This is a genomic window from Serratia rubidaea, from assembly GCF_016026735.1.
Lineage (GTDB): Bacteria > Pseudomonadota > Gammaproteobacteria > Enterobacterales > Enterobacteriaceae > Serratia_B > Serratia_B rubidaea.
The window spans coordinates 4,347,853-4,401,890 of sequence record NZ_CP065640.1 but is presented as its reverse complement, the minus strand read 5'-3'; the positions used below and the strand labels follow the sequence as shown (position 1 = coordinate 4,401,890).

Genomic DNA, 54,038 nt, shown 5'->3' with positions numbered 1-54,038 from the left:
TCCAACCTGTTCCATATCGGCATTCTGGGGATCTTCTTTGGTCACCTGTTCGGCATGCTGACGCCGCACTGGATGTATCAGGCGTTTTTACCGATCGACGTGAAGCAGAAGCTGGCGATGATCGCCGGCGGTATCTGCGGGCTGATGACGTTGGCGGGCGGGGCGCTGCTGCTCAAACGTCGTCTGACCAATCCGCGGGTGCGGGCGACCAGCAGCGTTGCCGATATCCTGATCCTGACGCTGTTGGTGGTGCAGGTGTGTCTGGGCCTGCTGACCATTCCGTTCTCCGCCCAGCATATGGACGGCAGCGAAATGATGAAGCTGGTGGGCTGGGCGCAGGCGGTGGTCACCTTCCAGGGCGGCGCGTCACAGCATCTTGACGGCGTGGCGCTGATTTTCAGGCTGCATATGGTGCTGGGGATGACGCTGTTCGTGCTGTTCCCGTTCTGCCGCCTGGTGCATATCTGGAGCGCGCCGGTGGAGTACCTGACCCGCCGCTATCAGCTGGTGCGTAACCGTCGTTAATCCTGCTCTCCGCGCCGGCTGATGGTTCGCCGGCGCGGATTTACAGTTCCTTCCTCGTCGCCTCCCGATGATTTTCCGCGGAAAACCTGCCGCATCTGCGACGCGTTACGCAGTTCACTAATTGAACAGTAACGCCAATGGCGCTACAGTCTCTCCACCTTAACTCAGGCCACAGGAGGTGGAACATGCGTCGCTTGCCCTTACTGGTATCCAATGAAATTGACGACAGTTTAAACGCTATGGCCGCCCGCCATGGATTAGCCAAAACGGAGGTGATTGTGAAAGCCTTTTCATTACTGGCGCTGGCCGATCACCACTGGATAAGACAGGACGGCACCACGCTTGCCGTGGTGCGCGACACCGAAGGCGGCGAACTGGAGGTGATCGGCAAGGTGCAGGGGTTGTTTTAATGGGGGCTCCACGGCGGGAGAAGCTGGTGGACGTCGGCGCGCTGTACCTCGACGCGACGGCGACGTTTGACGAAATGGAGCGTTTGCGTCTGGCCAGACAGGTGCTGAGCGGTCTGTTTGTGATTAGCGTCGGCGTCTTTGCCGCCCACGCCTACTGGGGTGACAATCAGCCGCTGCGGCAGGTGTTTGAACTGCTGAAAATCGGCGCGCTGCCGCTGGTGACGCTGGTGGTGTCGTTTTATTTTCCGAACGGCGCCGCCGGCCGGTAAGGCGGGCGGCGCAGGCGGTCAGTTGACCTTCAGTGCGATTTCATCCCCGCCGCGGTCATCAGCATGCGGAAGATCGTCGCCACCACAAACAGCCCCAGTACGCTGGCGCTCCAGATAATCACCAGCCAGCCGACGCGTTTCCACCAAGGGGCGGCGTCTTTCTGTTTCATCGTCGCCTCCTTCATCAGTGGTAGCCCTGTTCATGGCTCACCTTGCCGCGGAACACGTAGTAGCTCCAGAAGGTGTAGACCAGAATAATCGGGATGATGAACAGCGCGCCCACCAGCATAAAGCCCTGGCTCTGCATCGGCGACGCCGCTTCCCACAGGCTGATGGACGGCGGGATCAGCAGCGGCCAGATGCTGATGCCCAGCCCGCTCAGGCCGAGGAACACCAGCAGCAGCGTCAGCAGAAACGGCGAGTAGTGCGCGTCGTTATGCACCCCGCGCCAGATGCCCCAGGCGCTCAGCAGCACCAGAACCGGCACCGGCAGCAGCCAGAACAGGTTCGGCAGGCTGAACCAGCGGTCGGCGATTTCCGGGTGCGCCATCGGCGTCCAGATGCTGACCAGCGCCAGAATCACCAGCAGAATCACCAGCAGCGGCGTCGCCAGACGGTACATGCGCGCCTGCAGTTCGCCGGCGGTTCTCATCACCAGCCAGGTGCAGCCGAGCAGGGCGTAGGCGACCACCAGCCCCAGGCCGCAGAACAGCGCGAACGGCGTCAGCCAGTCGAGCGGGCCGCCGGCATAGGCGCGGTTCTCCACCGGGAAACCGTTCAGAATGGCGCCGACCACGATGCCCTGACAGAACGTGGCGAGCAGCGAGCCGCCGATAAAGGCTTTATCCCAGATATGGCGCTTGTCGGCGGTGGCCTTGAAGCGGAACTCAAACGCCACGCCGCGGAAAATCAGGCCGATCAGCATCAGCGTCAGCGGAATGGCCAGCGCGTCGAGGATCACCGAATACGCCAGCGGGAAGGCGCCGAACAGCCCGGCGCCCCCCAGCACCAGCCAGGTTTCGTTGCCGTCCCAGACCGGCGCGACGGTGTTCATCATCACGTCGCGGTCGCCGCTGTCCTTGACCCACGGAAACAGGATGCCGATGCCCAGATCGAAACCGTCCATCACCACGTACATCATGGTGCTGAACACGATAATCAAAAACCAGATAAGCGGAAGATCGATACCCATGTTCAACTCCTGTCGTCCAGATGCTCTTTGACCGCGGACAGCGGACGTGCCGGCCGGCCTTCGGTGTCGTCCGGCTGCTGGCCTTCATGCGGCTGCGGCCCTTTGCGGATCAGCCGCATCATATAGGCGTAACCGACGCCGAACACCGAGCAGTACACCACGATAAACGCCAGCAGGCTGATGCTCATATGCAGTTCACCGTGGGCGGAAACCGCGTCTTTGGTGCGCAGCAGGCCATAGACCACCCACGGCTGACGGCCGATCTCGGTGGTGAACCAGCCCGCCAGCAGGGCGATTAACCCCGACGGCCCCATCCACAGCACGAAGTAGAGGAAGGGTTTGGAGTGATACAGGCCGCCGCGCCAGCGCAGCCACAGGCTCCAGACGCCGGCCAGAATCATCAGCAGGCCCATGGCGACCATCACGCGGAAGCTCCAGAATACGATGGTGGAATTGGGGCGGTCTTCCGGCGGGAAGGACTTCAGCGCCGGGATCTGCTCCGTCAGGCTATGGGTGAGGATCAGGCTGCCGAGATAGGGCACCTCCAGACTAAAGCGCGTCTCTTCTCGCTCCATATCCGGCCAGCCGAACAGGATCAACGGCGTGGCCTCACCGGCGACGTTTTCCCAGTGTCCCTCAATCGCGGCGATTTTGGCCGGCTGATGTTTGAGGGTATTCAGACCGTGGGCATCGCCGATAAATGCCTGAATCGGGGCGACGATCAGCGCCATCCACATCGCCATCGACAGCATGGTGCGCATCGCCGGCGTATCGCGGCCGCGCAGCAGGTGCCAGGCGGCGGAGGCGCCGACGAAGAAGGCGGAGGCCAGGAAGGCCGCGGTGGACATATGCAGCAGCCGGTAAGGGAACGACGGGTTAAAAATCACCTTCAGCCACTCTACCGGCACCACCTGGCCGTTGATGATTTCATGACCCTGCGGGGTCTGCATCCAACTGTTCGACGCCAGGATCCAGAAAGTGGAAATCAGCGTGCCCAGCGCCACCATACAGGTGGCGAAGAAGTGCAGGCCGGGGCCGACGCGGTTCCAGCCGAACAGCATCACCCCCAGAAAGCCGGCCTCCAGGAAGAAGGCGGTCAGCACTTCATAGGTCAGCAGCGGTCCGGTGATATTGCCGGCAAATTCGGAGAAAAAGCTCCAGTTGGTGCCGAACTGATAGGCCATCACCAGGCCGGAAACCACTCCCATGCCAAAGTTGACGGCAAAGATTTTCGACCAGAAATGGTAGAGCTGCCGATAGGTGTCATCCTGTGTCTTCAGCCATAAACCTTCCAGCACCGCCAGATAGCTGGCGAGCCCGATTGTGATTGCAGGAAATAAGATATGGAAGGATACGGTGAAGGCGAACTGTATTCTGGCAAGCTCCAGTGCATCAAGACCCAGCATAGCGCCCCCTAGGGTTGTACATAATGTGACCTCTTCAGTATAGACGTATTTTTTTCAATGACCTCCCGGCGAAAAGTGCGCGGAGACGGCCGTCTGGCGGCGGGGAAATCGTCCGTGAAGCGCGGCAGGAGAGCAGAGAAAACTTGGCGGTCAGTTAAACACGGAGTACAGTGACTATAATAGTGACAGTTATTTTACTTTTACCTATAACAGTTTGTTTTGGCCTATTTATGACACGATATGAACAATTGGCGCAGCAAATCCGTGAGCAGATCCAGAACCGGGTGTGGCGCGCCGGCGATAAATTGCCCTCGCTGCGGGAGAGCGGCCGGCGCGCCGGACTCAGCCTGATGACGGTGGTGCAGTCATATCAACTGCTGGAGAGCCAGGGGTGGATCGTGGCGCGGCCACAGTCCGGCTATTACGTGGCCGCCCGGCCGCAGCCGCTGCCGCAGGCGACGCACGGTGAAAAGCTGCTGCTGAGCGAGCAGGTGGATATCAACGCCTTTATTTTTGACGTGCTGCAGGCCTGCAAGGATCCGCAGATTGTGCCGTTCGGCTCGGCGTTTCCGGACGCGACGCTGTTTACCCAGCCGAAGCTGGCGCGGGCGCTCAGCAGCGTGGCGCGCAAGTTTACCCCGCACAGCTCGCTGGTTAACCTGCCGCCGGGCAATGACGCGCTGCGGCGCAACATCGCGCAGCGCTATGCGTTAAGCGGCATGCAGGTGGCGCCGGATGAAATCGTCATTACCGCCGGGGCGATGGAGTCGCTTAGCCTCAGCCTGCAGGCGGTCACGCAGCCCGGCGACTATGTGGCCATTGAGTCACCGGCTTTTTACGGCGCGCTGCAGGCGCTGGAACGGCTGCGGCTGAAAGCGGTGGCCATCCCCACCCACCCGCAGCACGGGATGGAGCTGGAGCCGCTGGAACAGGCGCTGACGCAGTACCCGATCAAGGCCTGCTGGCTGATGACGCATTTCCAGAACCCGCAGGGCGCCAGCATGCCGGAGGCCAATAAGCAGCGGTTGGTGGCGTTGCTGCGGGAAAGGCAGATTGCGTTGATTGAAGATGATGTTTACGGCGAACTCTATTTCGGCGCCGAGCGGCCGCTGCCGGCCAAGGCGCTGGACACGGACGGCCTGGTGCTGCACTGCTCGTCCTTTTCCAAATGTTTGGCGCCGGGCTTTCGCGTGGGCTGGGTGGCGGCGGGCCGGCATGCCGCGCAGATCCAGCGTTTGCAGCTGATGAGCACCGTATCCGCCAGCGTACCGATGCAGATGGCGATTGCCGATTACCTGCTGCACGGCGGTTACGATACCCATCTGCGGCGTTTACGCCGCCAGCTGGCGCAGCGGCAGAGCGCGATGCGTCAGGCGATTGCGCATTACTTTCCCCCGACCGTCAGCGTCAGCCAGCCGGACGGCGGCTATTTTCTATGGCTGGAGCTGCCTCCGGGCCTGTCGGCGATGGCGCTGTATCAGCGCGCGCTGGCGCAGGGCATCAGTATTGCTCCCGGGCGCATGTTTACCACCGGCGACCATTTCAACCACTGTTTCCGTCTTAACGCCTCGTTTGAGTGGAGCGAACGGCTGGAGGCGGCAGTCTGCACCCTCGGTGAGCTGATCCGCCAGCTGACGCCGCAATCCTAGTCTTTTCTCCCGTTTCGCTGGGGCAAAATAGGGCATGTGCACCGTTATGGCGCACGGTTGGGCGGCCGACGTCAGTCAGGCCGCTTATTTTTTGCGAGCGCGATCAGAAAAAACAAAACTTTTTGCGAATGAATAGTATTTCGTTGCCCGTGGCGTTTTCAGGCTGCATTTTTACATTTATGCAGTATAAATGCATAAAATATGCATATGTATGCATTATAAGCCGTTGTTTTAACGAAAAAAAATGAGAAATGCCTCCCAAATCCGCTGTTGGCACAATAACTGCTCTACACTCTTTATCAAACGGCATGTATTTTAACTGTCCGTTAACATTAATGGCCCGTTGTCGGCCGAGCTACGCGACAGATATAGTAAAAAATCGCCTTTATGTAACAGATTTGTGTCTAAAACGCCGCTGAAGAAGAGCATTATCATCGTCAGGCGCCACCAGATTCCGCGCGATTTTTTATCTTGTTGTAACGCTTTACCGTACAGAAACGGCCTTTCGGCTCAAAACTCTGTTTTTCGCTTACGTCATGAGGTCACTATGGAACAGCCAATCGCAGTTACCCGCCAGTCTTTCGATGACTGGATGATCCCGGTTTATGCGCCCGCCGATTTTATCCTGGTGCGCGGTGAAGGCTCCCGCGTCTGGGACCAGCAGGGTAAAGAGTATATCGACTTTGCCGGCGGCATTGCGGTGAATGCGTTGGGCCATGCGCATCCGGTGGTGAAGGCCGCGCTGGTGGAGCAGGCCGGCAAACTGTGGCATCTGGGCAACGGCTATACCAACGAGCCGGTGCTGCGTCTGGCGAAGATGCTGATTGACGCCACCTTCGCCGACAAGGTCTTTTTCTGTAACTCCGGCGCGGAGGCCAACGAAGCGGCGCTGAAACTGGCGCGTAAATATGCGCTGGATAACTTCGGCGCCGAGAAGAACCAGATCGTGGCGTTCAACAATGCGTTCCACGGCCGTACGCTGTTTACCGTTTCCGCCGGCGGCCAGCCGAAGTATTCCCAGGACTTTGCGCCGCTGCCAGGCGGCATTACCCATACGGCGTATAACGATCTGGCTGCGGCGGCGGAAGTGATTAACGACCGCACCTGCGCAGTGATTGTCGAGCCGATTCAGGGCGAGGGCGGCGTACTGCCGGCCGACGGCGAATTCCTGCAGGGGCTGCGCGAGCTGTGCGATCGTCACAACGCGCTGCTGATTTTTGATGAGGTGCAAACCGGTATGGGCCGCACCGGCGATCTGTACGCTTACATGCAGTACGGCGTGGTGCCGGACGTGCTGACCACCGCCAAAGCGCTGGGCGGCGGCTTCCCGATTGGCGCGATGCTGACCACTGACGCGCTGGCGAAAACTCTGGGCGTCGGTACGCACGGCACCACTTACGGCGGCAACCCGCTGGCGACGGCGGTCGCCGGCGCGGTGTTCTCGCAGATCAATACGCCGGAAGTGCTGAGCGGGGTGAAACAGCGCCACCTGTGGTTTATCGAAGAGCTGAATAAGATTAATCAGCAGTACCCGATTTTCGCTGAGATCCGCGGCGGCGGTCTGCTGATTGGCTGCGTGCTGAAGCCGGACTATGCCGGCAAAGCCAAGCAAATTACCCAGTATGCCAATGAAGAGGGGGTGATCGCGCTGATCGCCGGGCCGAACGTGGTGCGTTTCACACCGTCGCTGGTGATCCCGGAAGCGGACGTACGCGAAGGACTGGCGCGCTTTGCGCGAGCGGTAGCACGTATTTGCAGCTAATTTCTCGGCGGCGTCGGCAGCGGCGCCGCCGAATGACTTAGAGGTTCGCATTATGATGATTATTCGCCCCATTGAGCGTCGTGATTTGTCAGATCTGCTGACGCTGGCCGGTAAATCCGGTATTGGCCTCACTTCTTTGCCGCAAAATGAAGACACCTTGTCGGCACGCATTGAGCGGGCGTTAAAAACCTGGCAGGGCGAACTTCCCCCCGGTGAACAGTGCTATCTGTTTGTGCTGGAAGACAGCGAGCGCCAGCAGGTGGTGGGCGTCAGCGCCATAGAGGTGGCGGTCGGCCTGACCGAGCCGTGGTACAGTTTCCGGGTCGGCTCGCAGGTGCATGCTTCCAAGCCGCTGGGCGTTTACAAAACGGTGCCGACGCTGTTTCTCAGCAACGACCACACCGGCCACTCCGAACTCTGTACGCTGTTCCTTGACCCGGATTATCGTCACGGCGAGAACGGCAAATTATTATCTAAAGTGCGCTTCTTGTTTATCGCCGCCTTCCGTGAGCGCTTCGCGCGCAAGCTGATTGCCGAAATGCGCGGTTTCTCCGATGAAAACGGCCGTTCGCCATTTTGGGAAAACGTCGGCAACCACTTCTTTTCTATTGAGTTCGCCGAGGCGGACTACCTGAGCGGCACCGGTCAGAAAGCGTTTATCGCCGAACTGATGCCGAAGCACCCGCTGTACGTCGACTTCCTGTCGCAGGATGCGCAGCAGGTGATTGGTGAAGTTCATCCGCACACCGTGCCGGCGCGCCGCCTGCTGGAGGCCGAAGGCCTGCGCTATCAGGGCTATGTCGATATTTTCGACGGCGGCCCGACGCTGGAGGCGGAAATCGACGAGATCCGCGCGGTGAAACACAGCCGGCTGGTGAAAGTGGTGCTGGATGAGACGCCGATGCGCGACGATGCGCCACTGCTGCTGGTGGCCAACGAAAACTATCAACACTACCGCGCGCTGCTGATGGCGGCAGATGTGTACGACGACCGTCTGCATATGAGCGCCGCCACCGCCGCGGCGCTTGGCGTGGAGCAGGGCAGCCCGGTGCGCGTGGTGGCCCTTTTTACACAGGAGAGAGTTTAATGTCACATGCGGCACTGTTAATTAATGGCGTCTGGCGCGCGGGGCACGGCGCGACGTTCAGTAAAACCGATCCGGTCGACAATCAAATGCTGTGGCAAGCCGAGGCCGCCGATGCCGGCGACGTGGAGGCCGCATGCGAAGCGGCGCGCAGCGCGTTTCCCGCCTGGGCGCGCACGCCGTTTGCCGAGCGAGAGCAGCTGGTGAAGCGCTTTGCCGCGCTGCTGGAAGAGCATAAAGCGCAGCTGGCGGAAACCATCAGCCGTGAAACCGGTAAACCGCGCTGGGAAACGCTGACCGAAGTGCAGGCGATGATCGGCAAGGTCGCCATTTCCCTGCAGGCCTATCAGGCCCGCAGCGGCGAGAGCCGCAGCGAAATGGCCGACGGCGCGGCGACGCTGCGCCACCGTCCGCACGGCGTGCTGGCGGTGTTCGGCCCTTACAATTTCCCGGGGCACCTGCCGAACGGCCATATTGTGCCGGCGCTGCTGGCGGGCAACAGCGTGGTGTTCAAACCCAGCGAGCTGACGCCGCTAACGGCGGAGGTGACGCTGCGGCTGTGGCAGCAGGCCGGGCTGCCGGACGGGGTGATCAACCTGGTGCAGGGCGGGCGTGAGACCGGTGAAGCGCTGGCGGCCAACCCGCAGATCGACGGCCTGCTGTTTACCGGCAGCGCCGGCACCGGCTATCAGCTGCATCGCCAGCTGGCAGGGCAGCCGGAGAAGATTCTGGCGCTGGAGATGGGCGGTAACAATGCGCTGATCGTCGAGGAGATCGATAATTGTGATGCGGCGGTCAATCTGGCGATTCAGTCGGCGTTTATCTCCGCCGGCCAGCGCTGCACCTGCGCACGGCGTATTCTGGTCAAGCGCGGCGCGCAGGGCGACGCTTTTATCGAACGTCTGGTGCAGGTGGCGGCCACGCTGCGCATCGGCCGCTGGGACGCTGAGCCGCAGCCGTTTATGGGCGGGGTGATCTCGTCGCCGGCGGCGGAAAAAATGCTGGCGGCGCAGGATTACCTGCTGTCGCTGGGCGGTCGGGCGCTGCTGACCATGCAGCGGCTGGAAAGCGGCAGCGCGCTGCTCAGCCCGGGGATTATCGAGGTCAGCGAGGTGGCGGCGCTGCCGGACGAGGAATATTTCGGGCCGTTGACCACCATTATCCGCTACGACGATTTCGACCAGGCGCTGCGCATCGCCAACCAGACGCGCTATGGCCTGTCGGTGGGGCTGATCTCGCCGCGGCGCGCCCAGTTTGAGCAACTGCTGCTGGAGGCGCGCGCCGGCATCGTCAACTGGAACAAACCGTTGACCGGCGCATCCAGCGCGGCGCCGTTCGGCGGCGTCGGCGCATCGGGCAACCATCGTCCCAGCGCCTACTATGCGGCGGACTACTGCGCCTGGCCGATGGCGTCGCTGGAAAGCGAAACGCTGCAGCTGCCGGCCAGTTTGTCCCCTGGCGTGTCCTTTAATTAATCGCAGAGGGGCCGGTCGGCGATCGGTCCCGGGAGAGCGCAATGGCGGGATATGAGGTCAATTTCGACGGTCTGGTGGGGCTGAGCCACCACTATGCGGGATTGTCGTTCGGCAATGAAGCGTCTACGCAGCATCAGAACAGCGTTTCCAACCCCAAGCTGGCGGCTAAACAGGGGCTGCTGAAAATGAAGGCGCTGGCCGATCTTGGCTTCCAGCAGGGCGTGCTGCCGCCGCAGGAGCGTCCGCATCTGCCGACGCTGCGGCGTCTGGGATTCAGCGGCAGCGATGAGGCGGTGCTGGCGCAGGCGCAACGTCACGCGCCGCGCCTGCTGTCGGCGGTAGGATCGGCGTCGTCGATGTGGACCGCCAATGCGGCGACCGTGTCGCCATCGGCCGACAGCGCCGACGGCAAAGTGCATTTCACCCCCGCCAACCTGAATAATAAATTTCACCGGGCGATTGAGGCAGACACCACCGCCGCCGCGCTGCGGGCCATCTTCAGCGATACGCGCCATTTTGTTCATCACGATCCGCTGCCGCAGGTGGCGCTGTTCGGCGATGAGGGTGCGGCCAACCATAATCGTCTGGGGGGCGACTACCAGCGGCGCGGGGTGCAGGTGTTTGTGTACGGGCGGCAGGCGTTTGGCGGCGAGTACGCACCAGAGCGCTACCCCGCACGCCAGACGCGTGAGGCCAGCGAGGCGATCGCCCGTCTGCACCAGTTGGACGAACGGCATACGGTGTTTATTCAGCAGAACCCGGCGGTGATCGATCAGGGGGTGTTTCATAACGACGTGATTGCGGTCAGCAATCAGCAGCTGCTGTTCCATCATCAGCAGGCATTTTTACATCAACAGCAGGCGCTGGATGAACTGCGCCGCAAGATGGCGGCTATCGACAGCGAACTGGTGACGATTGAAGTGCCGACGGCGCGGGTTTCGGTGGCGGATGCGGTGGCAACCTACCTGTTCAACAGCCAGCTGCTGACCAAACCCGACGGCAAGATGATGATTGTGGTGCCGGAGGAGTCGCGCGAGCATGCCGGCGTCTGGGCCTACCTGAATGAGATGGTGAGCGACGGAGGGCCGGTCGACCAGATCCAGGTGTTTGCGCTGCGCGAGAGTATGCGCAACGGCGGCGGCCCGGCCTGTCTGCGGCTGCGGGTGGCGCTGAATGAGACGGAGCTGCGCGCCGTAAATCCGCGGGTGATGATGAACGACCAACTGTTTGCCACGCTGAATGACTGGGTCGATCGCTATTACCGCGACCGTCTGACGGCCGCCGATTTGGCCGATCCGCAGCTGCTGCGTGAAGGACGGGAAGCGCTGGACGCGCTGACCGCCATCATGGGGCTGGGATCGATTTATCCGTTCCAGCAGTGAGCCTGATAACGCAATTTGAACCGATGGGGGAGACATGCTTGATCTATTGGCCGTGACCTTGGCGGGTGAAGTGCCTGCGAAGCAGCAGGGAGAAACGGCGGCGCTGAGCTGGCGCTGGCTGGGGGAAGGGCTGCTGGAGATCTGTCCGCAGCAGGGCTACCAACAGGCGGTGCTGCTTTCCGCCGGTATCCATGGCAATGAAACCGCGCCGATCGAGCTGCTTAACCAGCTGGTCAGCGACGTATTGCACGGCGAGCGACGCTTGGCGGTGCGCTTGCTGGTGGTGCTGGGTAATCCGGCAGCGATGCGCGCCGGCCGGCGCTATCTGCATGCCGATATGAACCGCATGTTTGGCGGGCGCTACCGCGATTTTCCGGCCAGCGGTGAAACGGCGCGTGCGCAGCAGCTGGAGCAGGTGGTCAGCCATTTTTTCCAGCATGAAACGGCCGAGCGCTTCCATTACGATCTGCATACCGCCATCCGTGAGTCGCGCCTGCCGCGCTTTGGCATTTTGCCGTTCCAGACGCGCAGCTATCATCCGCAGCTGCTGACGCTGCTGGATGCGGCGGAGCTGGACGCGCTGGTGGTGCACCGGGCGCCGGGCGGCACCTTCAGCCACTTTACCAGCGAGCATCTGGCAGCAGCCAGCTGTACGCTGGAGTTAGGCAAGGCGCGTCCTTTCGGCCAGAACGATCTGACGCAGTTTGCCGCCATCAATCGCGTGCTGCAGGGGTTGGTCAGCGGAGAGACGCCGTCGCCGCGTCAGGGGCCGGCAATGCGCATTTTCCGCGTGGAGCAGTCGTTGATTAAGCGCCACCAGGACTTTGTGCTGCATCTGAGCGATGATACCGCCAACTTTACCGAGCTGGAGCAGGGGCGTCTGATTAGCGAGCAGGCCGGAGAGGCCTATCGGGTGCAACATGCCAAAGAATGGATCCTGTTTCCCAACCCGCAGGTTGCGCTGGGGTTGCGGGCCGGTATGTTGCTGACGGAGGTTGAACGCAGCACGCTGTTTTAGCCGGCGCTGCGCGCTTATCAATAAGGCCCGGTTCCGGGTCTTATTATAGATTGCCTCAGGTTTAAACTGTCCACGCCACTCGCTGTCAACCACCATCGTAATATCGAGGTCGTTGCTTTCTCTCCGTAAAAATAAAAACTCACGCCTTTTACGCATATTTTATGTCGTCTGTTAACGGCGGCGCGATTTCCTTCGGGGTTTCATATATTGAACCCTTAACGGCTAAAGAAGCTAGATGAATTAAGAAAGTCATAAATGTGAATTAAATAACGCTTTTTGTTATCGTGCTAATAATCACTGTCTTGCGCCTTCTGTCAAGATATTGCGCCAGCTCGCACTTTATTGCACCAAACCGGTGCGTCGCACCATTTTGGTTATAACATATTGTGCAAATTCATTATAAATCATGCCGTTATAAGCTATCTTTATGTAATAAAATGTTACACTAAATCATGCTTTCTCCACGTTATTTTGCGCAGATTTTTATTTGCAGTGGGGATTCATGATGCTAATGTCACATAACCCTTTATTAAGGGGATTTATAAGATATTAAATGATAGCGATCACAGCCCAAAGTATAAATTGGGCGTGAGGGGCAGGGTTTAGCTAAATAAACAGGAAAATAATGATGAAACGCAGTGTATTAACCGCGGCGCTGGCGCTGGGCGCCATCTCCTCATGGACCAATGCGGCAGAAATTTATAATAAAGATGGAAATAAGCTGGATCTTTATGGTCGGGTCAATGCCAAGCACTACTTTATTCATAACGATGAGAGCGGCGGCGATAAGACCTATGTGCGTTTCGGTTTCAAAGGCGAAACGCAGATTAACGACCAGCTGACGGGCTACGGCCAGTGGGAGTACAACGTCCAGGCCAATAACTCAGAGGGCAGCGACGCCAACAACGGCACCAAGACCCGCCTGGGCTTCGCCGGTTTACGCTTCGGCCAATACGGCTCCTTTGACTATGGCCGCAACTACGGCGTGGTTTACGATGCGGAATCCTACACCGATATGCTGCCGGAGTTTGGCGGCGACTCCTACAGCTATACCGACAACTTTATGACCGCCCGCTCCACCGGCCTGGCGACCTACCGTAACCGTGACTTCTTCGGCCTGGTCGAAGGGCTGAACATTGCGCTGCAGTATCAGGGCAAAAATGAAAGCCGCGAGCTGCAGCGGCAGAACGGCGACGGCTATGGCCTGTCGCTGGACTATCAGGATATCGGCGGCAGCGGCATCGGTTTTGCGGCGGCCTATTCGGATTCCAACCGTACCAGTGAGCAGAAGCAGGCAAATTACGGCGGAGGCGACAAGGCCAGCGCCTGGACGACGGCGGTGAAATATGACGCCAACCAGGTGTATCTGGCGGCGATGTATGCCGAAACCCGCAATATGACGCCAATCAGCGTCGGTGGCGTGAAGGGCTTTGCCAACAAGACGCAAAATATTGAGCTGGTGGCGCAGTACCAGTTTGAGAACGGCCTGCGTCCGTCACTGGCCTATGTGCAGTCGAAGGGGAAAGATATTGAAACAATAGGGGATGCCGATCTGGTGAAGTATTTTGATATTGGCGCGACCTATTACTTCAACAAAAATATGTACACCTATGTGGACTATCAGATTAACCAGCTGAGCGATGATAATAAGCTGAAGCTCAGCAACGACGATATCGTGGCGGTCAGCCTGACCTATCGCTTCTGACGGCGCGTCGCGGGAGACAAGAGAGACGTCGGGGCTGCGTATCTGCGCAGTCCCGGTATGGCATCAGAACGCCACATACTCACTGGCGGGCAGCCAGAAACCGTCAATAAAATCTTCCACCGGATAGCAGCCGGCGTGGCGCAGGTTCTGCTCTTTCATCGCCACCAGGCACTGCTGCTCATCACGCAGAATATCCACCATGATCTCGGTGCAGCCGCCGTCCAGATAGCAGACAAACATCACCAGGGCGTACATTGTGCGGTACCTCCTCTGCCGTTATTCGCGCGCTTAACGCTATTGTGGCACGGTTTTTCTGCTTAATCATTAACCCTAATGATGGATTAATCATCTATATGATTAATTTAGGATTACTCTAACCGCCTAATCCATTGGGTTTTATTGAAAATCCATCCGACGATGCTAAGCTTAACGGGTCATTATGTAATGAACGTGGTGCTTACCGCATGCAGCGGCAGAGTATCTCTTTCTCAACTCAGGAGTGAATATGGGATTGTTTAACTTCGTTAAAGAAGCAGGCGAAAAACTGTGGGACACAGTGACCGGTAATGCAGACGCGGCCGATCAGAGCGCTAAACTGAAAGAGCACCTTAACAAGAGCGGCCTGCCGGACACCGATAAGGTGGATGTAAAGGTTGTTGATGGTAAGGCAGTGGTCAGCGGCGACGGCATTTCTCAGGAACTGAAAGAGAAGATCCTGGTGGCCGTGGGTAACGTCGCCGGCATCAGCGGCGTGGAAGACCACATCACCGTCGCCCAGTCAGCGGGTGAAAGCACGTTCTATACCGTGAAAAAAGGCGATACGCTGAGCGCGATCTCGAAAGAGGTGTACGGCGACGCTAACCAGTACAACAAGATTTTCGAAGCTAACAAGCCGATGCTGTCCAGCCCGGACAAAATTTATCCGGGCCAGGTGCTGCGTATTCCGCAGTAATCGTACGTTGAAAGCCCGATCGACGATCGGGCTTTTTTATGTCGAAATGAATTAGTTTTGCTTATTTATTTGTGTTTTTCATAAAACATATGAATATTGAGCGTCTGCATCAACCGGGGTTGGCAGGGATTGTTGACCGAGGGGGGCAAAGTTGATAGCGTCTGCGGGATTCGGGGTTTGAAGTAGGTGAGCAAACGACAGCCTGAGCCTGTACGCCGTGCCATCTCTTCAAGAAAACAACAAAATGCTGAAGACAGAACTCGTGAGACAACGGCGCAATACCCCGCAGGATAAAACCTACCGCGACACCTTGGGTGACGCACAGTTTGCCGTTTTGGTGCTGCTTATTGCATCGGGCGCACTGATTTTTTTCACTTTGGCGGCCACGCTATGGCTGATGTGATTATTTTTAACAACGGGAGAAAAAATGGAGCATGAACTCCATCACGAAACCAAACTGATTGCCATTATCGGGCTGTTGGTTTCCGCTTTGCTGGTGGTATCCATTCTATTTGGCATCACCTATTTTTCCGACCTTAAACACGCCGATGAAAAATTGGATGTTAAAGACTGTTACATCAAAAACCCATAGCTCTCCTTAACGCGCCCTCCGTAGTACGGTAAACATTCTGACCGCATATCGGAGCGAACGATCAAATATTGACGCGTATAAAGTAAGGTTATTCGTCACTGTCGACATCGACAGCGCGTCATTATTATTTTATCGTCTTTAACCCTGTTTTAAGTGAGGGGATAAGCGCTTTGCTCACGGCCAATTTAATGTGGCAAGATGTTTAATGGCTCTCGCTATATATCCGTATCGTCCGGCGTGAAGTTATCCCTGGAGCGGCACTATTTTCTGACGATGTCGCCGCTGGCGCTATCCCGCTACGCTCCCTTTCTTATTGATATCAGTTATTTTTATATAACTTAATATATCAAAATGTTGATTAACGGCGCCGTCGGGTGTGTTATGCCGTTCGCTGTGATTACAGCAATGAATATCATTTGCATCTTTTATTCTTTTTTCGCTTCTTTGATTGATTTATTGTGATCAATGAATCATGTTTGTTAATAAATAGTTTTGTTAGGCTAAATAGTGATCTGAAGCAAGTTATTCTCTGGTGTAGTCGTATAGGATCTTTCCTAGAAAGACCCGGGTTATCAGCCCTTCAGAAAGAAGTAAGAGAGGTAGTATGAGCCAAATACTCTATCGTGCAAGATTATCCCATGTTGTTGTTGCAACGGCGGTGTTTTGGATCTCACTTGCAGCTATGGTAGTAGCTGCGTTTTCTTAAACCAGCAAGCATGATGAAAAAACCCGCCGCGGCGGGTTTTTTTATATCTATTAATTATTGATAGCGCTTTTAATATAATTAACTGGTCGGATGTCGTTCTGATTAATTCACTGGTCGCTCGTTTTCATCTCAGTGCGGATCAGGCCATTTTCTGATGGATAACGTGCAGCGGGGGATCGATCGGCAAATCGACGCTGAGATCCTGACGAAAGTCATAGGGCGTAATATTGAAACGTTTGCGGAACATGTAAGTAAAATGCGATTGCGAGCCGAAGCCGAAATCCAGCGCGATATCGAAAATCGAGGCGTTGCTGCTGCGTAATTGGTAAACCGCCCCCGCCAGACGCCGTTCGCGGATATATTTGCCTAATGAGATCCCGGTCGCTTCTTTAAACAGCTTTTGCATATGCCACAGGGAGTAGCCTGAGTAGTCTGCCAGCTCTTCAAGGTGGATCACCCGGCCAAGATGGGTTTCAACCCACTGACTCAGGGCGCAGACCAGCGAGAGGTGATGTTCTTGTATCATCAGTGCATCTGTGTGGAATCGACATACAGCGAAGTATACACAACTTGCCGTCGCCGACAAAAAACGCCGCGCCTGTATCACATAATCCGACCGCTAACGCTTGTCAGCCGCTAACGAATACCGCTAATCTGATGCACAGCCTGCTGCGCTGGTATCAGGTAGCCCGGCCGCATAGGCACCAGACAGAAAGTCCACCGTACAACGCAGCGTTGATGGGGTGATTACTATGTTAGCGACCATGATTATTACTCTGGTTGTCATTGTTGGCGTGGCCGTGTTTCTGGCGGCGCCGGCGGTGAGAGTGAAGAAAGCGGAAGGTGTGGGAGGTGAAAAACAGTGAGATGCTTGTTGACCGCGTCCGGGAAAGGGCGTTGACGCTCCGCAAAAAAGCCTGGGTATGAAACCCGGGCTTTTTCATTGAGTCATTAGACGTTTTTACGTTCAACCGTCTCTTCGCCCCAATACAGCTGGTCGGCATCGGTTCTGGCGAAGGCCATCTCCAGTGCTTTATCGCTGCCTTCCTCCCAAATCTTTTGCGCCAGCGCTTCATCATTCCCTGCCAGTTCAAAAATCGCTTCGGCGATCTCGACCGAAGTTTCACGCAACGTAGCCCAAGATTTCACGTTGTGGTTGGCCATAATTCATCTCCTGTGTGATGTTGGCTGATGATGCCTACCAGTATAGGTCAAATACGCTGCAGATTTTGATGTCGGATGCGCCGTTTTATTGAAAATTCAGGCTGAAGCGGCTTTGGTGCGGCAAAGCCGCAATCAGCATGATATTCTGTGCGGCGTTTGTTTAAAGAGGAAATGATTATGTCCAATGCGTTAACTCACGATCAGGAAATCGCCTCCGATCTGGTCGCCTGCCAGCTGGTGATTAAGCAGATTCTGGATGTTATTGATGTGATTGCGCCGACCGAGGTGCGCGACAAGATGGCCGGCCAGCTGAAAAGCATTGATTTTTCAACGCATCCGGCAGGCGCCGACCCGGTGACCAAGCGGGCGATTGAAAAAGCCGTTGCCTTGATTGAGCTGAAGTTTAAGCAGGATTAAGCCTGGCCGCCCTGAGCAGGCGGCCGACCGGTGGTGTGCTTAGTCCACCACCGTTTCAATTTTCTTGAACAGCGGACAATCGGAGATGCCGATCACGCCGTTGTCGCCGTGTAAATATTGCGCGGTCGTCACGTTGCGCGCCGTGAGATATTTACACTGTAACCCCAGTCCGCCGACATTTTGTTGGCTGCCGATCAGCACCCCATAGCCGGAAAACAGTAACGCGCCGTACAGCACGGCCACCAGCACCACCAGTTTGATTAACTTACTCATTCTTACTCCTTGCAAATAGGCTGTTGCGATATAGCCACGCCGGAGGGCGGGACGCAACCGTAACATTCTTAAATTCGTACCATCAAGCAGGAAATCTAAACGGCGAGTTAAACTTCGTTTAACTTTCCTGTGATAAACTGCAGGAAGTCAACTGGGTAACAATGAGGCTGCTAAGTTTGTTGCGAAACAAAATTCTGCTGATCGTTGCGACCGTGCTGGCATGCCTGTTTTTTAACCTGCTTGCCCTCGATAGCTATTGTGATCAAGGTGGAAACTTTGCGTTAGGGATCTGTTCGATAACTCGGATTATTCCTTGGTAAAACCTGGGGGAGTGGAGCATACAAGGATGTTTTTGTTCAGCGCGGGAGTGGTAAGATAGCGACTGATATTTAGCTGTAGGTAGGGTTGTTTATGTTTGATGCAGGGTTTTCTCCGTCGCTGCTCTCTTTGGGGATTGCGTTGGTCGCGCTGTTGCTGGGGCTATGGGTATGGTTTTTGGTCAACCGCGCCAGCGTGCGGGCCAACGAGCAGGTGCGCTTATTACAGGAAATCGTCGAACAGCAACAGCAGCAAACGGCGCTGCTGAAGCGGATAGCGCGTCAGTCACGCGGCGAAGCGTTGTCCGCCGGGACCGACGACGACGATCTCGGGCCGGCGATGGAGTTCAAAGATTTTATCCCCGAGCGCTAAGGCGCGTCATCTTTGGTGAGAAGGCGGCAGGACACGGTCGGTTATCTCAGTTTCAGTTTTAACCATCAGCCTTCTCACCACCCTCAAAAAAAGTCATCTCCTGATAGGGATGCCGGCGGCAGGCAGCCAGACGGCTGGCCAGGTCGCCGGCATGCAGCTCCAGCCGGTGGCCGTCAGGATCGAGAAAATAGAGTGATTCGCCTTCGCTGCGGTTGTTTTTCCATTCGTTAACGCCGGCCTGGCGCAAACGGGCGACGCTGGCGGCAAACTCCGCCTGCGGCACGCTGAAGGCATAGTGCGTGTAATCGGCCGAGGGCGCCGCTGTATCGTCCTGCGACAGGCATAACCAAAGGTCGCCGGCGGACAGGTAGGCGCCCTGTCGCCAGCGCGCCATCGGCGTCAGCCCCAGCGTGTGCGCATAAAAGTGAAAACTGCGTTCGATATCGCGAACCGCCAGCGTCAGGTGATTCAGTCCTGTCAGCATGCCATTCTCCGGAAATGTGGTAATCAGTACGGTGTAAATCGCCGTTGACGGTGCGGCGTCGGGTGAAATTCATTAAGACAGGTAATGTAAATCCTGTCTGTCATAAAACTGTCGTCTTACCATCGTAATGTAGCGCCAACCCTACGAAAGATGGATAAAGCCGATGATTAAATGGTACGAAGAAAGCGACGCCGAGGTAAACCGCAGTATTGCATTGATTACCGGAGAAAATCCGGACAAATGGTACCCTTACGGCGGCGTAAAAGGTAAAGACTACTGTAAAAACCCCTCCGATGCCTGGCCGATTATCTACGCCAATAAAATCAGCCTGAATCCTGCCGAACACAGCGACCCGTCACAGTGGCAGGCGCGTATCTCCACCGCCCAAGGTGAGTGGCAGGCGGACAGCAGCAGCCCGCTGCGCGCCGCGATGATCTGTTTTCTGCTGAGCCAGCAGCCGGGCGACGCCTCTAACTAAACGTCATATTAATGTTTTCCATAATCTGACAACGGACCTGTCTGCGGCGGAGGCTGTTTATGAAACGCATTATTAAAGGTGATACCAATCTGTCCCACCTGGTGGTTGCCCACGCGGCCATTGACCGTCATGCCGAAAGCTTCGGCCAGCGCCGCCAGGGCTGGCCCTCGACCTACCTGATTAAATACCAGAACGATCGCGTGGCGGTTGAAGTCGTCACGCGTCGCCAATCCTATGTTGCCACGTTGATGATCGGTGCGCGCACGCTGACGAAACTGTGCAGCCTGCCGGGCTGAACGGGCCGTTTACCCGCCTTATCAGAGTGAAACGTCGCGTCGGGGGCAGCATGCTTCCGGCGCTAATCCTTGATGCACACGGGGTTAAGTGTTAAAAAGCCGCCCGCAGATACAATAATTGATTGGCGAAACTTTGCGCAGTTGCGGCAGGGTCATCAGCCATATGAGGATAAGATGGGCGGTCAGCATCAGGATACCCCGCTAAAACGCGGCTTAAAAAACAGACACATACAACTTATTGCCCTTGGCGGTGCCGTCGGCACCGGCCTGTTTCTCGGCATTGCGCAGACCATTAAAATGGCCGGGCCGTCGGTGCTGCTCGGGTACGCCATCGGCGGTTTTATCGCTTTTCTGATCATGCGGCAGTTAGGTGAAATGGTGGTGGAAGAGCCGGTTGCCGGCTCCTTCAGCCATTTTGCCTATAAATACTGGGGCGAGTTCGCCGGCTTCCTGTCCGGCTGGAACTACTGGGCGATGTTTATCCTGGTGGGGATGGCGGAACTGACCGCCGTCGGCATCTATATTCAATACTGGTGGCCGGAGATCCCGACCTGGGTATCCGCCGCGGTGTTCTTTGTGCTGATCAACCTGATTAATCTGGTGAACGTGCGTATTTATGGCGAAACGGAGTTTTGGTTTGCCATTATTAAAGTCGCCGCCATTATGGGGATGATTTTCTTCGGCGCCTACCTGCTGGCCAGCGGTAGCGGCGGTCCGGAAGCCGGCATTGACAACCTGTGGCTGCAGGGTGGTTTCTTCCCGCACGGCGTGGAAGGGCTGGTGATGGCGATGGCGGTGATCATGTTCTCTTTCGGCGGACTGGAGATGGTGGGGATCACCGCGGCGGAAGCCGCCGACCCGCGCCGCAGCATTCCCAAGGCCACCAACCAGGTGGTGTACCGCATTCTGATCTTTTATATCGGTTCGCTGACCGTGCTGCTGTCGCTTTATCCGTGGGCGAAAGTGGTGGAGGGCGGCAGCCCGTTCGTGATGATCTTCCACGCGCTGGACAGCAACCTGGTGGCGACGCTGCTGAATGTGGTGGTGCTGACGGCGGCGCTGTCGGTGTACAACAGCGGGGTGTATGCCAATAGCCGTATGCTGTTCGGGCTGGCGACGCAGGGCAACGCGCCGAAGGCGCTGACGCGCGTCAATAAGCGCGGCGTACCGATTTTGTCGATTGGCCTGTCGGCGCTGGTGACTTCGATTGGCGTGCTGATTAACTACGTGATGCCGGGTAAAGCCTTTGAACTGCTGATGGCGCTGGTGGTGTCCACGCTGGTGATCAACTGGGTGATGATCTGTCTGGCGCACCTGAAATTCCGCGCGGCGAAAAATCGCCAGGGGGTGATCCCGCACTTCAAGGCGCTGTGGTACCCGTTCGGCAACTATCTGTGCCTGGCGTTTCTGGCGATGATTTTGCTGATCATGTACTGCACCGACGGTATTCGTATTTCCGTACTGCTGATGCCGATCTGGATTGGAGTGCTGTGGCTGGGCTTCACGCTGACGCGTCGTCGCGCTGCGGCCACCGATAATAAAAACGGCGCGCGGCGCATGCCGTAAGCCTGAGGGAGGCGCGCCATGCGCCTCCCGCGTTCGTTAGCGACTGCCGGCGTGCAGGGTGCGTTTGCCCTGCGGATGGCGGCTCGCTCCCAGCATTTTTCTGCACAGCAGGAACAGCGTGGTGATGATATCAATTGCCACGACGCTGACCATCATCAGCCCCAGCACCAAAAAGCTCATCATGGCGCCAGCCAGCAGCACCAGCGGCGTCGGAACGCGCAGGCGACGCAGTTTCATGGCGGCGTACATTTTCCAATACTGTGCCTGCGCCCGCATTGCGCTGCGAATACGCCCCAGACGGCTGCGCGACCGGCGTGATGTTGAACGACCCATAACCTCTCCTTTTCTGATTGTCCCGAACAGTAAAACATAAAGTTCTTAAGAGATACTTAACAGGCTCTTGGCGGCCCTGCAAAACGTACAACGTCTCAGACAACGGGATTGGCGAAAAGGTCGGCCGCGCCGTATGCTATTTCGTCGGGCGTGTTAACGCTGCGGATCTTAACTGCAGGAGCCAGCCGTGAAGCGAACAGCAAACAGAACGAGGGCGGTCAACCGCTACTATGACGCCGAGAAGGCGCATCATACGCCGCATGGGTTCCGCAACCCGGAGCCTTCTCTGCGGCGTGAAGGGGATCTGCGCCGCTGGCAGGATGAGCGCAAGCGGCTGGGGTTGCCGCAGCCGCCGCAGGCCGGCTACCGGCGCTTTGTCGAGCAGTGGTGGCAACCGGCGGACCTGGGCGGCGACCATGACGGCGTCTGGTGGCTGGGGCATGCGGCGCTGCTGTTGCGCCTGTCCGGGCGTTATATCCTGATCGACCCGGCGCTGTCGCAGCGGGCATCGCCGCTGAGTTTCTACGGTCCGCAGCGGAAAACGCCGGCGCCGCTGTCGGTGGCGCAGCTGCCGCAGCTGGATATGCTGCTGATCTCCCACAATCATTATGACCACCTTGACCGGCGCACGGTGCGGCAGCTGGCGCAGCGCTTCCCGCAGGCAACCGTGGTGGTGCCGCTCGGTCTGAAGCGCTGGTTTCGCCGCTACCGGTTTGCCCGGGTTGAAGAACTTGACTGGTGGGACAGCCTGACGCTGGGAGAGATAACGCTGCATGCCGTGCCGGCGCGGCACTGGAGCATGCGCTCTTTGTGGGATCGTAACCGCTCGCTATGGTGCGGCTGGGTGATTCATCACCCGGCGCTGCGCTTCTATTTTTCCGGCGACAGCGGTTATTCCGAGCGTTTGGCGGAGATTGGCCGGCGGCTGGGGCCGTTCGATCTGGCGGCGCTGCCGATTGGCGCTTATGCGCCGCGCTGGTTTATGCAAGAACAGCATATGGATCCGCAGCAGTCGGTGACGCTGTACCAGCAATTGGGGGCGCCACGCGCCATTCCGATGCATTGGGGCGTCTTTGAGCTGGCGGACGAGTCGCTGGATGAGCCGCCCGAGCAGCTGAGGCAGGCGCTGCAGGCGGCCGGCGTTGAGCCGGACGGCTTCCGGCCGATTAAGATCGGCGCGCAGATTACGCTGCCTACGGGCCGATAATGATTCCGTCGGCGGGGTCATACCCGGCGGCGTTAATTAGGCGTCTGGCGTTTGTTGCTCGGAATAAATAAGCGTTATTTGCCTCATGCTGGGGCAAAGGATTTATTTTGGTGCAACGCTATTTTTCACTGTAAGAATAATGGCGTTTGTCGCTGTTTTTTAAATAGGTAACGGCGATGCATTTTATCACCGTGGGGCGGTTTTCGCATGGCGGCGGCGCGGGCCAATGGTCAGAGGAGTTACCGGGCGCGGGCGATAGATAAATGCCGCATATCAAATTCCATAAATATTCAAAAATATTTAATCTTCCGGCAAGAAATGGCGTCATCCTGTACGGCGATCGCGCGCAGGCGGAACGAAAGTTTTGTTAAATTCCCGATGGGGCGGGGAGCACAGGGCATGCGCGCTACAGAGCAGAAAAGAGGAAAAGCTTCAACATATTTTAGCGTGTTCAGCCCGTTGTCGCGGTCGACCGTTTCAATTATGTGCGACGCGTCCATCAGTGATTAAAAATGGCTTGCCATTGCATACAGAGTATGTGATAACGCAATTGGGTAAAACGAGGTACAGTTCTGTATATGTGTGGCATTTCTATCAGTAAAGAAGTTCTGAGTAAAGACGTTAACGTTGAATACCGCTTCTCTGCCGATCCTTATCTTAGTGCCTCAAGCAGTAACGACTCTAGTTTGTCTATGTAACGCCTACGGGCGGTTTAAACAATCCAAAGGAAATACTCAAGATGGCAAAGATCAAAGGTCAAGTTAAGTGGTTCAACGAGTCTAAAGGTTTCGGTTTCATCACCCCGGCTGACGGCAGCAAAGACGTGTTCGTACACTTCTCTGCAATCCAGGGTAACGGCTTCAAAACCCTGGCTGAAGGCCAGAACGTTGAGTTCGAAATCCAGGATGGCCAGAAAGGTCCATCAGCAGTAAACGTTACTGCTATCTAATCAGCGTCAGCTGTAAAAAAGCCCGCCAGCGTGCGGGCTTTTTCGTTTCTGTCTCTCAGGGATTGATCATGACGGCGGCGTACTGATTACGCCCCTTGATATCGGGATGCTGCGGATCCCGCGCGCGGCGGTGGCTGTTGCGGCGGAAACTGGTGTATTTAAAACGCTGTGGCTGCTGCGGGTCGTCGTTTAGTGTACAGATGGTGCAGCTGCCGGCGCGATCGACGGCGGCAAAACCCAGCGCCGTCAGTTTATCCTGCGCGATGGCGGCCAGATCCAGGTGGCGAAAACGCGGGCTGATCAGCGCGGGCGGCTGCGGCAGACGGCGCTGAAACTGCTCCACCAGCTCCTCGTTGACTTCATAACAGCAGGGGCCGGCCGCCGGCCCGATGGCTGCCACCCAGTTGGCGGTCGTATCATCCTGCGCGATACGCTGCGCCAGTTGCTCCAGAATACCGTCCAGCAGGCCGCGCCAGCCGGCATGCACGGCGGCGATTGCCGTGCCGTCGCGGCGGCTGAATATCACCGGCAGGCAGTCTGCGGTCAATACGCTGAGCAAAATACCCGGCTGCGTGGTGTAAAAGCCGTCCGCTTCGCCGCAGGGCTGGCCCGGCCGCAGCACATCCACGATGCGCGTGCCGTGCACCTGTTTTTTCTCGGGCAGCGTGGCGCGGTAGGGCTGCAGCGGAGCGGGCATCAATGCGCTTTTGTTGCCAAAGCCGTGCTGAATGGCCGGGATGCTGCTGAGCAGCGCGGAATAATCGGTCATGGTCTGATAACAATCCGTAGTGGGAAACCTGACGAGCAGTGTAGCGGGCTTGTTCCCGCTTTGGCTAGCGCCGGCTGCACGTCGGGCGCCGGCGCGCCTTGCATCAACACCCGGGCTTATTTAGACTAGCCGCGCCGTATCTCTCTGGAAGCCAAACCCATGTCTTATCTTTGCCCGTTGTGCCAGTCGCCGCTTGAGTTCAGCCAGCAGCAGTGGCGTTGTGAAAATAACCATCAGTTCGATCGTGCAAAGGAAGGCTACGTCAATCTGTTGCCGGTACAGCACAAGCGTTCGAAGCAGCCTGGCGACAGTGCGGAGATGATGCAGGCGCGGCGCGCCTTCCTTGAGGGGGCGTTTTATCAGCCGCTGCGCCAGCGGGTGGCCGAGCTGCTGGATAATGCGCTCGGCGCCGATGCGCAGGCGCTGTTGGATATCGGCTGCGGCGAAGGCTATTACACCGCCGCGGTGGCCGAACGGCTGCGTCAGCAGCGCCAGATGGCGGTCTACGGGCTGGACGTGGCCAAGGTCGCCATTCGCTATGCCGCCAAGCGTTACCCTGAGGTGGCGTTCTGCGTGGCGTCCAGCCATCGCCTGCCGTTTGCCGATGGGTCTCTGGATGCGGTATTGCGCATTTATGCGCCCTGTAAGGCGGCCGAACTGGCGCGGGTGGTGCGACCGGGTGGGGTGGTTGTGACGGTGTCACCGGGGCCGCGTCATCTGTATCAGCTGAAAGCGCAGGTTTATCAACAGGTTCAGTTGCATGATGAGCATGACGAGGTGCTGAGCGGTTTTCACCGTGAGCACAGCGAGCGGTTGGCGTATGCGATGACGCTGCCCGGCGAGCAGGCGGCGAATCTGCTGCAGATGACGCCGTTTGCCTGGCGCGCCTCGCCGGAGGTGCAGCAGCGTCTGGCGGCCAGTTCGGCCTTTGACTGCGAGACGGATTTTGCCATCAGTTTGTACCGCCGTCAGGCGTAGGCGGGGCGAAAAAAAGGGCTGAACAGCGTTCAGCCCTTAATAATCTCGCTGGCTGCGGCTATCAGGACAGGTAGCCCAGATGGTCCAGCAGAATATTCACGCCGATGCCAATCAGCACCAGGCCACCGAGAATTTCGGCGCGTTTGCCCAGCAGCGGGCCGATAAAGCGGCCGATCATCATCCCCAGCGTGGCCATAATCATGGTGGCGCAGCCGATCGCCATGGCGGTATGCACGATATTCACCTGCAGGAAGGCCAGGCCAACGCCGATGGCCATAGCGTCGAGGCTGGTGGCGATGGCGGTGGCGACCAGCAGCCAGAAGCCGTGGCGTTTGACCTTTTCAACCTCGTCCGGGCGGTTGCGCACCCCTTCAACGATCATGCGCATGCCGAGGATAAACAGCAGCCCAAAGGCGACCCAGTGATCCCACTCCATAATGTATTGGCTGGCCAGCAGGCCCAGCGCCCAGCCGATTAGTGGGGTGATGGCTTCAATAACGCCGAAGATAAGACCGGTGCGGAGTGCTTCGCGAAAACGCGGTTGATGCAGACTGGCGCCTTTGCCGATAGACGCAGCAAACGCATCCATAGACATGCCGAAAGCGAGGATTAAAGTAGCGGATAGATTCATGTGAAATAGTCTCGGCCGGGCGGCTCCATATACACGTAACCCACCCCCAACCAAACGACGGAGTTACGTGCCTATGGTCTCGCCAACCTGACTCTGGCTGCCCGCACCACGTTTCAGACGACAAAACGAGTATGTTGATACGGGCGTTTCTGATTTTCGTTAATCAGAAACCGGCTACTCCCCAATGACGGGCGCAACCTTACCATATTATTTTTGCCAAAGACAACGTTTAATTCCTGTGGGTATTTGATGAAAGTGATAATTGTTTTCATTAAATATTTTCAGGCGAAATATAAAACAGATAGTGATGCCGTTATTGTGGAAATAATAAGCGAAAAATCGGCGACGTAGTGGTTAAATTAGCCATCCCCGTCGCCTGATTTGATGTATTGCAAGTGAGTTATAATTTAATTTTTTGATTTTCAACAAAAAATTCATAAATCTTTTGCAGGTCGTCTAACTGGGCGACCTGAATCAATAAGCGCCGCTGTTCCAACGCAATCACCAGAATGCCGTCTTCGGTTAAATTCATTGCCTTGATGCGGGAATAGGCAATAAAGGCATTGGCATAAAAGAAGCCCTGCGTTTTAAATAGCAGCGTCGGCCAGCGAATATAAGCAAGATATATGGCAACCAGCGCCAAAGCGATTAATAACCAGCTGGTCAGTGGTGAACCCTGACTGACCAGATTGCGGTACAGCAAAATAGCCAGCAGCGCGACAAAAATCAGGCTGTCGATGCGGCTGCGGCGTTTGAGTTTTACCTTGAGCAGCGTCGGGCCTTGACGCCTGTCCTGAATGAATTCGTCATACACGGCGTACAGCAACAGTAAAACGATAAACAGCGCGATGGCGATATCCGTCAGCGACATCTTAAACTCCCTAACAGCAAAAAGCCGGGGGCAGGCCCCCGGCATATAACGGTGGTTTATTCACCCAGCAGGCCGATCCAGTAGCCGAAGATGCCGATGACAAAGAACCCCAGAATGATCCACAGCGCATTGACCTTTTTACGCAGCAGCCACATACAGCCGAAGGTCAGCAGCAGCGGGATCAGGCCCGGCATCAGCTGGTCGAGAATGGTCTGCACCGTGGTGACGGTGGTATGCCCGGTCTGGTCGGTGATTTTTGACACCACCAGCGGAATGTTGACGTGCGTCCACTTGTTGACCAGCGCCCCCATGACAAACAGGCCGAGAATCGACGCCCCCTCCGTCAGTTTCTGCAGGAAGCCGCCGCCCATATCGTTAACGATATCGGCGCCTTTACGGTAGCCGTAGGCCACGCCGTAGTAACGCACCAGCATCCGCACCAGGTTAAACAGCACGAAGAACAGAATCGGCCCCAGCAGGCTGCCGGTCAGGGCGATGCCGGCGCCCAGCGCGGCGAACACCGGCCGCATGGTGCCCCAGAAGATCGGATCGCCGACGCCGGCCAGCGGCCCCATCAGCCCGACCTTGATGCCGTTGATGGCGGCGTCATCGATAGGGGCGCCGTTAGCGCGCTGTTCTTCCATCGCCAGCGTGACCCCGAGGATCGGCGCGGCGACGTAAGGGTGGGTGTTAAAAAATTCCAGGTGGCGTTTGATCGCCTGTTTGCGCTGGTCGTTGTTTTCCGGGTACAGGCGGCGGATTGCCGGCACCATGGAGAAGCAGAAGCCCAGCGCCTGCATACGTTCGAAGTTCCACGATCCCTGAAACAGGTTAGAGCGGATAAATACGCCGCGAACGTCGGCCGGCGTCAGTTTCTTTTGAGCTGTAGTGGTATCAACCATTTCTCTCACCTATTCCTAGTCCAGTTCGTTATCAAGGTCGTTCGAGCGGGCGGGACCGCCCTGAACCACCTGCGGCTTGTTATATTTAGGGCTGAGCTGGATATACAGCACGGCCATCACCACGCCGATAACCCCCAGCGCCACCAGGTTGAAGTCGGTAAAGGCGGCGGTAACGAAGCCGGCGTAGAAGAACGGCATCAGATAGCCGGCGCGCATCATATTGATCACCATGGCGTAACCAACCACGACGATCATGCCGCCGGCGATATTCAGGCCGGAGGTCACCACTTCCGGGATGGAGTTCAGCAGCGCGTGCACCCCGGCGGTGCCGACGGAAACCGCGACGATCACGGCCGGAATGGCGATACGCATCGCCTGCAACAGCAGGGCGGAGACGTGCAGCCAACTGATGGCGCGCAGGCTGCCGCGTTCGGCCGCGCTGTCCGCCGCGTGCTGGAAGGCGACGGTCAGCGTACGCACGATAATGGTTAATACCTGGCCCGCCGCAGCCAGCGGAATAGCCAGCGCGATACCGGCGCCGACGCTCTGCCCGCCGGCGATAACCAGAATGGTGGAAATAATGGAGGCCAGTGCCGCATCGGGCGCCACCGCGGCGCCGATGTTCATCCAGCCGAGGGCGATCATTTCCAGCGTACCGCCGATAATAATGCCGGTTTTCATATCGCCGAGGATAAAGCCGATCAGGGTACAGGCGACCAGGGGACGGTGGAACTGGAACTCATCCAGTACGGAGCCCATGCCGGCAATACAGGCAACGATAAATATCAGTACAATCTGAAGCGTGGTTATCTCCATTGCACTTCTCCTATTGACCAAGAGCGCTGAGTAGAATAATGGCGGCTGTCGCCATTAATTAAGTTTGTTTATCAGGTCCATCATTTTTAAACGCGTATCGGACGAGACCTTGCGGACTTCCAGTTCAATGCCGCGATCATTGAGTTTTTTAAACGCCTCGATATCTTTCTCATCCACCGAGACGGCATTATTCACCTGGGTTTTGCCCTGGCGGAACGCCATACCGCCGATATTGACCGACTTAATGTCAACGCCGTCTTCCACCAGACGCCAGACGTCGGTCGGATTGGTAAACAGCAGCATCACGCGGTCATTGGCGTATTTCGGGTTGTTCCACACGCGGACCATTTTCGCCACGTCGACCACGTGGGCGGTGACGCCCGGCGGGGCGACCTGGGTAAGCAGGGTTTTGCGCACGTTGTCGGCGGCGACCTCATCGCTGACCACGATAATGCGCGACACATTGGTTTCCTTGGTCCAACGGGTGGCGACCTGGCCGTGGATCAGACGGTCGTCGATGCGCGCCAGGCCGATTTTCATATGGTCGTTGGGGCCAAGGGCCACGGCGGGCGCGGCGCTGGCCGGTGCCGGCGCAGGGGCGGCAGCTGCGGGGGCGGCGCTTTCCTCCGGCGGTTTTTTCAGCGCCTTCACGCCTTCGCGGCCGGTTTCCACCGCGATGGCGACCAGTTCATCGAAGCCCGGGTCGTCATCGCGCGCCATAAAGGTTTCCACCAGCATGGGAATGTTGGCGCCGGTGACCACTTCATAGTTTGGCTGGTCGACGGCGACCCGGCTGGCGGCGTTGAACGGGCTGCCGCCCCAGGTATCCACCAGAAACAGCAGGCCGCCGCTGGTATCAAGACCGCGGATTTTTTCCTGGTATTTTTCGATTAAAGTTTCGGCATTCTCTCCGGGAACGAAATCGATAAAGGCGACGTTGTCTTGTTCGCCCAATAGCATTTCCGCCGTTTTCAGCAACTGCTCTGCGGCGCTCCCGTGCGTGCCGATGATAATAGCTATTGCCACTCGCTACCTCCTCGTTAAACCTCAGGTACAGATCGTTGTTTTTGCCGTCTTCCTGACGGTCACTTTCACGCTGCAGATCCATTATGGGTGAAATTCGGTAAGGCGGCGTCGGCCCGGGTCGCCGTATTGTTACCGGCCGGCCGGATGGACCGCGCGTCCGTCATTTATTTTAGTGAGCGAAAAAATAAATAGTGTGACGCTGCTCCGCTATTAACTAAGATAAATCGCATGTTTTTTCAGCTTGTTGGCGGGCTCACGCGATGATTTAAAATTGGCTTGGACAGTAAAAATTTTCCTGATACAGTATCCGCTTCTTTCATTATTAGGAGTGAAGGGCCTCAGCCCACCCTATGGACTGTCACCGAAGTCGCTGTTTTCCAAGGTTATACCCGCCACCTGTTGGCACCACACAAGCAAACACGGCCGTCCGGCCATTTCCCGGTACCATCATCCCGAACTTTTGCTATTTCCGCCGCACCGCGTCCGACATGCGTTTCATCGCCCCTGCGCGTCGCCTGGCTAATCCGTCTTTTTTCCGGAGTCTGACATGGAATTTTTAATGGACCCCTCAATTTGGGCCGGGTTACTGACCTTAGTGGTATTGGAAATCGTCCTGGGTATCGACAACCTGGTGTTTATTGCCATTCTGGCGGACAAACTGCCGCCGAAGCTGCGTGACAAGGCGCGTATTATGGGCCTGTCGCTGGCGCTGATTATGCGTCTGGGGCTGTTGTCGGTAATTTCATGGATGGTCACGCTGACCACGCCGTTGTTCAGCGTGGCGGACTTCAGCTTCTCCGGCCGTGATTTGATCCTGCTGTTCGGCGGCGTGTTCCTGCTGTTTAAGGCCACCATGGAGCTGCACGAACGGCTGGAAGGGCGCACGCATCAGGATGAAGGCAACCGCGGTTACGCCAAATTCTGGGCGGTGGTGGTGCAGATTGTGATCCTCGATGCGGTGTTCTCACTGGATGCGGTGATTACCGCCGTCGGTATGGTGAACGACCTGCCGGTGATGATGACCGCGGTGGTGATCGCCATGGTGGTGATGCTGATGGCGTCGAAGCCGCTGACCAACTTCGTCAATGCGCACCCGACCATTGTGGTGCTGTGCCTGAGCTTCCTGTTGATGATCGGCCTTAGCCTGATCGCCGAAGGTTTCGGCCTGCATATTCCGAAAGGTTACCTGTATGCGGCGATCGGTTTCTCGATCCTGATCGAACTGTTTAACCAGATTGCGCGCCGCAACTTTATCAAGCACCAGGAGCGCCGGCCGATGCGTGAGCGCACTGCGGAAGCCATTATGCGCTTGATGGGGCAGCAGCGTGCGCAGCAGCAGACGACGGAAGACGTGCGGCTGCCGGCGGATGAGACCTTTGCCGAAGAAGAGCGCTATATGATCAGCGGCGTGCTGACGCTGGCCTCGCGTTCGCTGCGCAGCGTGATGACGCCGCGTACCGAAATCTCGTGGGTAGATTGCGATCGCTCACGCGATGAGGTGCGGGCGCAGCTGCTGGATACGCCGCACAGCCTGTTCCCGGTGTGCCGGGATGAGCTGGATGAAGTGATCGGCGTAGTGCGCGCCAAGGATCTGCTGGTGGCGCTGGAGCAGGGCGAGGATATCGCCGAGTTTGCCGCGCGTACGCCGCCGATCGTGGTGCCGGAAACCATGGATGTGATTAACCTGCTGGCGGTGCTGCGTCGCGCCAAGGGGCGTCTGGTGGTGGTTACCAACGAGTTCGGCGTGGTGCAGGGCCTGGTGACGCCGCTGGACGTGCTGGAGGCGATCGCCGGCGAGTTCCCGGACGAGGATGAAACGCCGGATATCGTGGCCGACGGTGACAGCTGGCTGGTGCAGGGCGGTGCGGATCTGCACTCGCTGGAGCAGGCGCTGAACTGTCAGGATCTGGTGAGCCCGACGGAGGACTATGCGTCGCTGGCCGGCTTCCTGCTGTCGCACTACGGTCAGATGCCGGCGGTGGGCGAGGTGCTGGAGCAGAACGGATTGCGCTTTGAGATCCTGGCGGCGTCCGAATACCGCATTGAACTGGTGCGAATCAGTCAGGTGCAGCCGGAACAGGCAGACCCCGAATAATCATCATCAACCGGAGGCTCAGGCCTCCGGTTTTATTTCTCCCCCGAACCCGGCTCTTCCGCAGCGGCGCGCTGACGTTCTTCATAGTCCTGCAACCACTGCGGAAACGCCTGAATCGGCATCGGCTTGGCAAAATAATACCCCTGCAGCGCATAGACCTGACGCAGACACAGGTAATCGGCCTGTTCGGCGGTTTCCACCCCTTCAGCTACCAGCTTTAACTTCAGACGGTGGGCGAGCGTAATAATGGTATCGGTGACGGTGGCGTTGATGGCGTCGGTACCGATGGCGGCGGTAAAGGCGCGGTCGATTTTCAGCACGTCCGGACTCAGTTTTTTCAGATAGCTGAGTGAGCTGTGGCCGGTGCCGAAGTCATCAATCGCCAGCATAATGCCCAGATCTTTCAGCGCGCGAATATGTTCGTACTGAATCTCCGACAGCGCGGTACGTTCGGTCAGCTCCAGCATCAGCGACGGCATCGGATTGGCCGGCAGCCAGATACGGCGGATATCGGCCAGGATCGTCTGCGCGTTGAAATGCTCGGCGGCGACGTTGATGCTGATATAAAACGAAGGGCGCGGCGGAAACAGCGCCAGATTTTCCACCACCGTGGTCATCAGAAAGCGGGTCAGGGGGTTAATCAGACCGTGCTGCTCGGCCAGCGGGATAAACACGTCCGGCGAGATCCAGCCCTGCCGCTTGCTGTTCCAGCGCAGCAGGATTTCGATGCCGAGACAGCGGCCGCTGGCGCCGTTGATGATCGGCTGACAGTAGACCTGGAATTCGCGGCGGTTAATGGCATGGCTGATATGGTACGACAGGCTCATGCGGTTGGCGGTAATCAGATAGACCACGTAGGCGGCCAGCAGGCTGATCAGCAGCGCCAGCGGCACATGGGCGGGCAGCGCCTCAAGCGCCATACGTTGGGTTGAGGGGCCAAACAGCGAGATAGTAAAGGGGTAGCGATTGGAGGCGGCGGTGTAGCGCAGATCGCCGCGTAGGGCGCTGCTGTCGATAATTTCGCGTTTGGCGTACTCCAGGCTCTGGCCGTCAACGTTAAGCACGATGCGCTGCGCATAGGGCAGCTGCGGCTCCAGCAGGAAGGTCGACAGCAGGTCGATATTGAACACGTGCAGAATGCCGCTGCGGGCTTCCCGGCTCTGCGGCGTCCACATGATCAGCGTCGGCACCCCTTTGGCCACCGCCAGCGACGGACGCAGCGCCAGCTGCGTATCGGCGTCCGGATGCAGCTGCGGGAACAGGGCGTCAAGCCGGTACTGGCGCGGGCCGAACAGGCTGGAACAGTAAATATCGTTATCTTTGACCAGCAGTACGGAGCGCAGCGCCTGGTTTTGCGCCGCGCGGTAGCGCAGCGTCGGGGTGACGATATTGCAGGGGCGGCCAATCAACGCCATGGTGTGTCGGGCCTGTTCGCTGGCCGGCTGCAGCAAACGTTCGATTTTGGCAACGGTGTGCGCTGCCAGCTGCTGCTGGCTGCGGTCGATGGTTTTAACTTCCTGATAGTAGCGAATGTATAATGAGATAAAGAGGATCGCCAACCCAACCGCGCCGGAGAGCAACCAGCGATAATGGCGGTACTTGTTGACAGCAAATTGGGTCATTAACATCGACGTTGAATCCTTGTTGCGCTAAGTCATCCAATGTACAGCATCGGACTTTCTCCTACCCTCTGATTCTCGGCTAATTTTAGCCACGATGGTAGAGGGTGGAATGGTAGCGTAATAATTTATTTCAGTTGACGGGAACAGAGGGATAAAACGCGGGTTAAACCGGGGATAGAAGCGCAGTACGCCGCTGATGCGCGGGTGACGTTGTCACTTATATCAATTAACTGGCTGAATTACAAACAAAAACCCCGCCGTTTGGCGGGGTTTTTCGGGCTTAGTCACACTGGACTTTAATCGCCAGACCGCCGCGCGAGGTCTCGCGGTATTTGGCGTTCATATCTTTACCGGTTTCGTACATGGTCTCGATCACCTTATCCAGCGACACGCGTGGTTCGCTGGTGCGGCGCAGCGCCATGCGCGCCGAGTTGATCGCTTTTACCGAGGCGATGGCGTTGCGTTCAATGCAGGGAACCTGCACCTGTCCGGCCACCGGATCGCAGGTCAGCCCCAGATTGTGCTCCATGCCGATTTCCGCCGCGACGCAGACCTGCTCCGGGCTGCCGCCCAGCAGCTCGGCCAGGCCGGCGGCGGCCATGGAACAGGCCACGCCGACCTCGCCCTGACAGCCGACTTCCGCCCCGGAAATGGAGGCATTCATCTTATACAGCGCGCCGATGGCGCCGGCAGCCATAAAGTAGCGGATGTAGATATCCGGGCTGACCGACTCGATAAAGTGGTCGTAATAGGCCAGCACCGCCGGCACGATGCCGCAGGCGCCGTTGGTCGGCGCGGTCACCACGCGGCCGCCGGCGGCGTTTTCTTCATTGACCGCCAAGGCAAACATATTGACCCAGTCGATGACGTTCATCGGGTCGTTGGAGAGTTTGTCGGAGGCGACCAGCATGCGGCGCAGGGCCGAGGCGCGGCGCGGTACGCGCAGCGGGCCGGGCAGCACGCCCTCGGTATTCAGGCCGCGGTCGATACAGGCGCGCATGGTCTGCCAGACGTTGCCGAAGTAGGCCTCAATGTCCTGCTTGCTGTGCAGCGCCAGCTCGTTCTGCATCACCATGCCGGACAGCGACAGGCCGGTGTTATGGCAGTGTTCGAGCATTTCACGCGCCGAATGGAAAGGATAGGGCACCGTCACTTCACTGACGTCGGCTTTGCCGAAATGCGCTTCGTCGACGATAAAACCGCCGCCGATGGAATAGTAGGTGTTGCTGTAGACTTCTTTATCGCCGGCGAAGGCGTGGATGCACATGCCGTTTTCATGCAGCGGCAGGTTGTCGCTGCGAAACACCATGCCGCCGTCGCGCGGGAAATCGACTTCGTGCAGGCCGCCTGCCAGCATCAGACGCTGACGTTGTTCTACATCGCGGATAAAACCCGGAATACCGTCAATATCGACGCTGTCCGGCAGGTTGCCGGCCAGGCCGAGGATGATGGCGATATCGGTATGGTGACCTTTACCGGTCAACGAAAGTGAGCCGTAAACATCCACGGCTACACGCGTGATAGAAGGCATCAGGCCTTTATTTACCAGATCGTCGACAAACTGTTTGCCGGCTTTCATCGGTCCAACCGTGTGAGAGCTGGACGGGCCGATGCCGATCTTAAACATGTCGAAAACGCTAATCACGCTAGAACTCCTTAAAGAGGCATATTGTTATGGCTGCGGCGGTTAAAAACCGTGCAGGGAACAGCGATATTGTAAAGAGGCCTTACGGGTTTGGCGCTCTTTTTCGCATGAAATAAAATAATCCATGGCGTTACCAAATAGGTGGTGGCGACGGGCGTGACGCCTGCCGTAAAACGGCGCCGCGCTGAGTTTCTCTCGGGCCATCGCGCCGGCGTTTCCTTCACCGCGCGCCGTCGGCATAACCCTATTTGCTTAGAGGTTTATACCAATTGACCGTATTTTACAGGGATATCGTAATGTTTAAGAGAGGGTTTACAGTTTTTTTAAAACCTCAATGGCCTGCAAGATAGTGGAATTGGCAAACAGATGAAGTGATGGCGATCGCTTTCGCGCAGAAAGCCGGAATAATCCGTGAACGAGATGTGATAGCGATCACTTAAACGCGGGCTTACAGGCTGACCTGCTGCGCCAGACGGCGGATGATGGCGGCGGTCAGGCCCCAGACGAAACGGCGCTGATACCAGGATAGATACACCCGGTGGCGATAGCCGTTGCGGTGAATATCCAGCGGATAATAGCGCGACAGCGTCAGGGCTTCGTGCAGCGGCATTTCGAAGACGTCCGCCACTTCACCCTCATTGGCGTGGAAGCGCACATCGGCCGGCACCAGGCCGACGATGGGCGTCACGCGAAAGCCGCTGCTGCTGTCGAGCGGCGCCATCTGGCCGAGCACCTGCACCGCGGCGGGCGGAATGGCGACCTCTTCTTCGGCTTCACGCAGCGCGGTGGCAATCAGCGACGCGTCTTGCGGATCGGCCTTGCCGCCGGGAAAGGCCACCTGTCCGGCGTGTTTGCGCAGCGTATCGGCGCGGCGGGTCAGCAGCAGCGTCGGCTCCTCCCGGCAGACGATCGGCACCAGCACCGCGGCGGCGCGCACGCCGTGCGACGTTTGCACCGCCTGCGGCTGCTGCAGCTGAAAACGGCTGACAAAGTCGGCCAGCGTGGTGGGATAGGTCGGCGGGTTCACGAAGGGTTAAACTCCCCCAGTTGCGGTAAGATTCGGCCTACTTTATCAAAAGTTTCCTGATATTCCGCCTGTTCCTCACTGTCGGCCACGATACCGCCGCCGGCGGCGCAGTGAATGCGGCCGTTTTCGGTCATCAGCGTACGGATGGTGATGTTGGTGTCCATGGTGCCGCAGGCGCTGAGATAGCCGATACTGCCGCAGTAGGCGTTACGCCGCTGCGGCTCCAGTTCCTCGATAATTTCCATGGCCCGCACCTTGGGGGCGCCGGTAATCGAGCCGCCGGGAAAACAGGCGCGCAGCAGCTCGCTCGCCGGCGTGGCGGCCGGCAGCCGGGCGGTAATGGTGCTGACCAGATGGTGCACCGCAGGGAACGGTTCGACGACGAACAGTTCAGGCACGCGTACGCTGCCGGGCTGCGCGACGCGGCCGATATCATTGCGCAGGAGATCGACGATCATCAGATTCTCGGCGCGGTCTTTCGGCGACGCGGCCAGTCGCTGCGCCTGCACCGCGTCCTGTTGCGGGTCGGCCAGCCGCGGCAGCGTGCCCTTGATCGGCCGGGTTTGTACCTGCTGGCGCTCCAGCCACAGAAAACGTTCCGGCGAAATGCTCAGCACCGCATTGTGCGGCAGCCGTAAAAAAGCGGAAAACGGCGCGCGGTTGCTGTCGTTCAGCCGCAGGAAGGCCTGCCACTCGTCGCCCTGATAGGGGGCGGAGAAACGCTGAGCCAGGTTGATCTGGTAGCAGTCGCCGCTGCGCAGGTAATGTTGAATACGCTGGAATTTCTCGCCGTATTGCGCCCGCGTCATGTTCGCCTGCCAGGGGCCGGTGAGCCGGAACGCCGCCGGCGCAGGCCGCTGATGACTCCTCAGCCACTGCCAGCGCTGCTCGACATCGTCGTAGCTCAGCAGGGTAAGCCGCTGCCGATGGTGATCGGCGATCAGCGCCCAGTCATAAATGCCGACGGCCATGTCCGGCAGCGCCAGCTCCGCCTCGGCCAGCGTCGGCAACGTTTCCACCCGCCGCCCCAGATCGTAACCGAACAGCCCCAGCGCGCCGCCCTGAAACGGCAGATCGTCGTCGGCCGACGGCGAGAAAGGCAGCGCCGACAGCTGCTGTTGCAACAGGGTGAAGGGATCTTCCGTTGAACTCAGGCTGTCGCCGTCACGGTGGATTTCCGTCACCGCGCCGTGGGTGGTCAGCGTGGCGCAGGGGTCAGCCACCAAAATATCAAACCGGTTATGCGAGTGCTCGGCAAAGCCGGAATGCAGCAGCATGGCCCACGGCTGCGCGGACAACGGGGAAAACAGCTGCAGCAGCGTATCGCGGCTATAGGGCAGGGATTTAAGGTGCGGAGCGGTGGCAGTCATGAATTGTAATAAACCTGGCTAACGGGACGTCGGTGTTGGGGCGCTAGTTTGCCACATCAGCGCGCTTTGCGCATGCGTAGCGCACAGGAAAGAAGATAGCCGGCTAAGCATTTTTTGCTCCTTAAACGAAATTTAAATATGCAAAGATTCACGAATGTTTACAGGGCAATAACATTTCCTTGAGTGATAACTGATCTTTGCGCTCACGGCGACCTTATGGTGCGTTAACCAATACGCCTGCGGTATGCAGTATCAGACGGGGCTGTTTTTGCCTGATAAGAAGCAAATAGAGCAAAATTATGTCGTTAATGCTGAGCGTTATCGTCCCGATGCATAATGTGGGCGAATTACTGGAGCCATTTCTTGAGTCTTTATTGGCGCAACAGGAACAACGTCTGGAAGTTATTATCGTTAATGACGGCGCCACCGATGGTTCCGCGGAAATAGCGCACCGCTATGCGGCACGTTATGAACATATTCAGGTGATCGATCAGGCCAATGCCGGGGTTTCCGTGGCGCGCAACCGCGGGCTGGCGGCGGCGCGTGGTAAGTACGTCGCGTTTCCCGATGCGGATGATTTATTATCGCCGGAGATGTACGCCACACTGATCGCGCAGGCGGAAAAACATCAGCTGGATGTGATGCAGTGCAACGGCGAACGTTATTTTGAACACAGCGATGAACTGTTGCCGATTATTCCAGCGCAGCGTCTGGCATCCACTGAGGTTATTAGCGGACCGCGCTGGTTTGAGCGTGCGTTAAATTCGCGAAAATTTATTCACGTGGTGTGGCTGGCGATTTATCGGCTTGATTTTATTAAGCAACACCGGCTCTATTTTGAACCGGGTCTCCATCATCAGGATATTCCGTGGACGACCGAAGTGATGTTTAACGCCAAGCGGGTGAAGTACCTCAGCACGCCGCTGTATCGCCAGCGCGTACACGGTCAGTCGATCAGCAACCGCCGCCGCACCGGCGCGGCGAACGTCGACTATCAGCGCCACTATATGAAGATCATCGAGATGCTGGTGGCGCTGAACCGGCGCTATGCCGACCGCATCGCCATCCGCCCGGCGTTTCACTGGCAGATTACCCGCGAGGCGCTGGGGATTTGCCACAGCGTACGCCGCGAGCCGGAACTGGCGGCGCAGCAGCAAATCGTGCGCGAATTTTATCAGCGCGGCATGGACAGCATCATGGCGGCCAATGCGCGCGGCATTAAACAGAACTGGCATGTAATGCTGTGGCGCCATCGCCTGAAACAGTGGCGCAGCGAGGATAGCGGCTGTTCGCAGGCTGCGTGACGCCGGGCTTGCGGCGATGGTAACGCGCGGTATAATCCCCCTCCAAATTTGCCGGAGGTATAAACATGCTTGGAATGCCGTCGCTGAACCACCAGGAACAGCAGGAAGCCGCAGAGCGTATCCATCAGCTGATGGAGCAGGGCATGAGCAGCGGCGAAGCCATCGCCCGCGTTGCGCAGGAAATTCGTGAAAAGCATCAGGGCGAGCGGGTTGCCGTGCTGTTTGACGAGGAGGAGGACGGCGCGCCGGAAGCGCAGGATGCCTCCCGGGATGCCGAGCCGCAGCGCGAAGACGAAGAAGACGATTACTGAGGTCATATCCGGGCGCCGCGTCCTGCCGCGCCCGTTTCTTTGGGTTAACCCCGAACCACCACCGCCGCCGCTGCCCGTTTGGCCCGTTCAACCGCCTGATCGGTGGTGTCACCGCAGGCCAGCGCGACGCCTAAACGACGCCGGCCGGCAATCGTCGGTTTGCCGAACAGGCGTATCTGATTAGTGCCCTCCAGCGCCTGCGCCAGGCCGCTAAAGTGCAGATCGTCGCTGTCGAGCGTGGGGAGGATCACGGCGGAGGCCGCCGGGCCGAACTGGCGAATGGCGCCGATCGGCAGGCCGAGAAAGGCACGTACGTGCAGCGCAAATTCCGAGACGTCCTGCGAAATCAGCGTGACCATGCCAGTGTCATGCGGGCGCGGCGATACCTCGCTGAAAATCACCTCATCGCCGCAGATGAACAGTTCTACGCCGAACAGGCCGTAACCGCCGAGCGCTTTAACGACCTGGGCGGCAATCTGCTGCGCCCGCTCCAGCGCCAGGGCGGACATCTGCTGCGGCTGCCAGGATTCGCGATAGTCGCCGTCTTCCTGACGGTGGCCGATGGGCGCGCAGAAATGCACGCCGTCAACGGCGCTGATGGTCAGCAGGGTAATTTCAAAATCGAATTTGACCAGCCCTTCAACAATAACCCGGCCACCGCCGGCGCGGCCGCCACGCTGGGCGTAATCCCAGGCGGCGCTCAGTTGGGAAGGGTCGCGCAGCAGGCTCTGACCTTTGCCGGATGAACTCATCACCGGTTTGATAATGCAGGGGTAGCCGATATGCGCTATCGCCTGTCGGCAGCTCTCTTCATCGTCGGCAAAGCGGTAAGTGGAGGTGGGCAGCCCAAGCGTCTCTGCCGCCAGACGGCGAATGCCTTCACGGTTCATGGTCAGGCGAGTGGCCTCGGCGCACGGAACGACGTGGTGACCCTGCTGCTCCAGCTGCACCAGCATGTCGGTGGCGATAGCTTCAACCTCCGGCACGATATAGTCGGGACGTTCCTGTTCGATAACGGCCTTTAGCGCTTCGCCGTCCAGCATATTGATGACGTGGCTGCGGTGCGCCACATGCATTGCCGGCGCGTCGGCGTAACGGTCGACGGCAATCGTCTCCAGCCCCAGACGCTGGCATTCGATCGCCACTTCTTTGCCCAGTTCGCCGGATCCGAGCAGCATGACGCGGGTGGCGCCGGGGCGCAGGGCGGTTCCAATCGTTAGCATAATTTCGTACCTGATGTGAAAGTGAAGCCAAATGCAAACCAGCGCGCAGTATATACGAAAACGATTGCGTTGACAGCCGGCGCGCCTGCCGCCCGCGACCCGCGTCGGTTATCTCACAGGTTGCGTGTGTTGAATTAAGGTGTGGTGAGAAGGCTGGCGTGTGTTGCTGAAGTGGGACGCGCGCTCGGAACCTATACGCCCCCTTGGCGCTGCGATTAGCGTTTGAATTTACGGATGCTCCACTTGATGACAGACATCAGGAGGGCGGCGGTGATGAGCAAATAGCCGAGAACTACAGGTAGGAACGCGGGGTCCCGCTCTCCGTCAGTCTTGGCGATACCGGCCTCATTCATCCAGTTGCCCAACATGATGACGGTTGAGTCAACCAGTTCCTTGAGTAGTGGGACCTTGTTGAGAACAAGGAACGACACTACAAAGCAGACGACGAACAGAGCTACAGTTTTAAACATTGCAAGCCTCAAAGTTGGTCGATCCCGTTACATCCACGCGTCCATAAGCAAGGAGTTCCAGACGGGAGCCGGGGACCTTGAACTTCTTACGCTGAATGATTGCTTGGCGGAATCGGTTGAAGTCTGGGATATTGTAGAAGGTTATGCAACCGTGTGACTCTCCGCTACCGTCTGGCCTTAGTGGGTGAATCCGAAAGCTTCCTCTGTCTCTGCCATTAATCCACAGATTATCGGTGAGGGTATGGAAGCTGTAGAGGCCGAACCATTCATCGTGATTGGTCCCGTTCCAGAAATCCTTCGCGAAAGTCTGTAGCCGGTTGCGCATGCTTCCCTGTGGGCGATCGACAATCCAATACTGACCGGGAGGCAATGCCGCCGCATCCTTAAAGGAACATTCGGGCCGATTAATCATTGAAGGTTTGCCGCTGAATACCGGGAAAACACCAACGCCATAAACATGGAACTTCAGAACACGGCGGTCGACGGACACATCGTTATAATCCATTCTGCATATCTGCATCAGCAACTCTCCTTAGTTAACTGCTCCTGATAGAAATTATGCAGAAATAGTAAACAGCCGGGAACTGCCTAATCGCTTACTTTTTGTCCTTATTTTCGGTCGATAATCCTAGGCGTTTTCTTTGTCGACCGGAAGTCTTGTCAGCTTGTTTCGCATGTCGGTGTCTTCAGGTCTGGCCGACAGCCGGAGTCGGACCTCTTTACCCACCGAGGTCTGGCGAGGGTTCCCACTTTGTGTCGGCTTTGTGTCGGGCGCGGAGTTTTACCGGCGGTTGAGGACCTGAGGTCCTACAGCCAGGAAGAGCCACCAAGCCAGGGAGTCTATCGCCTGAAGCTTCCATAATCAGCACCTTACGTTAAAGCTGTGGTGCCGGTTTCACCCTGAATCAGCGAAAAAATTTGCCCTGCAGGCATGATTATGCGTTAATAATCGGCGGTGAAAGAAGACCTACATAACGCAGGGCCTTCGCGCCGTAAGTGCCGTAAAGGCAGGTTTATCAAGTAAAGGAAAGTCAAATGGCTAAGATCACTGGTCACGTAAAATGGTTTAACGAAAGCAAAGGCTTCGGCTTTATCACTCCAGCCGACGGTTCTAAGGACGTTTTCGTTCATTTTTCCGCAATCGTTAGCGATGGCTTCAAGACTCTGGCAGAAGGCCAGCAGGTTGAGTTCTCCATCCAGGACAGCCAACGTGGCCCGGCTGCAGCCGATGTTGTTGCTATCTAATTAGCGACCCGCTGCTGAAAAACCCGCTTCAGGCGGGTTTTTTTACGTGCATTTGCCGGGAACGGCCGCCAGGTATTATGACGCCGCCGGGCCTTCTCTGTTATCATCTGCCCCCAGAATCAGCTGCCGTCCGGCAGCGCCGCCTTTTCATCCGCCTATAAAGAGTTTATCGCCGTGAGCACAGTTTCCTTTTCTTCCCTGCCGCTGCCAGCCGCACAGCTGGCTAACCTCAACGAACTGGGGTATGCCGCCATGACGCCGGTGCAGGCCGCGGCGCTGCCCGCCATTTTGCAAGGGCGGGACGTTCGCGCCAAGGCCAAGACCGGCAGCGGTAAAACGGCGGCGTTCGGCATCGGCCTGCTGGATAAAATCAACGTCGGGCAGGTGGCGACGCAGGCGCTGGTGCTGTGCCCGACGCGTGAACTGGCCGATCAGGTCAGCAAAGAGCTGCGCCGTCTGGCGCGCTTTACCCAGAATATTAAAATTCTTACGCTGTGCGGCGGCCAGCCGATGGGGCCGCAGCTGGATTCACTGGTGCATGCGCCGCATATCGTGGTGGGGACGCCGGGACGCGTGCAGGAACACCTGCGGAAAAAAACGCTGCAGCTGGACGCGCTGAGCGTGCTGGTGCTCGATGAAGCCGACCGCATGCTGGACATGGGGTTTGCCGACGATATCGATGACGTGATTGCCTATACGCCACCGCAGCGTCAGACGCTGCTGTTTTCCGCCACCTATCCTGACGGCATCGAGCGCATCAGCGCCCGCGTGCAGCGGACGCCGCTCAACGTTGAAGTGGCCGACGACGACGCGCCGCTGACCATCGAACAGCGTTTCTATGAGACGACGCGCGACCAGCGTCCGGCGCTGCTGCTGGCCGCCATCCGTCACTATCAGCCGGCCTCCTGCGTGGTGTTTTGCAATACCAAGCGCGATTGCCAGAGCGTGTGCGATGCGCTGGAAGCACGCGACATCAGCGCGCTGGCGCTGCATGGCGATCTGGAACAGCGCGATCGCGATCAGGTGCTGGTGCGTTTCGCCAACCGCAGCTGTCGCGTTCTGGTGGCGACCGACGTTGCCGCGCGCGGTCTGGATATCAAGGATCTTGAGCTGGTGGTGAACTACGAAATGGCCTTCGACCCAGAGGTGCACGTACACCGCGTCGGCCGCACCGGCCGCGCCGGCATGAGCGGCCTGGCGATCACCCTGTGCACGCCGCAGGAAATGGTGCGGGCGCACGCGTTGGAAGAGTATCTGCAGCTGGATCTGACGTGGGCGCCGGTGAGCGAACTGAGCGGGGCGAGCAACGCGCCGCTGGAGGCGGAGATGGCTACGCTGTGCATCGACGGCGGCCGCAAGGCGAAAATCCGTCCCGGCGATATTCTGGGCGCGCTGACCGGCGAGGCGGGGTTGACCGCGGCGGAAGTGGGGAAAATTGATATGTTCCCGATGCATGCCTACGTGGCCATCCGCAAAAACAGCGCCCGTAAGGCGTTACAGCGCCTGCGCGAAGGCAAAATCAAAGGGAAAAACTGCAAGGCGCGCCTGCTGAAATAATTAACCGCGGAGGCCGCTTGTGCCTCCGGATAGCATTACTTATACTGTATAAATAAACAGTATTTAAATCTTTTGGGGAATACGCATGGCGGTTGAAGTTAAATACGTAGTGGTCAGAAACGGTGAGGAAAAAATGACGTTCGCCAGCAAAAAGGAAGCCGATGCTTACGACAAAATGCTCGATCTGGCCGATAACCTCGGTGAGTGGCTGCAGCAGGCGCCGCTGGCGCTGGACGAGGAACAGCGTGACACGCTGAGCTTCTTCCTGGCGGAGCATAAAGAGATGCTGACGCACATTCTGCGCGGCGGCGCGCCGCAGCAGGCGGACGCCAAGGCGGCAAAGCCGAAGGGCGAGAAGAAAACGGCGGCAAAAGCGGAAGGCGCGTCTGAAAAACAGGCCGCTTAAGCACTATGTTGCAGCATTGTGATAAAAAAGGATCTAAAATGGGCGGTGAAATCACTTTCTTCAGCCGTTTCGAGCAGGATATTTTAGCCGGACGCAAAACCATCACCTTGCGTGATGCCAGCGAATCGCATTTCCAACCCGGCGAAGTATTACGCGTCAGCCGTCATGAAGACGGGGCGTTTTTCTGTTTTATCGAGGTGCTGTCGGTGACGCCGGTCCGTCTGGATGCGCTGAACGAGCAGCATGCCAGGCAGGAAAACATGTCGCTCGATGCGCTGAGGCAGGTTATCAAGGAGATCTATCCGGGAGTGGATGAACTGTTTGCGATCGTATTTCGCACACGTTGATCGCCTGCCAGGCCTGATGCCATCAGCGCTCTCCGGATAGTGTAACGACAACTGGAGGGTATATGAGAGCAACAGGATTGGGGCTGGCCGCCGCGCTGGCGGTTATCGTTGGTTTTGCCGGCGGCGCTCAGGCGCAGCAGCACGAGCAGCGGACGGCGAAAGTGGGCCTGTGCAGCGGGCTGCAGGCGGCGGACGTGGCCGCACAGGTAAAGCGCGACTTCCTGCAAAACCGCATTACGCGCTGGGCCTCGGATAAAAAACTGCTTGGCACCGCAACGCCGGTCGCCTGGGTCAGCCCGGACGCGGTCAGCGGCGAGGACGATCTCTGGCAGGTGCCGTTAACGGTGCGCGGCAGCAAAACAGATAAAACCTATCGCGTGACCCTTAACTGTAAAACCGGCGATATCGCCTACAGCGAACCGCAGTAACTCTGCGACAGGGCGCGGCAACGGCGCCCTGATTGACCAACCTTTCTCGCCAATTTGCCTGACGCTTCACACAAATTTTCCCCGCCATACGTTAATTGACAAAAAATCCCCTAATCTGGCGTTTCAGCGGCGTGCCGGCACCGGCGCCCGTTCGCTTTACTATCCATGCGAGGGGATGCGATGAAAAACAGTTGGATGCAGCAGATTCAATCGCTGTTGGGGCAAAAAAGCGGCTCGAACGGCAGTACCGAAGGCATCGGCAAGTTATTGGCTCCCGGCGCGCTGGGCGGGCTGGTTGGCGTATTGCTGGCGAATAAATCCTCGCGCAAGCTGGTCGGCAAGTTTGGCAAGAACGCGCTGATTATCGGCGGCAGCGCCGCAGCGGGCGCGGTGCTGTGGAACAAGTACAAATCGCGGGTGAAAGCTACCCACCAGGATGAACCGCAGTTCGGCATGCAGTCGACGCCGGTTGATCTGCGCGCCAAGCGGCTGGTGCAGGCGCTGGTGTTTGCGGCGAAAAGCGACGGCCATATTGACGACGATGAGCGCCGCGCCATTGACGACAGCCTGACGCAGCTGCAGATCGGCGAGGAGGCGCAGGCCTGGGTGCAGCAGGCGATTGAACAGCCGCTCAACCCTGATGCGCTGGCGTTCGGCGTGAAGAATGAAGAGGAAGCGCTGGAAGTGTACTACCTCAGCTGCATGGTGATCGATGTCGACCACTTTATGGAGCGGGGCTACCTTGATGCGTTGGCGAGCTCGCTGAAAATTCCCGACGACGTCAAGCAGGGGATTGAGGGCGACGTGAACCAGAAAAAACGTGAACTGGCATGACCTGACGGCGCCGCAACGGATAAAAGCTGCGGCGCCTACTTGTTAAGGCGGGGGCAATCATGCCACCCTACGTCCATCAATGGACGTAAGTGGATGATTTGGTAATGATGACCCCTCCGAAGGCGGAAAAACGCCCGTACCCGATGACGATGCACGGCGATACCCGCGTTGATGATTACTACTGGCTGCGCGACGACGAGCGCAGCGATCCGCAGGTGCTGGCGTATCTGCAGGCGGAAAACGCCTATACCGACGCCATGCTGCAGCCGCAGCAGGCGCTGCGTGAAGCGCTGTATCAGGAAATGGTGGCGCGCATTCCGCAGCAGGAACATTCTGCGCCCTATGTGCGTAACGGCTACCGTTACCAGACGCGCTACGAACCCGGCAATGAATACGCGCTGTATGTGCGCCAGCCGGCGACAGAGAGCGACGACTGGCAGACGCTGCTGGATGGCAACCAGCGGGCGCAGGGGCGTGAGTTTTATACTTTGGGCGGCCTGGATATCAGCCCGGACAACCGCATGATGGCGGTGGCGGAAGATTTCCTGTCGCGTCGCCAATATGATATCCGCTTTAAAAACCTGCCGGATGACGTCTGGGCGGAAGAGGTGCTGGAAAACACCTCCGGCAATTTCGAATGGAGCAATGATTCCGCCAGCGTGTATTACGTGCGTAAGCATCCGCAGACGCTGCTGCCGTATCAGGTCTACCACCACGTTGTGGGCACGGATCCGGCCGATGACCGGCTGGTGTATGAAGAAACCGACGACACCTTCTATGTCGGCCTGGAAAAAACCACCTCAGAACGCTATATCCTGATCCACCTCAGCAGCACCACCACCTCGGAAATTCTGCTGCTGGACGCCGACCGGCCCGATGCGCAGCCGCAGGTGTTCGTGCCGCGTCGTAAAGATCATGAATATGCCATCGATCACTACCGGCAGACCTTCTATATCCGCTCCAACAAAGACGGCAAAAACTTCGGCCTGTATCAGAGCGATACGGCGGACGAAGCGCAGTGGCAGACGCTGATCGCCGCGCGTGATGCGGTGATGCTGGAAGGTTTTGAGCTGTTCCGCGACTGGCTGGTGGTGGAAGAGCGCAGCGCCGGCCTGACGCAGCTGCGGCAAATCCACTGGCGCAGCGGTAAAGAGCAGCGCATCGCCTTCGACGACCCGACCTATGTCACCTGGCTGGATTACAACCCGGAGCCGGAAACCGCGCTGCTGCGCTATGGCTACTCCTCGATGACCACGCCGGCCAGCCTGTATGAGCTGAACCTCGACAGCGGCGAGCGTCGGTTGCTCAAACAGCAGGAGGTCAACAACTTTACGCCGGAAAACTACCGCAGCGAGCGGGTGTGGGTGAAGGCGCGCGACGGCGTTGAGGTGCCGGTTTCGCTGGTGTACCGCACGGATCGGTTTAACCGGGGCGGTAATCCGCTGCTGGTGTACGGCTATGGTTCTTACGGCAGCAGTATGGATCCGGCTTTCAGCGGCAGCCGCCTGAGCCTGTTGGATCGCGGCTTTGTGTTTGCGCTGGCGCATATCCGCGGCGGCGGCGAGCTGGGGCAGCTGTGGTATGAGGACGGCAAGCTATTCAACAAGCAAAACACCTTTAACGACTTTATCGACGTAACCGAAGCGCTGGTCGAACAGGGCTATGGCGCCGCCGGGCAGGTGTACGCCATGGGCGGCAGCGCCGGCGGGTTGCTGATGGGCGCGGTGATCAATCAGCAGCCAGAGCTGTTCCACGGCGTGGTGGCGCAGGTGCCGTTTGTCGACGTGGTGACCACCATGCTGGACGAGTCGATTCCGCTGACCACCGGTGAGTACGATGAGTGGGGCAATCCGAACGAGAAACCGTATTACGACTACATCAAACAGTACAGCCCTTACGATCGGGTGCAGGCGCAGGCCTATCCGCACCTGCTGGTGACCACCGGCCTGCACGATTCGCAGGTGCAGTATTGGGAGCCGGCCAAGTGGGTGGCGAAACTGCGCGAGCTGAAAACCGACGATCGTCAGCTGCTGTTGTATACCGATATGGACTCCGGCCACGGCGGCAAGTCCGGCCGTTTCAAAGCCTATGAGGATATCGCGCTGGAATACGCCTTTATTCTTTCGCTGGCCGAATAACGAGGTGACGGGCGGCCTGCGCCGCCCGTTGCGTTAGCCAATCAGGTAGTACTTCAGCGTGTGCTTCATGTCCGGGTTGAGGTCGGTGAGGTTTTTCAGCATCCACTGTAAATAGCCCGGATCCTCCTGGGCGATTTGCTCAATCAGCCGGCCGCGATATTTACCGAACTTAAAGGTCTTTATCAGCGCCGGCCGTTCGGTGATATCGGCCATCTCCTCGGCGCTCCAGGAAGAATCCTTGATAATCCGTTGCAGCAGGGCGGCGGTGACGTAGCAGTCATACAGCGCCCGGTGCGGGTACAGCGTGTTGTCCTGCGGCAGCTGCACGTCAAGGTTCAGCGCATAGCGCAGATACTGGTTGCCGTACTTGATATCCGGGTACAGCATGCGCGCCAGCTTGAGGGTGCAAATCCAGCGGCCCTGCATCTCCGGCAGCACGCCGCGGTCGAAGGACGCGTTATGCGCCACATAGTAGTCGCTGCCGATATAGCGACCGATGGCGACGGCGATCCGCGGCTTATCCTCGACCATCGCCTCCGTAATATGGTGAATGGCCATTGCGTCAATGCTGATGGGACGGTCCGGGCACACCAAATCGTTCATCGGGTTTGCCAGCTGGCCGTCGATCAGATCGACGGAGGCGATTTCAACAATGCCGCCGTCCAGGCCGCAGGTTTCAGTATCAATAATGCGTAACGTCATGTCATGCTTTCCTCTTTTTCCTGCCAGCATAACGGCTGTCGTGGCGGTAGCCAAACGCTGCTTGCCGGATCTGTGCGATCGGGCGATTGACCGCTGTTGATAAAAACGCCGCAAGGTGGCGGCTGATTAACCATTATTGCGGCTGGCCGTATTCATTTTAAGCAAACGAACGCGAACGGGCGGTGATCCGTCGGAGTTTTCAGGTTTTACCGTTGACCTGATGCCGGGCTTGGGCTTTGATGAAGGCATCATTCACAGAGAGACGGAAAGCGCCATGGAACAATTACGCGGGTTATATCCGCCGTTAGCAGCGTATGACAGTGGCTGGTTGGATACCGGAGACGGTCATCGGATCTACTGGGAATTAAGCGGTAACCCGGAGGGGAAACCGGCGGTGTTTATCCACGGCGGGCCGGGGGGCGGCATTGCCCCTTATCACCGGCAGCTGTTTGACCCGGAGCGCTATAAAGTATTGCTGTTCGATCAGCGCGGCTGCGGGCGCTCGCGGCCGCACGCCAGTCTGGACAACAATACCACCTGGCACTTGGTCGACGATATTGAGCGGCTGCGTGAAATGGCCGGCGTGGATCAGTGGCTGGTCTTCGGCGGCTCCTGGGGCTCGACGCTGGCGCTGGCCTATGCGCAGTGCCACCCGCAGCGCGTCAGCGAACTGGTGCTGCGCGGCATCTTTACGCTGCGTAAGCAGGAGCTGTCGTGGTATTACCAGGATGGCGCCTCACGCTTCTTCCCGGAAAAATGGCAGCGCGTACTGTCGATTCTCTCCACTGAGGAACGTCAGGATGTGATTGCCGCCTATCGCCGGCGTCTGACCAGCGACGACCTCGAGGTGCAGCTGGAAGCGGCAAAACTGTGGAGCATCTGGGAAGGGGAAACCGTTACGCTGCTGCCCAGCAGCGAGTCGGCGGCATTTGGCGAGGATGACTTTGCGTTAGCGTTTGCCCGCATTGAGAACCATTACTTCACCCATCAGGGCTTTTTGCAAAGCGACGATCAGCTGCTGCGCAACGTGCCGCTGATTCGCCATATTCCCGCGGTGATTGTGCATGGCCGCTATGATATGGCCTGTCAGGTGCAAAACGCCTGGGATCTGGCGCAGGCATGGCCGGAGGCTGAACTGCATATTGTTGAAGGGGCGGGGCACTCGTTTGATGAACCGGGGATCCTGCACCAGCTGATGCGGGCTACCGACCGCTTTGCCGGCAAAGCGGTCTGAGCGTTTGAACGCGGCGGATAGGGGAAGCGCGCATCCGCCGCGGCTGTTATTTGCTTTTCGGTTCGTAAGGCAGGCGTGAGAACTTGTGCGATTCCATCCGGTAGTGGATGACGCGCTCGCGGAAATAATCGCGCAGCTGTTCAGGTTGCTCACGCTCCACCACTTCAGGGATCACCGGCATGTTGTAGCGCTCTTTGAACGCCACGCCGGAAGCGGCTAAATCCACGTTAACCTTGTCCATCTCTTCTTTCGAGAGTTCTGCCAGATTGTATCCCACGCTATGCTCCTTACTGATACCGCATTTATCTGCGCAGAAAGGTAATGCACCGGGCGGCGGTTGGCAAGCCTGGCGTGCCGTTACCGTTGCGCGGTCAGGGAATGATAATTATTTTTATATGCGGGGATAGGGAATGTCATTATGACTTATCTTTGTGATAACCAGCGGCGTTATTTTAAATAAGAATGATTCGCCTTTAGATTTATTGGCAAGATGAAAATAATTATCATAAATATTTTCATCGCCGCGATTTAATTATAACAGTCTGATAATTAAGTAAATTAAAATTAATTCCACTTTGATGTAAATCAACTGTTTTTATTTTGTTTTCGGCGGGGCATAATACGCGGCATATAAAGAACTGGCCTGCGAAATTAAAAGGAATAACTATGCTGACGCAAGAAATGACCAAGCAGCTGAATGAACAACTCAACCTGGAGTTTTATTCGGCGAACCTGTATTTGCAGATGAGCGCCTGGTGTGCGGATAAAGGCTTCGAAGGCGCCGCCGCCTTCCTGAAGGAGCATTCTCAGGAAGAGATGCAGCATATGCAGCGCCTGTTCGACTACCTGAGCGATACCGGCGCGCTGCCGCTGCTGGGCAGCATTGCCGCGCCGCCGGTGGAGTTTGAGTCGCTGGCCGATGTCTTCCAGCAGACCTACGAGCACGAGCAGCTGATCACCCGTCAGATCAACGAACTGGCGCACGTGGCGATGACTACCCACGATTACTCAACCTTCAATTTCCTGCAGTGGTACGTCGCCGAGCAGCATGAAGAAGAGAAACTGTTCAAATCCGTGCTGGATAAGCTGGCGCTGGTCGGTACCAGCGGCAACGCGCTGTTCTTTATCGACAAGGATCTGAAGAAAATGGGCGCGGCCGGCGAAAGCAGCAGCAACGGCCAGCTGTAATCTCAGCCCGAAAAAAAACCGCACCAGGCAGATGCCGGTGCGGTTTTTTTATGCCTGTCGTTAATGCGGGTATACAGCGAAACGTGCTGCCATTTTGAAAAATGGCAGTGATGTGCTCGACTTGATAATCACTCATCGTTATGATCCAACAGGATTCGCTGTCCGGGAGCGGGGAGCCGCGTGCGCCATGCACGGCCTGTTCCTGTTCCCGCGGCGTCACCATCATGCCGGGTTGGGGCCGCTGACTCCCCCTCAATGAATAGGGTTGCCGTGCGCAACGCGGGGATTCTGGCTCTGGCGTGGTTTTGACCCGCGAGTGCCCGTAATGATTCGGCTGGCAGGAGCGCCATGCTGCCTGCACCCCGGAGGCTGACGGGTATTCCATCCTCATCTTTGTATTAAGGGATACCACTGTGATCGGTAAAATTCGCTCCTCATCTCGCCTGCTCGCCACGCTGTTCGCGCTGTTTGTCGGTTTTTCTTCGCAGCAGGTTTTAGCGCACGCCCACCTTAAAGTACAAACCCCCGCGGCGGATGCCACCGTCAGCCCGGCGCCGCAGGCGTTGACGCTCAGCTTCTCGGAAGGCATTGAGCCGGGCTTCAGCAAAGTCAAACTGACCGGCCCGGACAATCAAGTGGTTAAGACCGGTAAACTGCAGCTGGACGCCAAGGATAATGCCAAGGCCACTATTGCGCTGACGCAGCCGCTGGCGGCGGGGAAATATCTGGTCGACTGGCACGTGGTTTCCGTTGACGGTCATAAAACCAAGGGTCAATACAGCTTTACCGTAAAATAAGCGATGACTCTGGCGACTCTGTTTGTCCTGTGTCGCTTCGTGCACTTTACGGCGGTGATGCTGATGTTCGGCATCGGTCTGTTCACCGCCTTATTGTCGCCGCAGCGGCTCTCCGCGTTACTTTCCCGCGATCTGCGCCCTTGGCTGGCTGGTTCGACGCTGGCGGCCGCCGTTTCAGCCGTAGCGCTGTTGGCGGTACAGGCCGGCCTGATGGGGGACGGCTGGCAGGATGCCTATCAGTGGGATATCTGGCTGGCGGTGCTCGGCACCACCTTTGGTGAAGTGTGGCGCTGGCATCTGGCGCTGTCGCTCTGTGCGTTGGCGGCACTGTGGTTGCCGCTGCGCCTGCGCGCCGCGGCGATCGCGCTGCTTGGCGGATTGTTGCTGATCAGCATGGCCTTTATCGGCCATGCGGCGATGCACAGCGGCCTGTTCGGCACGCTGCACCGCCTCAGCCATGCGCTGCATCTGCTGGCCGCCGGTTACTGGTTTGGCAGCCTGCTGCCGCTGCTGGTCTGCCTGCGCTACCTGCATCTGCCCCAGTGGCGTGCGGAAGCGGTAACCACGCTGATCCGTTTTTCCCGCTGGGGACATCTGGCGGTGGCGGTGGTGCTGATCACCGGCGTCCTCAACGCCCTGATGATCGTCGGCGGCTGGCCGCTGGATATATCGTCGCCGTATCAGCGTTTGCTGCTGATAAAAAGCGCGCTGGTGCTGCTGATGGTGGGCGTGGCGCTGACTAACCGCTATGCAATCGTGCCGGCGCTGCACAGCGTGCCGAATCTGGCCCAGCGCGGCGTAATCTTAGCCTGTTGGAGTGAGCTGGCGCTGGGCGGGGCGGTACTGCTGCTGGTCAGCCTGTTTGCCACCTATGCGCCAACGTGATATTGCGACTTGCGGTATCCCCCTGGATTACGGGAAAATTGAACCAAATAGCTACTGAAGGTCATTACATGAAACGTGCATTATTAGCCCTCGCACTGCTGGCGGGCGCAGGCGGCGCACTGGCCGCGGAAGGTCTGGAAAACGTCACCAAGCTGGAGTTCGGCAAGCAGTGGGCATTCACCAAAGAGGAAGTCACGCTGCAGTGCCGTAAAGACGGCGCGCTGTTTGTGCTGAACAACAGCACGCTGATGCAGTATCCGCTTAATGATATTGCCCAGGCGCAGGTGGCCGCCGGCCAGCAACGCGCGCAGCCGCTGGCGACCATCCTGCTGGATGACGCCAATCACCCCGGGGAAAAGATGAGCGTCGAGCCGTTCCGCGCACGTGCGCAAACGCTGTGTGCCAAGTAGGGCCAGGCGTCGCGTTGGCTTATCAATAGGTTAACAATCGGGTGAATTCTGTACGCATTTAATGCCACGTAGAAACTATCACCCGCCGTGCGCCTGGCTGGCAAAAGCCGCCGTGTAGGCTACGCTTAAAGTGCATGGCTGAACAAGCCCTGCAATAAATGCCAACTTTTAGCGCACGGCTCTCTCCCAAGAGCCATTTCCCTAGACCGAATATAGGAATCGTATTCGGTCTTTTTTTGTGTGATTGATTTTTAAGGGATTATTTTCGATTGTCCGAAAATGGCCGAGTTTCTGTATTAGGCTTCTTTTATAGCCTTAAGCAATCCTTGCCCGCGAATCCAGCTATTTTCCCGTCATTGCTTCGGATTTATATCCTAATAACTTCTGCGCAACGTCCTTTCCTTTTTCCCGCTCATACATCTTGAACGCCTAGCTGTTCCTCGACAGTATCAATCGTGATCCAGAACAGTAACTCATGCGCTGATAGGTTTGCGAACCCTTTATAGAAGTATGTTTCACCTAGCTGTTCAACCGTATCCATAGACGCTCCTTGTCGAAGGGTATGACCGTGACAGCATACATACCGCGCGCTGCGGCTGGCCGCGAGTCCGATCTGGCCCGCCGGACTTACGCTGTGACGCCGCTCGCCGGGTTTGTCAGCAGCCGGCGAAACGACGTCTCCGAACCCGATCCGGAGAAGACCCTTAACTCGCGCATCACCGCTCGCTGATCGCGCGGTCGGCCCAGCCGCGGTAGAACGCCCGGTACTTGAGCACCAGCTTGTCGTACTTGCTGTACGCGCCGCCGCCGTCCGGTTTCATCC

63 protein-coding genes, 1 pseudogene and 1 riboswitch (2 of these 65 only partly in view) are annotated in these 54,038 nt (G+C 57.8%); of the genes and pseudogenes, 38 read left to right on the top strand and 26 right to left on the bottom strand.

Translation table 11 applies throughout. The annotated features are described in order from the left end of the window. From narI to I6G83_RS20770, 3 genes are all read left to right on the top strand, one after another. A protein-coding gene (gene narI, locus I6G83_RS20780; protein ID WP_062778904.1) for a respiratory nitrate reductase subunit gamma crosses the window boundary here: on the top strand, positions 1-525 show its 3' portion. Its footprint begins 153 nt before the window's first position; 525 of the gene's 678 nt are visible here — the last part of the coding sequence; the start codon falls outside the window, past its left edge; it ends in the stop codon at positions 523-525. A gap of 185 nt (positions 526-710) precedes the next feature. Next, positions 711-935, top strand: a complete 225-nt coding sequence (locus I6G83_RS20775; protein WP_015672756.1) for a hypothetical protein — start codon at positions 711-713, stop codon at positions 933-935. Next, positions 935-1,204, top strand: a complete 270-nt coding sequence (locus I6G83_RS20770; protein ID WP_054307360.1) for a hypothetical protein — start codon at positions 935-937, stop codon at positions 1,202-1,204. Before I6G83_RS20775 ends, I6G83_RS20770 begins: the two co-directional genes overlap by 1 nt. A gap of 29 nt (positions 1,205-1,233) precedes the next feature. Here the strand turns inward: I6G83_RS20770 and I6G83_RS20765 are convergent, their stop codons facing one another. Genes I6G83_RS20765 through I6G83_RS20755 form a run of 3 tightly spaced genes read right to left on the bottom strand, consistent with a single transcriptional unit; the run spans position 1,234 to position 3,802 of the window. Beyond that, complete coding sequence (locus I6G83_RS20765; RefSeq protein WP_015672754.1) at positions 1,234-1,389, bottom strand: DUF2474 domain-containing protein; 156 nt, start codon at positions 1,387-1,389, stop codon at positions 1,234-1,236. Further along, complete coding sequence (gene cydB, locus I6G83_RS20760; RefSeq protein ID WP_054307361.1) at positions 1,389-2,396, bottom strand: cytochrome d ubiquinol oxidase subunit II; 1,008 nt, start codon at positions 2,394-2,396, stop codon at positions 1,389-1,391. The genes I6G83_RS20765 and cydB overlap by 1 nt, the downstream gene beginning before the upstream one ends. Positions 2,397-2,398: 2 nt before the next feature. Beyond that, positions 2,399-3,802 (bottom strand): cytochrome ubiquinol oxidase subunit I, encoded by a 1,404-nt coding sequence (locus I6G83_RS20755; RefSeq protein ID WP_015672752.1) that lies wholly within the window; start codon positions 3,800-3,802, stop codon positions 2,399-2,401. A 230-nt stretch (positions 3,803-4,032) separates the two neighbouring features. Here I6G83_RS20755 and I6G83_RS20750 point away from each other — a divergent pair, with 230 nt between their 5' ends. The 7 genes from I6G83_RS20750 (at position 4,033) to I6G83_RS20720 (ending at position 13,877) form a co-directional block, all read left to right on the top strand. Next, on the top strand, positions 4,033-5,451 hold the full coding sequence (locus tag I6G83_RS20750; protein ID WP_054307274.1) for an aminotransferase-like domain-containing protein: 1,419 nt from the start codon (positions 4,033-4,035) through the stop codon (positions 5,449-5,451). A 547-nt stretch (positions 5,452-5,998) separates the two neighbouring features. Continuing rightward, positions 5,999-7,213: an aspartate aminotransferase family protein gene (locus I6G83_RS20745; protein WP_015672750.1), complete on the top strand. Its 1,215-nt coding sequence runs from the start codon at positions 5,999-6,001 to the stop codon at positions 7,211-7,213. 52 nt (positions 7,214-7,265) lie between these two features. Next, positions 7,266-8,300 (top strand): arginine N-succinyltransferase, encoded by a 1,035-nt coding sequence (gene astA / locus I6G83_RS20740; protein ID WP_015672749.1) that lies wholly within the window; start codon positions 7,266-7,268, stop codon positions 8,298-8,300. After that, complete coding sequence (astD, locus tag I6G83_RS20735; protein WP_054307273.1) at positions 8,300-9,772, top strand: succinylglutamate-semialdehyde dehydrogenase; 1,473 nt, start codon at positions 8,300-8,302, stop codon at positions 9,770-9,772. The genes astA and astD overlap by 1 nt, the downstream gene beginning before the upstream one ends. A 41-nt stretch (positions 9,773-9,813) precedes the next feature. Beyond that, a complete protein-coding gene (gene astB, locus I6G83_RS20730; protein WP_054307272.1) occupies positions 9,814-11,154 on the top strand; it encodes an N-succinylarginine dihydrolase in 1,341 nt (446 codons plus the stop codon). Positions 11,155-11,188: 34 nt separating this feature from the next. Further along, positions 11,189-12,172, top strand: a complete 984-nt coding sequence (gene astE / locus I6G83_RS20725; RefSeq protein ID WP_054307271.1) for a succinylglutamate desuccinylase — start codon at positions 11,189-11,191, stop codon at positions 12,170-12,172. A 625-nt stretch (positions 12,173-12,797) separates the two neighbouring features. After that, positions 12,798-13,877, top strand: a complete 1,080-nt coding sequence (locus tag I6G83_RS20720; protein WP_054307270.1) for a porin — start codon at positions 12,798-12,800, stop codon at positions 13,875-13,877. A 63-nt stretch (positions 13,878-13,940) separates the two neighbouring features. On the opposite strand, the gene I6G83_RS20715 is transcribed toward I6G83_RS20720, so the two are convergent. After that, a complete protein-coding gene (locus tag I6G83_RS20715; RefSeq protein ID WP_054307269.1) occupies positions 13,941-14,132 on the bottom strand; it encodes a YdfD/YebW family protein in 192 nt (63 codons plus the stop codon). Between the two features lie 250 nt (positions 14,133-14,382). On the opposite strand from I6G83_RS20715, the gene lysM reads away from it, so the two are divergent. The 3 genes from lysM to I6G83_RS20700 all read left to right on the top strand — a co-directional run bounded on the left by lysM (position 14,383) and on the right by I6G83_RS20700 (position 15,421). Further along, positions 14,383-14,829 carry a peptidoglycan-binding protein LysM gene (lysM, locus tag I6G83_RS20710; protein ID WP_054307268.1) on the top strand — a complete coding sequence of 149 codons (447 nt, stop codon included), beginning with the start codon at positions 14,383-14,385 and terminating at the stop codon, positions 14,827-14,829. Between the two features lie 244 nt (positions 14,830-15,073). Continuing rightward, on the top strand, positions 15,074-15,232 hold the full coding sequence (locus I6G83_RS20705) for a hypothetical protein (protein WP_164722741.1): 159 nt from the start codon (positions 15,074-15,076) through the stop codon (positions 15,230-15,232). Positions 15,233-15,256: 24 nt separating this feature from the next. After that, on the top strand, positions 15,257-15,421 hold the full coding sequence (locus tag I6G83_RS20700) for a hypothetical protein (RefSeq protein WP_164844243.1): 165 nt from the start codon (positions 15,257-15,259) through the stop codon (positions 15,419-15,421). Positions 15,422-16,266: 845 nt separating this feature from the next. On the opposite strand, the gene I6G83_RS20695 is transcribed toward I6G83_RS20700, so the two are convergent. After that, on the bottom strand, positions 16,267-16,653 hold the full coding sequence (locus I6G83_RS20695; protein ID WP_054307267.1) for a helix-turn-helix domain-containing protein: 387 nt from the start codon (positions 16,651-16,653) through the stop codon (positions 16,267-16,269). 425 nt (positions 16,654-17,078) lie between these two features. After that, a complete protein-coding gene (locus I6G83_RS20690; RefSeq protein WP_054307266.1) occupies positions 17,079-17,291 on the bottom strand; it encodes a YccJ family protein in 213 nt (70 codons plus the stop codon). Positions 17,292-17,468: 177 nt separating this feature from the next. Here I6G83_RS20690 and I6G83_RS20685 point away from each other — a divergent pair, with 177 nt between their 5' ends. Beyond that, complete coding sequence (locus tag I6G83_RS20685; RefSeq protein ID WP_015672738.1) at positions 17,469-17,708, top strand: DUF2766 family protein; 240 nt, start codon at positions 17,469-17,471, stop codon at positions 17,706-17,708. Between the two features lie 39 nt (positions 17,709-17,747). Here I6G83_RS20685 and I6G83_RS20680 read toward each other — a convergent pair whose 3' ends face one another. After that, a complete protein-coding gene (locus I6G83_RS20680) occupies positions 17,748-17,981 on the bottom strand; it encodes a YobH family protein (RefSeq protein ID WP_015672737.1) in 234 nt (77 codons plus the stop codon). 161 nt (positions 17,982-18,142) lie between these two features. Between I6G83_RS20680 and I6G83_RS23755 the strand changes: the two genes are divergently transcribed. Both I6G83_RS23755 and I6G83_RS20670 read left to right on the top strand, forming a co-directional pair. Then, entirely contained in the window at positions 18,143-18,301 is a 159-nt protein-coding gene (locus tag I6G83_RS23755) for a PhoP/PhoQ regulator MgrB (protein WP_071889299.1), read from the top strand. A gap of 91 nt (positions 18,302-18,392) precedes the next feature. Next, positions 18,393-18,671 (top strand): YebO family protein, encoded by a 279-nt coding sequence (locus I6G83_RS20670; RefSeq protein WP_054307275.1) that lies wholly within the window; start codon positions 18,393-18,395, stop codon positions 18,669-18,671. Between the two features lie 58 nt (positions 18,672-18,729). On the opposite strand, the gene fos is transcribed toward I6G83_RS20670, so the two are convergent. Next, positions 18,730-19,155 carry a fosfomycin resistance glutathione transferase gene (fos, locus tag I6G83_RS20665; protein WP_054307265.1) on the bottom strand — a complete coding sequence of 142 codons (426 nt, stop codon included), beginning with the start codon at positions 19,153-19,155 and terminating at the stop codon, positions 18,730-18,732. Positions 19,156-19,318: 163 nt separating this feature from the next. On the opposite strand from fos, the gene I6G83_RS20660 reads away from it, so the two are divergent. The 3 genes from I6G83_RS20660 to I6G83_RS20650 all read left to right on the top strand — a co-directional run bounded on the left by I6G83_RS20660 (position 19,319) and on the right by I6G83_RS20650 (position 21,495). Next, positions 19,319-19,633, top strand: coding sequence for a phage protein NinX family protein (locus I6G83_RS20660; protein WP_054307264.1), 315 nt, complete (start codon positions 19,319-19,321; stop codon positions 19,631-19,633). Between the two features lie 59 nt (positions 19,634-19,692). Continuing rightward, positions 19,693-19,929 carry a DUF4060 family protein gene (locus I6G83_RS20655; RefSeq protein ID WP_015672733.1) on the top strand — a complete coding sequence of 79 codons (237 nt, stop codon included), beginning with the start codon at positions 19,693-19,695 and terminating at the stop codon, positions 19,927-19,929. A gap of 174 nt (positions 19,930-20,103) precedes the next feature. Next, positions 20,104-21,495 (top strand): amino acid permease, encoded by a 1,392-nt coding sequence (locus I6G83_RS20650; RefSeq protein ID WP_054307263.1) that lies wholly within the window; start codon positions 20,104-20,106, stop codon positions 21,493-21,495. 36 nt (positions 21,496-21,531) lie between these two features. Here I6G83_RS20650 and I6G83_RS20645 read toward each other — a convergent pair whose 3' ends face one another. Further along, a complete protein-coding gene (locus I6G83_RS20645; protein WP_054307262.1) occupies positions 21,532-21,828 on the bottom strand; it encodes a hypothetical protein in 297 nt (98 codons plus the stop codon). A gap of 187 nt (positions 21,829-22,015) precedes the next feature. Between I6G83_RS20645 and I6G83_RS20640 the strand changes: the two genes are divergently transcribed. From I6G83_RS20640 to cspE (I6G83_RS20630), 3 genes are all read left to right on the top strand, one after another. Then, on the top strand, positions 22,016-23,035 hold the full coding sequence (locus I6G83_RS20640; RefSeq protein WP_054307261.1) for an MBL fold metallo-hydrolase: 1,020 nt from the start codon (positions 22,016-22,018) through the stop codon (positions 23,033-23,035). A 578-nt stretch (positions 23,036-23,613) separates the two neighbouring features. Further along, positions 23,614-23,733: a DUF2627 domain-containing protein gene (locus I6G83_RS20635; protein WP_071823832.1), complete on the top strand. Its 120-nt coding sequence runs from the start codon at positions 23,614-23,616 to the stop codon at positions 23,731-23,733. Positions 23,734-23,774: 41 nt separating this feature from the next. Beyond that, positions 23,775-23,984, top strand: a complete 210-nt coding sequence (gene cspE, locus I6G83_RS20630) for a transcription antiterminator/RNA stability regulator CspE (protein WP_002221949.1) — start codon at positions 23,775-23,777, stop codon at positions 23,982-23,984. Positions 23,985-24,039: 55 nt separating this feature from the next. Here the strand turns inward: cspE (I6G83_RS20630) and I6G83_RS20625 are convergent, their stop codons facing one another. Further along, positions 24,040-24,753: a polyphenol oxidase family protein gene (locus I6G83_RS20625; RefSeq protein WP_054307620.1), complete on the bottom strand. Its 714-nt coding sequence runs from the start codon at positions 24,751-24,753 to the stop codon at positions 24,040-24,042. 159 nt (positions 24,754-24,912) lie between these two features. On the opposite strand from I6G83_RS20625, the gene rlmA reads away from it, so the two are divergent. Further along, the gene (gene rlmA / locus I6G83_RS20620; RefSeq protein WP_054307619.1) at positions 24,913-25,731 is read left to right on the top strand and encodes a 23S rRNA (guanine(745)-N(1))-methyltransferase; all 819 of its coding nucleotides are present in this window, start codon (positions 24,913-24,915) and stop codon (positions 25,729-25,731) included. A gap of 61 nt (positions 25,732-25,792) precedes the next feature. Here rlmA and mntP read toward each other — a convergent pair whose 3' ends face one another. The 5 genes from mntP to manX form a co-directional block, all read right to left on the bottom strand. Then, the gene (gene mntP / locus I6G83_RS20615) at positions 25,793-26,362 is read right to left on the bottom strand and encodes a manganese efflux pump MntP (RefSeq protein ID WP_015672724.1); all 570 of its coding nucleotides are present in this window, start codon (positions 26,360-26,362) and stop codon (positions 25,793-25,795) included. Positions 26,363-26,374: 12 nt separating this feature from the next. After that, positions 26,375-26,557, bottom strand: a riboswitch (yybP-ykoY riboswitch). Positions 26,558-26,762: 205 nt separating this feature from the next. Further along, entirely contained in the window at positions 26,763-27,233 is a 471-nt protein-coding gene (locus tag I6G83_RS20610; RefSeq protein ID WP_015672723.1) for a DUF986 family protein, read from the bottom strand. 56 nt (positions 27,234-27,289) lie between these two features. After that, the gene (locus I6G83_RS20605; RefSeq protein WP_015672722.1) at positions 27,290-28,135 is read right to left on the bottom strand and encodes a PTS mannose transporter subunit IID; all 846 of its coding nucleotides are present in this window, start codon (positions 28,133-28,135) and stop codon (positions 27,290-27,292) included. A gap of 15 nt (positions 28,136-28,150) precedes the next feature. Beyond that, positions 28,151-28,951: a PTS mannose/fructose/sorbose transporter subunit IIC gene (locus tag I6G83_RS20600; protein ID WP_054307618.1), complete on the bottom strand. Its 801-nt coding sequence runs from the start codon at positions 28,949-28,951 to the stop codon at positions 28,151-28,153. Between the two features lie 54 nt (positions 28,952-29,005). After that, positions 29,006-29,977: a PTS mannose transporter subunit IIAB gene (gene manX / locus I6G83_RS20595; protein ID WP_054307617.1), complete on the bottom strand. Its 972-nt coding sequence runs from the start codon at positions 29,975-29,977 to the stop codon at positions 29,006-29,008. A 547-nt stretch (positions 29,978-30,524) separates the two neighbouring features. On the opposite strand from manX, the gene I6G83_RS20590 reads away from it, so the two are divergent. Further along, positions 30,525-32,072 carry a TerC family protein gene (locus tag I6G83_RS20590; protein WP_054307616.1) on the top strand — a complete coding sequence of 516 codons (1,548 nt, stop codon included), beginning with the start codon at positions 30,525-30,527 and terminating at the stop codon, positions 32,070-32,072. Positions 32,073-32,104: 32 nt separating this feature from the next. On the opposite strand, the gene I6G83_RS20585 is transcribed toward I6G83_RS20590, so the two are convergent. From I6G83_RS20585 to pabB, 4 genes are all read right to left on the bottom strand, one after another. Continuing rightward, on the bottom strand, positions 32,105-33,700 hold the full coding sequence (locus I6G83_RS20585) for an EAL domain-containing protein (protein ID WP_054307615.1): 1,596 nt from the start codon (positions 33,698-33,700) through the stop codon (positions 32,105-32,107). 274 nt (positions 33,701-33,974) lie between these two features. Beyond that, entirely contained in the window at positions 33,975-35,339 is a 1,365-nt protein-coding gene (sdaA, locus tag I6G83_RS20580) for an L-serine ammonia-lyase (protein ID WP_015672717.1), read from the bottom strand. Between the two features lie 448 nt (positions 35,340-35,787). Further along, positions 35,788-36,366, bottom strand: a complete 579-nt coding sequence (locus I6G83_RS20575; RefSeq protein WP_015672716.1) for a CoA pyrophosphatase — start codon at positions 36,364-36,366, stop codon at positions 35,788-35,790. Further along, positions 36,363-37,736 (bottom strand): aminodeoxychorismate synthase component 1, encoded by a 1,374-nt coding sequence (pabB, locus tag I6G83_RS20570; RefSeq protein WP_054307613.1) that lies wholly within the window; start codon positions 37,734-37,736, stop codon positions 36,363-36,365. The genes I6G83_RS20575 and pabB overlap by 4 nt, the downstream gene beginning before the upstream one ends. Positions 37,737-38,035: 299 nt before the next feature. On the opposite strand from pabB, the gene I6G83_RS20565 reads away from it, so the two are divergent. Further along, positions 38,036-39,040 (top strand): glycosyltransferase, encoded by a 1,005-nt coding sequence (locus I6G83_RS20565; protein ID WP_054307612.1) that lies wholly within the window; start codon positions 38,036-38,038, stop codon positions 39,038-39,040. A 65-nt stretch (positions 39,041-39,105) separates the two neighbouring features. Then, complete coding sequence (locus tag I6G83_RS20560; RefSeq protein WP_054307611.1) at positions 39,106-39,351, top strand: YoaH family protein; 246 nt, start codon at positions 39,106-39,108, stop codon at positions 39,349-39,351. A 44-nt stretch (positions 39,352-39,395) separates the two neighbouring features. On the opposite strand, the gene purT is transcribed toward I6G83_RS20560, so the two are convergent. From purT to I6G83_RS20545, 3 genes are all read right to left on the bottom strand, one after another. Beyond that, complete coding sequence (gene purT, locus I6G83_RS20555) at positions 39,396-40,574, bottom strand: formate-dependent phosphoribosylglycinamide formyltransferase (RefSeq protein WP_054307610.1); 1,179 nt, start codon at positions 40,572-40,574, stop codon at positions 39,396-39,398. A 215-nt stretch (positions 40,575-40,789) separates the two neighbouring features. Next, positions 40,790-41,044: a hypothetical protein gene (locus tag I6G83_RS20550; RefSeq protein ID WP_054307609.1), complete on the bottom strand. Its 255-nt coding sequence runs from the start codon at positions 41,042-41,044 to the stop codon at positions 40,790-40,792. Continuing rightward, positions 41,037-41,549 carry a DUF2778 domain-containing protein gene (locus I6G83_RS20545; protein WP_232238930.1) on the bottom strand — a complete coding sequence of 171 codons (513 nt, stop codon included), beginning with the start codon at positions 41,547-41,549 and terminating at the stop codon, positions 41,037-41,039. Before I6G83_RS20545 ends, I6G83_RS20550 begins: the two co-directional genes overlap by 8 nt. A 530-nt stretch (positions 41,550-42,079) precedes the next feature. Between I6G83_RS20545 and cspE (I6G83_RS20540) the strand changes: the two genes are divergently transcribed. The 7 genes from cspE (I6G83_RS20540) to I6G83_RS20510 all read left to right on the top strand — a co-directional run bounded on the left by cspE (I6G83_RS20540) (position 42,080) and on the right by I6G83_RS20510 (position 47,999). Further along, positions 42,080-42,289 (top strand): transcription antiterminator/RNA stability regulator CspE, encoded by a 210-nt coding sequence (gene cspE / locus I6G83_RS20540; RefSeq protein WP_015672709.1) that lies wholly within the window; start codon positions 42,080-42,082, stop codon positions 42,287-42,289. Between the two features lie 174 nt (positions 42,290-42,463). After that, on the top strand, positions 42,464-43,846 hold the full coding sequence (dbpA, locus tag I6G83_RS20535) for an ATP-dependent RNA helicase DbpA (RefSeq protein WP_054307607.1): 1,383 nt from the start codon (positions 42,464-42,466) through the stop codon (positions 43,844-43,846). Between the two features lie 85 nt (positions 43,847-43,931). After that, positions 43,932-44,252, top strand: a complete 321-nt coding sequence (locus I6G83_RS20530) for a YebG family protein (RefSeq protein WP_054307606.1) — start codon at positions 43,932-43,934, stop codon at positions 44,250-44,252. 38 nt (positions 44,253-44,290) lie between these two features. Beyond that, positions 44,291-44,599 carry a N(4)-acetylcytidine aminohydrolase gene (yqfB, locus tag I6G83_RS20525; RefSeq protein ID WP_015672706.1) on the top strand — a complete coding sequence of 103 codons (309 nt, stop codon included), beginning with the start codon at positions 44,291-44,293 and terminating at the stop codon, positions 44,597-44,599. A gap of 62 nt (positions 44,600-44,661) precedes the next feature. Then, positions 44,662-45,027 carry a protein YebF gene (gene yebF / locus I6G83_RS20520; protein WP_015672705.1) on the top strand — a complete coding sequence of 122 codons (366 nt, stop codon included), beginning with the start codon at positions 44,662-44,664 and terminating at the stop codon, positions 45,025-45,027. A gap of 180 nt (positions 45,028-45,207) precedes the next feature. Next, the gene (locus I6G83_RS20515; protein ID WP_054307605.1) at positions 45,208-45,861 is read left to right on the top strand and encodes a tellurite resistance TerB family protein; all 654 of its coding nucleotides are present in this window, start codon (positions 45,208-45,210) and stop codon (positions 45,859-45,861) included. Between the two features lie 104 nt (positions 45,862-45,965). Beyond that, positions 45,966-47,999, top strand: a complete 2,034-nt coding sequence (locus I6G83_RS20510) for a S9 family peptidase (RefSeq protein ID WP_054307604.1) — start codon at positions 45,966-45,968, stop codon at positions 47,997-47,999. Between the two features lie 33 nt (positions 48,000-48,032). Here I6G83_RS20510 and exoX read toward each other — a convergent pair whose 3' ends face one another. After that, entirely contained in the window at positions 48,033-48,701 is a 669-nt protein-coding gene (gene exoX, locus I6G83_RS20505; RefSeq protein WP_054307603.1) for an exodeoxyribonuclease X, read from the bottom strand. 274 nt (positions 48,702-48,975) lie between these two features. Between exoX and pip the strand changes: the two genes are divergently transcribed. Beyond that, a complete protein-coding gene (gene pip, locus I6G83_RS20500) occupies positions 48,976-49,935 on the top strand; it encodes a prolyl aminopeptidase (RefSeq protein ID WP_062778979.1) in 960 nt (319 codons plus the stop codon). Positions 49,936-49,981: 46 nt separating this feature from the next. Here the strand turns inward: pip and I6G83_RS20495 are convergent, their stop codons facing one another. Next, positions 49,982-50,212: a DNA polymerase III subunit theta gene (locus I6G83_RS20495; protein WP_015672700.1), complete on the bottom strand. Its 231-nt coding sequence runs from the start codon at positions 50,210-50,212 to the stop codon at positions 49,982-49,984. A 389-nt stretch (positions 50,213-50,601) separates the two neighbouring features. On the opposite strand from I6G83_RS20495, the gene ftnA reads away from it, so the two are divergent. The 4 genes from ftnA (at position 50,602) to I6G83_RS20475 (ending at position 53,215) form a co-directional block, all read left to right on the top strand. Continuing rightward, positions 50,602-51,123: a non-heme ferritin gene (gene ftnA, locus I6G83_RS20490; protein WP_015672699.1), complete on the top strand. Its 522-nt coding sequence runs from the start codon at positions 50,602-50,604 to the stop codon at positions 51,121-51,123. Between the two features lie 413 nt (positions 51,124-51,536). Beyond that, positions 51,537-51,920, top strand: coding sequence for a CopC domain-containing protein YobA (gene yobA / locus I6G83_RS20485; protein WP_015672698.1), 384 nt, complete (start codon positions 51,537-51,539; stop codon positions 51,918-51,920). A 3-nt stretch (positions 51,921-51,923) separates the two neighbouring features. Then, the gene (copD, locus tag I6G83_RS20480) at positions 51,924-52,805 is read left to right on the top strand and encodes a copper homeostasis membrane protein CopD (RefSeq protein WP_054306214.1); all 882 of its coding nucleotides are present in this window, start codon (positions 51,924-51,926) and stop codon (positions 52,803-52,805) included. Positions 52,806-52,873: 68 nt separating this feature from the next. Beyond that, complete coding sequence (locus I6G83_RS20475) at positions 52,874-53,215, top strand: YebY family protein (RefSeq protein ID WP_054306215.1); 342 nt, start codon at positions 52,874-52,876, stop codon at positions 53,213-53,215. Between the two features lie 415 nt (positions 53,216-53,630). Here the strand turns inward: I6G83_RS20475 and I6G83_RS23660 are convergent. Together I6G83_RS23660 and I6G83_RS20470 are read right to left on the bottom strand one after the other, a co-directional pair. Continuing rightward, positions 53,631-53,756, bottom strand: a pseudogene (locus I6G83_RS23660) (STM2901 family protein); the annotation flags it as partial. Positions 53,757-53,931: 175 nt separating this feature from the next. Beyond that, on the bottom strand, positions 53,932-54,038 hold the end of the coding sequence (locus I6G83_RS20470) for a Rieske 2Fe-2S domain-containing protein (RefSeq protein ID WP_054306216.1). 985 nt of this gene lie beyond the right edge of the window; the window shows 107 of its 1,092 coding nt (coding positions 986-1,092); its start codon lies off the right edge, out of view; its stop codon occupies positions 53,932-53,934.

Coding starts and splice junctions, on each gene's coding strand:
- I6G83_RS20650 (WP_054307263.1), top strand. CDS start 20,104: ATGGGCGGTCAGCATCAGGATACCCCGCTAAAACGCGGCTTAAAAAAC.
- I6G83_RS23755 (WP_071889299.1), top strand. CDS start 18,143: ATGAGGCTGCTAAGTTTGTTGCGAAACAAAATTCTGCTGATCGTTGCG.
- I6G83_RS20690 (WP_054307266.1), bottom strand. CDS start 17,291: ATGGCCAACCACAACGTGAAATCTTGGGCTACGTTGCGTGAAACTTCG.
- mntP (WP_015672724.1), bottom strand. CDS start 26,362: ATGAATCTATCCGCTACTTTAATCCTCGCTTTCGGCATGTCTATGGAT.
- cydB (WP_054307361.1), bottom strand. CDS start 2,396: ATGGGTATCGATCTTCCGCTTATCTGGTTTTTGATTATCGTGTTCAGC.
- I6G83_RS20695 (WP_054307267.1), bottom strand. CDS start 16,653: ATGATACAAGAACATCACCTCTCGCTGGTCTGCGCCCTGAGTCAGTGG.
- astD (WP_054307273.1), top strand. CDS start 8,300: ATGTCACATGCGGCACTGTTAATTAATGGCGTCTGGCGCGCGGGGCAC.
- I6G83_RS20745 (WP_015672750.1), top strand. CDS start 5,999: ATGGAACAGCCAATCGCAGTTACCCGCCAGTCTTTCGATGACTGGATG.
- I6G83_RS20700 (WP_164844243.1), top strand. CDS start 15,257: ATGGAGCATGAACTCCATCACGAAACCAAACTGATTGCCATTATCGGG.
- I6G83_RS20755 (WP_015672752.1), bottom strand. CDS start 3,802: ATGCTGGGTCTTGATGCACTGGAGCTTGCCAGAATACAGTTCGCCTTC.
- lysM (WP_054307268.1), top strand. CDS start 14,383: ATGGGATTGTTTAACTTCGTTAAAGAAGCAGGCGAAAAACTGTGGGAC.
- I6G83_RS20670 (WP_054307275.1), top strand. CDS start 18,393: ATGTTTGATGCAGGGTTTTCTCCGTCGCTGCTCTCTTTGGGGATTGCG.
- fos (WP_054307265.1), bottom strand. CDS start 19,155: ATGCTGACAGGACTGAATCACCTGACGCTGGCGGTTCGCGATATCGAA.
- I6G83_RS20515 (WP_054307605.1), top strand. CDS start 45,208: ATGAAAAACAGTTGGATGCAGCAGATTCAATCGCTGTTGGGGCAAAAA.
- exoX (WP_054307603.1), bottom strand. CDS start 48,701: ATGACGTTACGCATTATTGATACTGAAACCTGCGGCCTGGACGGCGGC.
- pabB (WP_054307613.1), bottom strand. CDS start 37,736: ATGACTGCCACCGCTCCGCACCTTAAATCCCTGCCCTATAGCCGCGAT.
- I6G83_RS20610 (WP_015672723.1), bottom strand. CDS start 27,233: ATGTCGCTGACGGATATCGCCATCGCGCTGTTTATCGTTTTACTGTTG.
- yebF (WP_015672705.1), top strand. CDS start 44,662: ATGAGAGCAACAGGATTGGGGCTGGCCGCCGCGCTGGCGGTTATCGTT.
- ftnA (WP_015672699.1), top strand. CDS start 50,602: ATGCTGACGCAAGAAATGACCAAGCAGCTGAATGAACAACTCAACCTG.
- I6G83_RS20750 (WP_054307274.1), top strand. CDS start 4,033: ATGACACGATATGAACAATTGGCGCAGCAAATCCGTGAGCAGATCCAG.
- I6G83_RS20765 (WP_015672754.1), bottom strand. CDS start 1,389: ATGAAGGAGGCGACGATGAAACAGAAAGACGCCGCCCCTTGGTGGAAA.
- I6G83_RS20590 (WP_054307616.1), top strand. CDS start 30,525: ATGGAATTTTTAATGGACCCCTCAATTTGGGCCGGGTTACTGACCTTA.
- I6G83_RS20715 (WP_054307269.1), bottom strand. CDS start 14,132: ATGTACGCCCTGGTGATGTTTGTCTGCTATCTGGACGGCGGCTGCACC.
- I6G83_RS20475 (WP_054306215.1), top strand. CDS start 52,874: ATGAAACGTGCATTATTAGCCCTCGCACTGCTGGCGGGCGCAGGCGGC.
- copD (WP_054306214.1), top strand. CDS start 51,924: ATGACTCTGGCGACTCTGTTTGTCCTGTGTCGCTTCGTGCACTTTACG.
- I6G83_RS20600 (WP_054307618.1), bottom strand. CDS start 28,951: ATGGAGATAACCACGCTTCAGATTGTACTGATATTTATCGTTGCCTGT.
- I6G83_RS20545 (WP_232238930.1), bottom strand. CDS start 41,549: ATGGATTATAACGATGTGTCCGTCGACCGCCGTGTTCTGAAGTTCCAT.
- cspE (WP_015672709.1), top strand. CDS start 42,080: ATGGCTAAGATCACTGGTCACGTAAAATGGTTTAACGAAAGCAAAGGC.
- I6G83_RS20660 (WP_054307264.1), top strand. CDS start 19,319: ATGATTAAATGGTACGAAGAAAGCGACGCCGAGGTAAACCGCAGTATT.
- pip (WP_062778979.1), top strand. CDS start 48,976: ATGGAACAATTACGCGGGTTATATCCGCCGTTAGCAGCGTATGACAGT.
- I6G83_RS20565 (WP_054307612.1), top strand. CDS start 38,036: ATGTCGTTAATGCTGAGCGTTATCGTCCCGATGCATAATGTGGGCGAA.
- I6G83_RS20775 (WP_015672756.1), top strand. CDS start 711: ATGCGTCGCTTGCCCTTACTGGTATCCAATGAAATTGACGACAGTTTA.
- astE (WP_054307271.1), top strand. CDS start 11,189: ATGCTTGATCTATTGGCCGTGACCTTGGCGGGTGAAGTGCCTGCGAAG.
- I6G83_RS20560 (WP_054307611.1), top strand. CDS start 39,106: ATGCTTGGAATGCCGTCGCTGAACCACCAGGAACAGCAGGAAGCCGCA.
- astA (WP_015672749.1), top strand. CDS start 7,266: ATGATGATTATTCGCCCCATTGAGCGTCGTGATTTGTCAGATCTGCTG.
- rlmA (WP_054307619.1), top strand. CDS start 24,913: ATGTCTTATCTTTGCCCGTTGTGCCAGTCGCCGCTTGAGTTCAGCCAG.
- I6G83_RS20720 (WP_054307270.1), top strand. CDS start 12,798: ATGATGAAACGCAGTGTATTAACCGCGGCGCTGGCGCTGGGCGCCATC.
- I6G83_RS20625 (WP_054307620.1), bottom strand. CDS start 24,753: ATGACCGATTATTCCGCGCTGCTCAGCAGCATCCCGGCCATTCAGCAC.
- I6G83_RS20770 (WP_054307360.1), top strand. CDS start 935: ATGGGGGCTCCACGGCGGGAGAAGCTGGTGGACGTCGGCGCGCTGTAC.
- astB (WP_054307272.1), top strand. CDS start 9,814: ATGGCGGGATATGAGGTCAATTTCGACGGTCTGGTGGGGCTGAGCCAC.
- I6G83_RS20705 (WP_164722741.1), top strand. CDS start 15,074: ATGCTGAAGACAGAACTCGTGAGACAACGGCGCAATACCCCGCAGGAT.
- yqfB (WP_015672706.1), top strand. CDS start 44,291: ATGGGCGGTGAAATCACTTTCTTCAGCCGTTTCGAGCAGGATATTTTA.
- I6G83_RS20685 (WP_015672738.1), top strand. CDS start 17,469: ATGTCCAATGCGTTAACTCACGATCAGGAAATCGCCTCCGATCTGGTC.
- I6G83_RS20655 (WP_015672733.1), top strand. CDS start 19,693: ATGAAACGCATTATTAAAGGTGATACCAATCTGTCCCACCTGGTGGTT.
- cspE (WP_002221949.1), top strand. CDS start 23,775: ATGGCAAAGATCAAAGGTCAAGTTAAGTGGTTCAACGAGTCTAAAGGT.
- purT (WP_054307610.1), bottom strand. CDS start 40,574: ATGCTAACGATTGGAACCGCCCTGCGCCCCGGCGCCACCCGCGTCATG.
- I6G83_RS20585 (WP_054307615.1), bottom strand. CDS start 33,700: ATGTTAATGACCCAATTTGCTGTCAACAAGTACCGCCATTATCGCTGG.
- I6G83_RS20635 (WP_071823832.1), top strand. CDS start 23,614: ATGTGTGGCATTTCTATCAGTAAAGAAGTTCTGAGTAAAGACGTTAAC.
- I6G83_RS20510 (WP_054307604.1), top strand. CDS start 45,966: ATGATGACCCCTCCGAAGGCGGAAAAACGCCCGTACCCGATGACGATG.
- I6G83_RS20605 (WP_015672722.1), bottom strand. CDS start 28,135: ATGGTTGATACCACTACAGCTCAAAAGAAACTGACGCCGGCCGACGTT.
- I6G83_RS20550 (WP_054307609.1), bottom strand. CDS start 41,044: ATGTTTAAAACTGTAGCTCTGTTCGTCGTCTGCTTTGTAGTGTCGTTC.
- I6G83_RS20645 (WP_054307262.1), bottom strand. CDS start 21,828: ATGGGTCGTTCAACATCACGCCGGTCGCGCAGCCGTCTGGGGCGTATT.
- I6G83_RS20680 (WP_015672737.1), bottom strand. CDS start 17,981: ATGAGTAAGTTAATCAAACTGGTGGTGCTGGTGGCCGTGCTGTACGGC.
- I6G83_RS20530 (WP_054307606.1), top strand. CDS start 43,932: ATGGCGGTTGAAGTTAAATACGTAGTGGTCAGAAACGGTGAGGAAAAA.